General features: G+C 56.2%; 49 protein-coding genes (2 of these 49 cut by a window edge). 17 read left to right on the top strand and 32 right to left on the bottom strand.

Annotated elements, in window-relative coordinates; all coding sequences use genetic code 11:
* Both OQV00_RS22035 and aroP read right to left on the bottom strand, forming a co-directional pair.
* On the bottom strand, positions 1-419 hold the start of the coding sequence (locus tag OQV00_RS22035) for a glycoside-pentoside-hexuronide (GPH):cation symporter (protein ID WP_004857915.1). The gene continues 988 nt to the left of window position 1, outside the view; 419 of the gene's 1407 nt are visible here — the first part of the coding sequence; its start codon is at positions 417-419; its stop codon lies beyond the left edge, outside the window.
* Positions 420-591: 172 nt separating this feature from the next.
* Entirely contained in the window at positions 592-1965 is a 1374-nt protein-coding gene (gene aroP, locus OQV00_RS22030; protein ID WP_162098158.1) for an aromatic amino acid transporter AroP, read from the bottom strand.
* A gap of 643 nt (positions 1966-2608) precedes the next feature.
* Between aroP and pdhR the strand changes: the two genes are divergently transcribed.
* The 5 genes from pdhR (at position 2609) to OQV00_RS22005 (ending at position 10408) form a co-directional block, all read left to right on the top strand.
* The gene (gene pdhR, locus OQV00_RS22025) at positions 2609-3388 is read left to right on the top strand and encodes a pyruvate dehydrogenase complex transcriptional repressor PdhR (RefSeq protein WP_004857919.1); all 780 of its coding nucleotides are present in this window, start codon (positions 2609-2611) and stop codon (positions 3386-3388) included.
* Positions 3389-3629: 241 nt separating this feature from the next.
* Positions 3630-6293: a pyruvate dehydrogenase (acetyl-transferring), homodimeric type gene (gene aceE / locus OQV00_RS22020; protein WP_032689465.1), complete on the top strand. Its 2664-nt coding sequence runs from the start codon at positions 3630-3632 to the stop codon at positions 6291-6293.
* A gap of 14 nt (positions 6294-6307) precedes the next feature.
* Positions 6308-8203, top strand: a complete 1896-nt coding sequence (aceF, locus tag OQV00_RS22015) for a pyruvate dehydrogenase complex dihydrolipoyllysine-residue acetyltransferase (protein ID WP_266279429.1) — start codon at positions 6308-6310, stop codon at positions 8201-8203.
* 332 nt (positions 8204-8535) lie between these two features.
* Positions 8536-9960 (top strand): dihydrolipoyl dehydrogenase, encoded by a 1425-nt coding sequence (lpdA, locus tag OQV00_RS22010; protein ID WP_004857924.1) that lies wholly within the window; start codon positions 8536-8538, stop codon positions 9958-9960.
* A gap of 163 nt (positions 9961-10123) precedes the next feature.
* Positions 10124-10408, top strand: a complete 285-nt coding sequence (locus OQV00_RS22005) for a hypothetical protein (RefSeq protein ID WP_004857926.1) — start codon at positions 10124-10126, stop codon at positions 10406-10408.
* Positions 10409-10462: 54 nt separating this feature from the next.
* On the opposite strand, the gene OQV00_RS22000 is transcribed toward OQV00_RS22005, so the two are convergent.
* Complete coding sequence (locus OQV00_RS22000) at positions 10463-11257, bottom strand: DUF2950 family protein (RefSeq protein ID WP_266279427.1); 795 nt, start codon at positions 11255-11257, stop codon at positions 10463-10465.
* Between the two features lie 9 nt (positions 11258-11266).
* Positions 11267-12916, bottom strand: a complete 1650-nt coding sequence (locus OQV00_RS21995) for a DUF3300 domain-containing protein (RefSeq protein ID WP_160873269.1) — start codon at positions 12914-12916, stop codon at positions 11267-11269.
* A 355-nt stretch (positions 12917-13271) separates the two neighbouring features.
* Between OQV00_RS21995 and acnB the strand changes: the two genes are divergently transcribed.
* On the top strand, positions 13272-15869 hold the full coding sequence (gene acnB / locus OQV00_RS21990) for a bifunctional aconitate hydratase 2/2-methylisocitrate dehydratase (protein WP_004857931.1): 2598 nt from the start codon (positions 13272-13274) through the stop codon (positions 15867-15869).
* A 301-nt stretch (positions 15870-16170) separates the two neighbouring features.
* The gene (gene yacL / locus OQV00_RS21985) at positions 16171-16533 is read left to right on the top strand and encodes a protein YacL (protein ID WP_004857933.1); all 363 of its coding nucleotides are present in this window, start codon (positions 16171-16173) and stop codon (positions 16531-16533) included.
* Between the two features lie 246 nt (positions 16534-16779).
* On the opposite strand, the gene speD is transcribed toward yacL, so the two are convergent.
* From speD to OQV00_RS21970, 3 genes are all read right to left on the bottom strand, one after another.
* Positions 16780-17574: an adenosylmethionine decarboxylase gene (speD, locus tag OQV00_RS21980; protein ID WP_004857935.1), complete on the bottom strand. Its 795-nt coding sequence runs from the start codon at positions 17572-17574 to the stop codon at positions 16780-16782.
* A gap of 14 nt (positions 17575-17588) precedes the next feature.
* A complete protein-coding gene (speE, locus tag OQV00_RS21975) occupies positions 17589-18458 on the bottom strand; it encodes a polyamine aminopropyltransferase (protein ID WP_004857937.1) in 870 nt (289 codons plus the stop codon).
* Positions 18459-18664: 206 nt separating this feature from the next.
* Positions 18665-19012: a YacC family pilotin-like protein gene (locus tag OQV00_RS21970; RefSeq protein ID WP_015585138.1), complete on the bottom strand. Its 348-nt coding sequence runs from the start codon at positions 19010-19012 to the stop codon at positions 18665-18667.
* Positions 19013-19158: 146 nt separating this feature from the next.
* Here OQV00_RS21970 and cueO point away from each other — a divergent pair, with 146 nt between their 5' ends.
* Positions 19159-20784 carry a multicopper oxidase CueO gene (gene cueO / locus OQV00_RS21965; protein WP_015585137.1) on the top strand — a complete coding sequence of 542 codons (1626 nt, stop codon included), beginning with the start codon at positions 19159-19161 and terminating at the stop codon, positions 20782-20784.
* Between the two features lie 90 nt (positions 20785-20874).
* Here cueO and OQV00_RS21960 read toward each other — a convergent pair whose 3' ends face one another.
* Positions 20875-23265 (bottom strand): glucose/quinate/shikimate family membrane-bound PQQ-dependent dehydrogenase, encoded by a 2391-nt coding sequence (locus tag OQV00_RS21960; protein WP_004857943.1) that lies wholly within the window; start codon positions 23263-23265, stop codon positions 20875-20877.
* Positions 23266-23468: 203 nt separating this feature from the next.
* On the opposite strand from OQV00_RS21960, the gene hpt reads away from it, so the two are divergent.
* Positions 23469-24005, top strand: a complete 537-nt coding sequence (gene hpt / locus OQV00_RS21955) for a hypoxanthine phosphoribosyltransferase (RefSeq protein ID WP_015585135.1) — start codon at positions 23469-23471, stop codon at positions 24003-24005.
* Between the two features lie 61 nt (positions 24006-24066).
* Here hpt and can read toward each other — a convergent pair whose 3' ends face one another.
* Positions 24067-24729 carry a carbonate dehydratase gene (gene can / locus OQV00_RS21950; RefSeq protein ID WP_004857991.1) on the bottom strand — a complete coding sequence of 221 codons (663 nt, stop codon included), beginning with the start codon at positions 24727-24729 and terminating at the stop codon, positions 24067-24069.
* A gap of 106 nt (positions 24730-24835) precedes the next feature.
* Between can and OQV00_RS21945 the strand changes: the two genes are divergently transcribed.
* From OQV00_RS21945 to OQV00_RS21930, 4 genes are all read left to right on the top strand, one after another.
* Entirely contained in the window at positions 24836-25762 is a 927-nt protein-coding gene (locus OQV00_RS21945; protein WP_004857993.1) for an ABC transporter ATP-binding protein, read from the top strand.
* Positions 25759-26529: an ABC transporter permease gene (locus tag OQV00_RS21940; protein WP_015585134.1), complete on the top strand. Its 771-nt coding sequence runs from the start codon at positions 25759-25761 to the stop codon at positions 26527-26529. Before OQV00_RS21945 ends, OQV00_RS21940 begins: the two co-directional genes overlap by 4 nt.
* A 119-nt stretch (positions 26530-26648) precedes the next feature.
* Complete coding sequence (locus OQV00_RS21935; protein ID WP_004857996.1) at positions 26649-27089, top strand: PTS sugar transporter subunit IIA; 441 nt, start codon at positions 26649-26651, stop codon at positions 27087-27089.
* A gap of 62 nt (positions 27090-27151) precedes the next feature.
* On the top strand, positions 27152-28399 hold the full coding sequence (locus OQV00_RS21930) for a polysaccharide deacetylase family protein (protein WP_015585133.1): 1248 nt from the start codon (positions 27152-27154) through the stop codon (positions 28397-28399).
* A 2528-nt stretch (positions 28400-30927) separates the two neighbouring features.
* Here the strand turns inward: OQV00_RS21930 and panD are convergent.
* The 9 genes from panD to thpR form a co-directional block, all read right to left on the bottom strand.
* A complete protein-coding gene (gene panD / locus OQV00_RS21925; RefSeq protein ID WP_004858002.1) occupies positions 30928-31308 on the bottom strand; it encodes an aspartate 1-decarboxylase in 381 nt (126 codons plus the stop codon).
* A gap of 204 nt (positions 31309-31512) precedes the next feature.
* Entirely contained in the window at positions 31513-32367 is an 855-nt protein-coding gene (gene panC / locus OQV00_RS21920; RefSeq protein ID WP_004858005.1) for a pantoate--beta-alanine ligase, read from the bottom strand.
* An 11-nt stretch (positions 32368-32378) separates the two neighbouring features.
* Complete coding sequence (gene panB, locus OQV00_RS21915) at positions 32379-33170, bottom strand: 3-methyl-2-oxobutanoate hydroxymethyltransferase (RefSeq protein ID WP_004858008.1); 792 nt, start codon at positions 33168-33170, stop codon at positions 32379-32381.
* Between the two features lie 101 nt (positions 33171-33271).
* Positions 33272-33772, bottom strand: coding sequence for a 2-amino-4-hydroxy-6-hydroxymethyldihydropteridine diphosphokinase (gene folK / locus OQV00_RS21910; RefSeq protein ID WP_266279424.1), 501 nt, complete (start codon positions 33770-33772; stop codon positions 33272-33274).
* Positions 33769-35163 (bottom strand): polynucleotide adenylyltransferase PcnB, encoded by a 1395-nt coding sequence (pcnB, locus tag OQV00_RS21905; RefSeq protein ID WP_071824645.1) that lies wholly within the window; start codon positions 35161-35163, stop codon positions 33769-33771. The genes folK and pcnB overlap by 4 nt, the downstream gene beginning before the upstream one ends.
* A 175-nt stretch (positions 35164-35338) precedes the next feature.
* Positions 35339-36220, bottom strand: coding sequence for a tRNA glutamyl-Q(34) synthetase GluQRS (gluQRS, locus tag OQV00_RS21900; protein WP_004858016.1), 882 nt, complete (start codon positions 36218-36220; stop codon positions 35339-35341).
* Between the two features lie 62 nt (positions 36221-36282).
* A complete protein-coding gene (dksA, locus tag OQV00_RS21895; RefSeq protein WP_004858018.1) occupies positions 36283-36738 on the bottom strand; it encodes an RNA polymerase-binding protein DksA in 456 nt (151 codons plus the stop codon).
* 164 nt (positions 36739-36902) lie between these two features.
* On the bottom strand, positions 36903-37619 hold the full coding sequence (gene sfsA, locus OQV00_RS21890) for a DNA/RNA nuclease SfsA (protein WP_004858020.1): 717 nt from the start codon (positions 37617-37619) through the stop codon (positions 36903-36905).
* Complete coding sequence (gene thpR, locus OQV00_RS21885; RefSeq protein ID WP_004858022.1) at positions 37619-38155, bottom strand: RNA 2',3'-cyclic phosphodiesterase; 537 nt, start codon at positions 38153-38155, stop codon at positions 37619-37621. The genes sfsA and thpR overlap by 1 nt, the downstream gene beginning before the upstream one ends.
* Positions 38156-38227: 72 nt before the next feature.
* On the opposite strand from thpR, the gene hrpB reads away from it, so the two are divergent.
* The gene (gene hrpB / locus OQV00_RS21880) at positions 38228-40657 is read left to right on the top strand and encodes an ATP-dependent helicase HrpB (protein ID WP_266279421.1); all 2430 of its coding nucleotides are present in this window, start codon (positions 38228-38230) and stop codon (positions 40655-40657) included.
* 20 nt (positions 40658-40677) lie between these two features.
* Here the strand turns inward: hrpB and OQV00_RS21875 are convergent, their stop codons facing one another.
* Genes OQV00_RS21875 through gspC form a run of 13 tightly spaced genes read right to left on the bottom strand, consistent with a single transcriptional unit; the run spans position 40678 to position 52347 of the window.
* Positions 40678-41475 (bottom strand): prepilin peptidase, encoded by a 798-nt coding sequence (locus tag OQV00_RS21875; RefSeq protein ID WP_266279419.1) that lies wholly within the window; start codon positions 41473-41475, stop codon positions 40678-40680.
* A gap of 14 nt (positions 41476-41489) precedes the next feature.
* Positions 41490-42230, bottom strand: coding sequence for a type II secretion system protein N (locus OQV00_RS21870; RefSeq protein ID WP_015585125.1), 741 nt, complete (start codon positions 42228-42230; stop codon positions 41490-41492).
* On the bottom strand, positions 42220-42714 hold the full coding sequence (gene gspM, locus OQV00_RS21865) for a type II secretion system protein GspM (RefSeq protein WP_064357507.1): 495 nt from the start codon (positions 42712-42714) through the stop codon (positions 42220-42222). Before gspM ends, OQV00_RS21870 begins: the two co-directional genes overlap by 11 nt.
* Positions 42707-43909, bottom strand: a complete 1203-nt coding sequence (gspL, locus tag OQV00_RS21860) for a type II secretion system protein GspL (RefSeq protein ID WP_015585123.1) — start codon at positions 43907-43909, stop codon at positions 42707-42709. The genes gspM and gspL overlap by 8 nt, the downstream gene beginning before the upstream one ends.
* Positions 43896-44882 carry a type II secretion system minor pseudopilin GspK gene (gspK, locus tag OQV00_RS21855; protein WP_015585122.1) on the bottom strand — a complete coding sequence of 329 codons (987 nt, stop codon included), beginning with the start codon at positions 44880-44882 and terminating at the stop codon, positions 43896-43898. Before gspK ends, gspL begins: the two co-directional genes overlap by 14 nt.
* The gene (gene gspJ / locus OQV00_RS21850; protein ID WP_266280714.1) at positions 44879-45463 is read right to left on the bottom strand and encodes a type II secretion system minor pseudopilin GspJ; all 585 of its coding nucleotides are present in this window, start codon (positions 45461-45463) and stop codon (positions 44879-44881) included. Before gspJ ends, gspK begins: the two co-directional genes overlap by 4 nt.
* An 11-nt stretch (positions 45464-45474) precedes the next feature.
* Entirely contained in the window at positions 45475-45840 is a 366-nt protein-coding gene (gspI, locus tag OQV00_RS21845; RefSeq protein ID WP_004858044.1) for a type II secretion system minor pseudopilin GspI, read from the bottom strand.
* Positions 45837-46322, bottom strand: coding sequence for a type II secretion system minor pseudopilin GspH (gspH, locus tag OQV00_RS21840; RefSeq protein WP_416309824.1), 486 nt, complete (start codon positions 46320-46322; stop codon positions 45837-45839). The genes gspI and gspH overlap by 4 nt, the downstream gene beginning before the upstream one ends.
* Before the next feature lie 32 nt (positions 46323-46354).
* A complete protein-coding gene (gene gspG, locus OQV00_RS21835; protein WP_004858049.1) occupies positions 46355-46777 on the bottom strand; it encodes a type II secretion system major pseudopilin GspG in 423 nt (140 codons plus the stop codon).
* Positions 46778-46797: 20 nt separating this feature from the next.
* Positions 46798-48012, bottom strand: a complete 1215-nt coding sequence (gspF, locus tag OQV00_RS21830) for a type II secretion system inner membrane protein GspF (RefSeq protein ID WP_048024052.1) — start codon at positions 48010-48012, stop codon at positions 46798-46800.
* Position 48013: 1 nt separating this feature from the next.
* The gene (gspE, locus tag OQV00_RS21825) at positions 48014-49507 is read right to left on the bottom strand and encodes a type II secretion system ATPase GspE (protein WP_064367980.1); all 1494 of its coding nucleotides are present in this window, start codon (positions 49505-49507) and stop codon (positions 48014-48016) included.
* Positions 49504-51444, bottom strand: coding sequence for a GspD family T2SS secretin variant PulD (pulD, locus tag OQV00_RS21820; protein ID WP_049814748.1), 1941 nt, complete (start codon positions 51442-51444; stop codon positions 49504-49506). Before pulD ends, gspE begins: the two co-directional genes overlap by 4 nt.
* 42 nt (positions 51445-51486) lie before the next feature.
* Entirely contained in the window at positions 51487-52347 is an 861-nt protein-coding gene (gene gspC / locus OQV00_RS21815) for a type II secretion system protein GspC (protein ID WP_004858058.1), read from the bottom strand.
* A 289-nt stretch (positions 52348-52636) separates the two neighbouring features.
* Here gspC and pulA point away from each other — a divergent pair, with 289 nt between their 5' ends.
* Entirely contained in the window at positions 52637-55918 is a 3282-nt protein-coding gene (pulA, locus tag OQV00_RS21810) for a pullulanase-type alpha-1,6-glucosidase (RefSeq protein ID WP_004858060.1), read from the top strand.
* A gap of 88 nt (positions 55919-56006) precedes the next feature.
* Positions 56007-56549 carry a type II secretion system assembly factor GspB gene (gspB, locus tag OQV00_RS21805; protein ID WP_127673286.1) on the top strand — a complete coding sequence of 181 codons (543 nt, stop codon included), beginning with the start codon at positions 56007-56009 and terminating at the stop codon, positions 56547-56549.
* A 40-nt stretch (positions 56550-56589) separates the two neighbouring features.
* On the opposite strand, the gene gspS is transcribed toward gspB, so the two are convergent.
* Entirely contained in the window at positions 56590-56964 is a 375-nt protein-coding gene (gene gspS / locus OQV00_RS21800; RefSeq protein WP_032716589.1) for a type II secretion system pilot lipoprotein GspS, read from the bottom strand.
* 611 nt (positions 56965-57575) lie between these two features.
* On the opposite strand from gspS, the gene mrcB reads away from it, so the two are divergent.
* On the top strand, positions 57576-57671 hold the 5' portion of the coding sequence (gene mrcB / locus OQV00_RS21795; protein WP_004858069.1) for a bifunctional glycosyl transferase/transpeptidase. Its footprint extends 2457 nt past the window's final position; the window shows 96 of its 2553 coding nt (coding positions 1-96); its start codon is at positions 57576-57578; its stop codon lies off the right edge, out of view.

The raw sequence follows: 57671 nt of genomic DNA, 5'->3' as shown, positions 1-57671 counted from the left end.
TCGTTAGTAATCACGCTGCCTAACGAGCAGTAGGGAATATTAATCGCGGTATAGGTCAGCGAGAGCAGGAAGTAGGTGACGAAGGCATAGATAACTTTGCTGTGATAGGTCCATTCCGGCGTGGTGAACATCAGGACGCTGAACAGCGCGTAGGGGAAGGCCATCCACAGCAGCCACGGACGGAAGCGGCCATATTGACTGCGAGTACGGTCGGCCATGGCGCCCATGATCGGGTCTGTCACGGCATCGATGACGCGTACGGAGAGCAACAAAACGCCCACTAACGCGGGCGCGAGGCCAAAAATATCGGTGTAAAAGTAGTTAACAAACAGCATGATGGCGCCAAATATGATGTTGCATCCGGCATCGCCCATCCCATAGCCAATCTTTTCTCTCACTGAAAGTTTATTGCCTGCCATCTGGAGATCTCCCCGTTGCGGTATGGAGAGAATTATTTGCGGAATTGCCGATAAATGCGTTGCAGTATCAGGTCAACGATATGGATAAAACGACTGTTGGAGGGAAAGTGTGAAGCAGATAACAATGCTCTGTGCCCGCCATGACGGGACGGGCACAGAATCCAGAGATGTATTATTGTGCTTTTAGTGCGCTGGCGCTTTTCTGTTTAAACAGATAGCCGACGCCCAGAATCGCAATCCATACCGGGATCAGGTAAACGGAAATCGCCATGCCCGGTGTCATCAGCATAATCACCAGTACCGCCACCATGAACAGCAGGCAGACCCAGTTGCCGACCGGGTAGAACAGCGCCGGGAAACGCGAAACCACGCCCTGCTGCTGCTTGGCGCGACGGAACTTCATATGCGCCAGGCTAATCATCGCCCAGTTAATGACCAGCGCGGAAACCACCAGCGCCATCAGCAGGCCAAAGGCCGACTCCGGTGCGAAGTAGTTAATCAGGACGCACAGCGCGGTGACCACGGCAGAGACCAGAATGGTATTGACCGGCACGCCGCGCTTATCGACGCTCATCAGCGCTTTCGGGGCGTTCCCCTGCTGGGCCAGACCGAACAACATGCGGCTGTTGCAGTATACGCAGCTGTTATACACGGACAGCGCAGCGGTCAGCACCACGACGTTGAGGGCGTTGGCCACAAAGGTATCGCCCAGCTCGTGGAAGATCAGCACGAACGGGCTGGTATCTGCGGTGACGCGCGTCCACGGCAGCAGTGAAAGCAGAACGGCCAGCGAGCCCACATAGAAAATCAGGATACGGTAGATAACCTGGTTGGTGGCTTTCGGGATGCTCTGTTCCGGATTGTCCGCTTCAGCTGCCGTGATCCCGACCAGCTCCAGACCACCAAACGAGAACATGATAATCGCCATCATCATCACCAGTCCGGTAAAGCCATGCGGCAGGAACCCGCCCTGGTCCCACAGGTTACGTACGGTTGCCTGTGGGCCGCCGTTGCCGCTGAACAGCAGCCAGCCGCCAAACAGAATCATCGCCACAACGGCCACTACTTTAATAATGGCGAACCAGAACTCCATTTCACCAAACACTTTCACGTTGGTCAGGTTAATGGCATTGATGGCGATAAAGAACACCGCAGCGGACACCCAGGTTGGGATCTCGGGCCACCAGAACTGAATATATTTCCCGACCGCAGTCAGCTCGGCCATGGCCACCAGAACGTACAGTACCCAGTAGTTCCAACCGGAAGCAAAGCCGGCAAAACCGCCCCAGTATTTATACGCAAAATGACTGAATGAACCTGCTACCGGCTCTTCTACGACCATCTCACCCAGCTGACGCATGATCAGGAAGGCGATAAAACCGGCGATCGCATAGCCCAGAATAATCCCGGGGCCGGCGGACTGAATAACGGATGCACTGCCCAGAAACAGGCCGGTGCCGATAGCGCCGCCCAGAGCAATAAGCTGAATATGGCGGTTTTTCAGGCCGCGCTTGAGCCGATCGCCATGCTGTTGACCTTCCATCATGAAACCTCGTGTGTGGTTATTATGTTTATACGCGTCGTCCTTCAGGCTACTGCTTCGTTGTCTGTCCCTGCCAGATAGCATAGCTATCTAAATTCAAGGGCGTTTTAGTCAGCTCGGTCCTGATTGATTCAGCTTACATATTGTTGTGTGGTGTAATTCCGAAATTCCGTTTTCGTATTGATTTCTTTACGGAAGGCGAAACATAAAAACACCAAAAGGCCTTTCGTCTTACCGAGAATAGTGATAAGCGCGAGTGAATGCACCTGCTTTATGAAGGGATGATGACGAAGCGAGCAAAAAGAAACCATTTGTAAATAGCAGGCCGGTGAACGCGATCCGCTTGAGGTGGCTGAATATTCACTCCTTATGAATAAATAATTGAGTTTTACGGAGTTGAATCGGTTCAGATAGCCTAATTTTTCGTTTCATAAACGTTAACGCTACCTCTTATGGGGTAAACACATCATTTGTGTGAAGTTACAATTCTGAAATGTTATTTCTGTAAGGTTGTTAAAATGTGCGTGGTTTCCTGATTTCAATCAAAACCTGTATGGACAGAAGGTGAATACTTTGTTACTTTACCGCTACGAACTGCGAATTGGTAAGACCAATTGACTACGGGCTAATGGCAGAGACAGGGAATATGGCCTACAGCAAAATCCGCCAACCAAAACTATCTGATGTGATAGAGCAGCAGCTTGAGTTTTTAATCCTTGAGGGGACCTTACGCCCCGGTGAAAAACTCCCGCCTGAACGCGAACTGGCCAAACAGTTCGACGTTTCCCGCCCCTCGCTGCGTGAGGCGATTCAACGCCTCGAAGCCAAGGGCTTGTTGCTTCGTCGCCAGGGCGGTGGAACTTTTGTACAGAGCAGCCTGTGGCAGAGCTTCAGCGACCCGCTGGTCGAGCTACTGTCCGATCACCCTGAATCCCAATTTGATCTGCTGGAAACCCGCCACGCGCTGGAAGGCATCGCGGCTTATTACGCGGCGCTGCGCAGCAATGATGCTGACCGCGAACGTATTCGCGAGCTGCATCAGGCTATCGAACGGGCTCAGCAGTCCGGCGATCTTGACGCCGAATCTGACGCCGTCGTCCAGTATCAAATTGCCGTCACCGAAGCGGCGCACAATGTCGTGCTTCTCCATCTGCTACGCTGCATGGAGCCGATGCTCGCGCAAAACGTTCGTCAGAACTTTGAATTGCTGTATGCCCGTCGGGAGATGCTTCCGCAGGTCAGCAACCATCGCACTCGTATTTTCGAGGCGATAATCGCCGGAGAGCCGGAGCAGGCGCGTGAAGCGTCGCATCGACACCTGGCGTTCATTGAAGAAATTTTGCTGGATCGTAGCCGTGAGGAGAGTCGTCGAGAACGCTCACTGCGTCGTTTACAGCAACGGAAAGATGAGAACTCCGGTTCTTAAGCGCCATTTTTTAGAGCGCGGCAACTAAACGCAGAACCTGTCTTATTGTGCTTTTGGTTGTTCAAATAGTTCGGGTTATATCGCGGCGGCAAGCGCGTGAATCCCCGGGAGCATAGCTAACTATGTGGCCAGGGTGAGGAAGCGCAGCCAACAAAGAGATAACCTGAAATATGAAGAACAAAGAGTGCAATGGGACAGGTTCCAGATTAATCAACGATTAGATAGATAAGGAATACCCCCCATGTCAGAACGTTTACCAAATGACGTGGATCCGATCGAAACTCGCGACTGGCTACAGGCGATCGAATCGGTCATCCGTGAAGAAGGTGTTGAGCGTGCTCAGTATCTGATTGACCAACTCCTTTCTGAAGCCCGCAAAGGCGGGGTGAAGGTTGCTGCTGGCACATCTACAGGCAGTTACGTCAACACTATTGCCGTTGAAGATGAACCGGAATATCCGGGGAATCTGGATCTGGAACGTCGAATTCGTTCTGCGATTCGTTGGAACGCCATCATGACCGTTCTGCGCGCATCGAAAAAAGATCTGGAACTGGGTGGCCACATGGCTTCCTTCCAGTCCTCCGCAACGTTCTATGAAGTGTGCTTTAACCACTTCTTCCGTGCGCGCAACGAGCAGGATGGCGGCGACCTGGTTTACTTCCAGGGCCACATTTCTCCGGGCGTATACGCACGTGCGTTCCTCGAAGGCCGTCTGACCGAAGAGCAGATGAATAACTTCCGTCAGGAAGTTCACGGTAACGGTCTGTCTTCTTATCCGCACCCGAAACTGATGCCGGAATTCTGGCAGTTCCCGACCGTCTCCATGGGTCTGGGCCCAATCGGTGCTATCTATCAGGCGAAATTCCTCAAGTATCTGGAACACCGTGGTCTGAAAGATACCTCCAAACAAACCGTTTATGCCTTCCTGGGCGACGGCGAGATGGACGAGCCGGAATCTAAAGGCGCTATCACCATCGCCACCCGTGAAAAACTGGATAACCTGGTCTTCGTCATTAACTGCAACCTGCAGCGTCTGGACGGCCCGGTCACCGGTAACGGTAAAATCATTAACGAGCTGGAAGGTATCTTCGCCGGTGCCGGCTGGAACGTTATCAAGGTTATCTGGGGCGGTCGTTGGGATGAGCTGCTGCGTAAAGACACCAGCGGTAAGCTGATTCAGCTGATGAACGAAACCGTTGACGGTGACTACCAGACCTTCAAATCCAAAGATGGCGCGTACGTTCGCGAGCACTTCTTCGGTAAATATCCGGAAACCGCAGCGCTGGTTGCCGACTGGACTGACGAGCAGATCTGGGCTCTGAACCGCGGTGGTCACGATCCGAAGAAAGTCTTTGCTGCCCTGAAAAAAGCGCAGGAGACCAAAGGCAAAGCGACCGTTATCCTGGCTCATACCATTAAAGGGTATGGCATGGGCGATACCGCTGAAGGTAAAAACATCGCTCACCAGGTGAAGAAAATGAACATGGACGGCGTTCGCTATGTCCGCGATCGTTTCAATGTGCCGGTTGCCGATGCGGATATCGAAAAACTGCCGTACGTGACCTTCCCGGAAGGCTCCGAAGAGCATACCTATCTGCACGCTCAGCGTCAGAAACTGCACGGCTATCTGCCGAGCCGTCAGCCGAACTTCGATGAGAAGCTGGAGCTGCCGACCCTGGAAGATTTCGCGCCGCTGCTGGAAGAGCAGAACAAAGAAATTTCTACCACTATCGCGTTCGTTCGTGCCCTGAACGTGATGCTGAAGAACAAGTCCATCAAAGACCGCCTCGTGCCGATCATCGCCGATGAAGCGCGTACCTTTGGTATGGAAGGCCTGTTCCGTCAGATTGGTATCTACAGCCCGAACGGCCAGCAGTACACCCCGCAGGACCGTGAGCAGGTTGCTTACTACAAAGAAGACGAAAAAGGTCAGATCCTGCAGGAAGGGATCAACGAACTGGGCGCAGGCGCATCCTGGCTGGCGGCGGCAACGTCTTACAGCACCAACAACCTGCCGATGATCCCGTTCTACATCTACTACTCCATGTTCGGGTTCCAGCGTATCGGCGACCTGTGTTGGCAGGCAGGCGACCAGCAGGCTCGCGGCTTCCTGGTCGGCGGGACTTCCGGTCGTACCACGCTGAACGGCGAAGGTCTGCAGCACGAAGATGGTCACAGCCATATTCAGTCTCTGACTATCCCGAACTGTATCTCTTACGATCCGTCTTACGCGTACGAAGTTGCGGTCATCATGCACGATGGTCTGGAGCGTATGTACGGTGAGAAACAAGAGAACGTTTACTACTACATCACCACGCTGAACGAAAACTACCACATGCCGGCCATGCCAGCAGGTGCCGAGGAAGGTATCCGTAAAGGTATCTATAAACTCGAAACCGTTGAAGGTAGCAAAGGTAAAGTTCAGCTGCTGGGCTCCGGTTCTATCCTGCGTCACGTTCGTGAAGCAGCGCAGATCCTGGCGAAAGACTACGGCGTGGGCTCTGACGTTTACTCCGTCACCTCCTTCACCGAACTGGCCCGTGACGGTCAGGACTGTGAGCGCTGGAACATGCTGCACCCGCTGGAAACTCCGCGCGTTCCGTACATCGCTCAGGTGATGAACGACGCTCCGGCTGTAGCATCAACCGACTATATGAAACTGTTCGCCGAGCAGGTCCGTACTTATGTACCGGCTGACGACTACCGCGTGCTGGGTACTGATGGCTTCGGACGTTCCGACAGCCGTGAGAACCTGCGTCACCACTTCGAAGTAGATGCTTCTTATGTGGTTGTAGCAGCACTGGGCGAACTGGCTAAACGTGGCGAAATCGATAAGAAAGTGGTGGCGGATGCCATCATCAAATTCAACATCGATGCAGAAAAAGTTAACCCGCGTCTGGCGTAAGAGGTAAAAGAATAATGGCTATCGAAATCAATGTACCGGACATCGGGGCTGATGAAGTTGAAATCACCGAGATCCTGGTCAAAGTAGGCGACAAAGTTGAAGCTGAACAGTCGCTGATCACTGTAGAAGGCGATAAAGCCTCTATGGAAGTCCCGTCTCCGCAGGCTGGCGTCGTAAAAGAGATCAAAGTCTCTGTCGGCGACAAAACTGAGACCGGTAAACTGATCATGATTTTCGATTCCGCCGACGGTGCAGCTGATGCTGCACCTGCCAAGGCAGAAGAGAAGAAAGAAGCGGCCCCGGCAGCAGCACCTGCTGCAGCGGCGGCAAAAGACGTTCACGTGCCGGACATCGGCGGCGACGAAGTTGAAGTCACCGAGATCATGGTTAAAGTGGGCGATACCGTTGCGGCTGAGCAGTCCCTGATCACCGTAGAAGGCGATAAAGCCTCTATGGAAGTTCCGGCGCCGTTCGCGGGTACCGTGAAAGAGATCAAAATCAACACCGGCGACAAAGTGTCTACCGGCTCGCTGATCATGGTCTTCGAAGTTGCTGGCGCGGCACCTGCTGCAGCTCCGGCACAGGCAGCCGCTCCTGCCGCTGCCGCAGCACCAGCAGCCGCTGCTGGCGCGAAAGACGTTCACGTACCGGACATCGGCGGTGATGAAGTCGAAGTCACCGAAGTGATGGTGAAAGTGGGCGACAAAGTTGCCGCTGAACAGTCTCTGATCACCGTAGAAGGCGACAAGGCTTCTATGGAAGTGCCGGCACCGTTTGCAGGCACCGTCAAAGAAATCAAAATCAGCACCGGCGACAAAGTCTCTACCGGTTCGCTGATTATGGTCTTCGAAGTGGAGGGCGCTGCGCCTGCCGCAGCTCCGGCTCAGGCTGCTGCTCCGGCAGCTGCTGCCCCGGCTCCGGCGGCTAAACCGGCTGCTGCTCCTGCGGCGAAAGCGGAAGGCAAATCTGAGTTTGCTGAAAACGACGCTTACGTTCATGCGACACCGCTGATTCGTCGCCTGGCGCGCGAATTCGGCGTCAACCTGGCGAAAGTGAAAGGCTCCGGTCGTAAAGGCCGTATCCTGCGCGAAGACGTTCAGGCTTACGTGAAAGACGCGGTGAAACGCGCTGAAGCTGCGCCTGCCGCTGCCGCCGGTGGTGGTCTGCCGGGCATGCTGCCGTGGCCGAAAGTGGACTTCAGCAAGTTTGGTGAAGTGGAAGAAGTTGAGCTGGGCCGTATCCAGAAAATCTCTGGTGCTAACCTGAGCCGTAACTGGGTCATGATCCCGCACGTTACGCACTTCGACAAAACCGATATCACCGATCTGGAAGCCTTCCGTAAGCAGCAGAATGCTGAAGCTGAGAAGCGCAAACTGGACGTGAAATTCACCCCGGTTGTCTTCATCATGAAAGCGGTTGCCGCTGCGCTTGAGCAGATGCCACGCTTCAACAGCTCGCTGTCCGAAGATGCACAGCGTCTGACGCTGAAGAAATACATCAACATCGGGGTGGCGGTTGATACGCCGAATGGTCTGGTTGTTCCGGTCTTTAAAGATGTGAACAAGAAGAGCATTACCGAGCTGTCTCGTGAACTGACGATTATCTCTAAGAAAGCGCGTGATGGTAAGCTGACGGCTGGCGAAATGCAGGGCGGTTGCTTCACCATCTCCAGCATCGGTGGCCTGGGGACAACCCACTTCGCGCCGATTGTTAACGCGCCGGAAGTGGCTATCCTCGGGGTGTCCAAATCCGCGATGGAACCGGTGTGGAATGGTAAAGAGTTTGTACCGCGTCTGATGATGCCTATCTCTCTGTCCTTCGACCACCGCGTGATCGATGGTGCTGATGGTGCGCGCTTTATCACCATCATCAACAACATGCTGAGCGATATTCGCCGCCTGGTGATGTAAGCGAAAAGCCGGCCTGACGGCCGGCTTTTTTCTGGTAATCTTGTCTTCGTTTCGGGGTTATCAGCAACAAAGGACAAAATCGTTTGCCGTTTGTTGTTTCAAAATTGTTAACAATTTTGTAAAATGCAGGCGGATAGAACGTCCCGGTGGACATGGGCGTAATTTACACAAAAAAATTCGAGTTGCGTCAAGGCGGCAAGGGAGTGAATCCCTGGAGCGTACAAGCGGTACGTGACCGGGGTGAGCGAGCGCAGCCAACGCAGAGGCGGCTTGAAGGATGAAGTGTATAACAATAGCGTCAGACCCGCCGGATACAAACTACAGAGGTCATGATGAGTACTGAAATTAAAACTCAGGTCGTGGTACTTGGGGCAGGTCCTGCAGGCTATTCTGCTGCCTTCCGTTGCGCTGATTTAGGTCTGGAGACCGTCATCGTAGAACGTTACAGCACCCTCGGCGGTGTTTGCCTGAACGTCGGCTGTATCCCTTCTAAAGCACTGCTGCACGTTGCTAAAGTTATCGAAGAAGCGAAAGCGCTGGCCGAGCACGGCATCGTTTTCGGCGAACCGAAAACCGACATTGACAAGATCCGCACCTGGAAAGAAAAAGTCATCACTCAGCTGACCGGTGGTCTGGCTGGCATGGCCAAAGGTCGTAAAGTGAAGGTGGTTAACGGTCTGGGTAAATTCACCGGCGCTAACACCCTGGAAGTGGAAGGTGAAAACGGTAAAACCGTGATTAACTTCGACAATGCGATCATCGCAGCGGGCTCCCGTCCGATTCAGCTGCCGTTCATTCCGCACGAAGATCCGCGCGTATGGGACTCCACCGATGCGCTGGAGCTGAAATCCGTACCGAAGCGTATGCTGGTTATGGGTGGCGGTATCATCGGTCTGGAAATGGGTACCGTGTACCATGCGCTGGGTTCAGAGATCGACGTGGTTGAAATGTTCGACCAGGTGATCCCGGCTGCCGACAAAGACGTGGTTAAAGTCTTCACCAAACGCATCAGCAAGAAATTCAACCTGATGCTGGAAACCAAAGTGACTGCCGTTGAAGCAAAAGAAGACGGTATCTATGTTTCCATGGAAGGCAAAAAAGCCCCGGCTGAAGCACAGCGTTATGACGCGGTGCTGGTCGCTATCGGTCGCGTACCGAACGGTAAAAACCTTGACGCAGGCAAAGCGGGCGTTGAAGTTGACGAACGCGGCTTTATCCGCGTTGACAAGCAGCTGCGTACCAACGTGCCGCACATCTTCGCTATCGGCGATATCGTCGGTCAGCCGATGCTGGCGCACAAAGGCGTTCACGAAGGTCACGTTGCCGCCGAAGTTATCTCCGGTCTGAAGCACTACTTCGACCCGAAAGTGATCCCGTCAATCGCCTACACCGAGCCAGAAGTTGCCTGGGTTGGCCTGACCGAGAAAGAAGCGAAAGAGAAAGGCATCAGCTACGAAACTGCCACCTTCCCGTGGGCAGCATCTGGCCGTGCGATCGCTTCTGATTGCGCAGACGGTATGACCAAACTGATCTTCGACAAAGAGACCCACCGTGTTATCGGCGGCGCGATTGTCGGCACCAACGGCGGCGAGCTGCTGGGTGAAATCGGTCTGGCTATCGAAATGGGTTGTGACGCAGAAGACATCGCGCTGACCATCCACGCGCACCCGACTCTGCACGAGTCCGTTGGCCTGGCGGCAGAAGTGTTCGAAGGTAGCATCACCGACCTGCCGAATGCGAAAGCGAAGAAAAAGTAAGTTTTTCTTTCCGGCAAAATGCAAAAGCGGCTCTGAGAGCCGCTTTTTTTATGCCCGATGTTTAGAACTGTGTCTGCGTTAATAAATCGGCACATCTTATAGATACATTGAAAATAATTACGCCATAAACTTATAGGCAGTTAACTATCTGGTGAGGTGTATTATGAGACTCGTTTTAACAACAGCCCTGTTTGCCGCCACCCTGGCTTCTGCTGCGGCTTGCGCCGCAGATCCTGCCATTCCCTGGGCCGACAATAGCGGTGGTACGGAAAACACCCATATCGCAGCCATGGGTCAGAACCTGAATGCACAGCATCAGGCGATCAGCAAAACCACGGAAGGCGTATGGGCGGCGAACTCGGGCAGTATTCACAGTGATGAGGCGGCCTTAAGCAGCAGTAAACCAGCCTTCAGCGGCTATCCACAGCTGATGCCGCATCAGGGCTAAACGTCGTCAGATGAGGAACCCGCCCGGCGGCATACGGATGCGCCGGGCAGGGGGTTATTGCTCAATAGCCTGCCACTTTTCGTCTGGCGTAAAGCGGGTAATCGCCTTCACTAACGTCGCCGTATCCTGACCCAGATTTGCCTGATAAACGCGATCGCGTCGATCGATCATAAAGCTCATCACGCCGGTTTCACCCCATGCAACGGGCCACGCCAACAGGGCGACCGTCTGCTTGTCACCGTCGTGGATAAGGCGGAAACGGTAGCCGTGATAGCCTTCGCCCGGTTCGACGGGGCTAAAGGCCGGCCCCAACGGGCTCGGCTCTTCGCCGGGTTCAGTTGGCCAGTACAGACCGTCTTTTTTCCCCGGAGTACTGAACAGCTTTTTGGCGTAGCGCTGGAAGTGCTGGTAATACTCATTTTGCGCGTCAACGTAGGCGTGCATCGCCTGAATTGCCGACAGCTCGTTACGGCCGATTTCCCGCGTCTGGATCTCATCCGCCGCCTGCGCCATATCGAAGTGCCAACCCTCGGCTGTTTTCAGCATCGGTATCGGCAGCTGCCACGCTTCCCGGCCTACGTTGAGGTGTGCCATGTCCCCCTGCTCGACAATCTTATGGCCGACTTTCCAGTCGCGAAGAAAACGGGCGACGGCTTCCGGGTCTGCCTCTCGCTGCGGCAGGTACTGACGCCAGTCCTCCCCCAGCAGGTCGTTGAGCGCCGTCTCGTTTTGTGTCGAAACGGCGTCCGCCAGCGCGGTGGCGGCCTTCTCCGGGGTGGCAAAATACTGTTGGCCAAAAACGGGCAGGGCAAAAAGCGCCAGCCAGCCAGAAATCAGGACTTTTTTCATGACCGCTCCTTAGCGATGACGCAGTTCGCGATGTTGACCGGTGCGCTGTTGCGCCGCCGCACGCTGGTTAGTGTTGAGGTGCGCCGTATTCCGGCTCTGGGTGCCCCGCTGGCGCTGGGCCTCCCACGATGGCGACCGGCTGTCGTTGCCGCTGAACGCATTCGAACGAACATTCTGCACTCTCTGTTGGCGCTGCGGCGGCGTTGCGTTGGTGCGGCGCTGTTGAACCTGCGACTTCGCCGTATCGCGATGCTGTTGCTGCTGCGCCGTCGGGTTCTGGACGTGCGATTTTGCCTTTTCCCGCCGCTGCTGTTGGGCCGCCGAATTTTGTTGCTTCTGCTTCGCCGCTGCGCGGTTTTCCGGGGTGTCGTAGCCCCGGTAGTTGCTGCGCTGGGTAATTTTGTTGAGCTGTTGTGAGGCCGCCTGGCGCTGGGAATCCCTGTTGCCTGCCGTCGCCACTCCACCCGCGGTCAGACCTTTGGCCGCGCCGTTGTGAGTGCTGTGCTGGAACTGGTCGAGCGCCGCCTGACGTTGGTTGGTCAGGTTCGCCGGAGTGCGTTGCGTGGCGCTCAGGCCGCCGGGAACGTTGGTCTGGTGGAAACGCTGCGCCACGTTATTGTTCGGGTACGGCACGTTGTTGCGGAACGCCGGGTTATGCTGCCAGCCGGCGTTGTTGCCGTCAAAGCGCTGCTTGTTGAAATGGTTGTAGTTATCGACGTCGATATTGATATTGTTGTTCCCGCCGCCATGGTAGCCGCCGTGATCCCAGTCATCTTCGTGATGATAGTCATCATCCCAGTCGATGCTGCTGAACAGCGCATAGGTGGTGGCTACCCCCAGGCTGAAACCAAGACCGTTGACGAAGCTATCGGTAAACTGTTCGCCCGGTGTTGGCGGCAGATAGACCGGCGGGTAAGTCGTGTTCGGCCAGGTGCCATAAACCGTATTGGGGTTGTAGGTTGGCACATACACCACGTTCGGATCGGTAGATTCAATCTTGATGATTTCGGTGGTGGGCGCAGGCTCGACTACCGTGGTGGTTTTCACCGTTGTCGTGGCGGCGGAAGTCGTCGGTGGCGGCGTCACTTTGCTCGTGGTCACCTTCTGCTGCGGCGACGATTTCAGCGTCCCGGTTTGCTGGGCGATGGCACGCAGTTTCTGCACCGAATTCATTACGTCCTGTGGCTGCGCGAGAAACGCGTTACCCAGGTCCTGCACCCACTGCGGATTTTCACCCATCAGCGACAGCAGCGCCGGAAAGGCGACCAGCGATTTCACGCTGGGATCCCACGGCTGGTTCGCCACGGCCTGCACGGCGGCGTCTCCCTGCATCGTTGGGTTATCCTGCGACCACTGGACGGCCTGCAGGACGTTGCTCGGATAGGTCGACGCCATTAACACCTGCGACAGCAGGTTATCCGGGTAAAGGGCGACGGGGGCGACCCACCGATCGATTTGCGCCGCCGTGTAGGTGGCAGCGACCGGTTGCGCCGTCGGAGCGGCGGGCTCAACGGCAGCGGGAGCGGCGGGTTGGGCGGCAGGAGCGGGCGCGGGCGGCGTTTCTGCGGCGCGGCTTGTGACGTACAGAGCGCCAGAGGCGGCTAATAGCCCTGCACTGCACACCAGGGCAATCACGTGGGGTTTCAAAGGTCGTATCATGTTAGCTCCCGGCGCTATAGTGGGCCCGTTTCCACTGAGTATCGCCGAAAATAGCGCTCGCGACGGAGTATAAGCAGGTCTATTTTTGATTTTTGATGATTGTTGGGATTTTGCTCAGTTTTCTGTAACAGAATTAAATTTATATCCCGGGAAATGTACGTAAAGCCTGTAAAATCCTGCCCTTAACGATTCAGCTAAATTTTAATGTTGCTTTTTTGTAAACAGATTAACACCTCGCCAAAATCCTGCTATGCTGCCGACGCGGTATCGGGCATTTACCCTACAAACTGCTGTCTCACAGGAGCGTGAAGAGAATCGCCTACCGCATTTTACAATGAGAGCGAGGAGAACCGTCGTGCTAGAAGAATACCGTAAGCACGTAGCTGAGCGTGCAGCCGTTGGGATTGTTGCCAAACCCTTAGATGCAACCCAAATGGCCGCGCTGGTAGAACTGCTGAAGAGCCCGCCTGCGGGTGAAGAAGAATTCCTGTTAGACCTGTTAATCAACCGTGTACCGCCGGGCGTCGACGAAGCCGCCTATGTTAAAGCCGGATTCCTTGCCGCTATCGCCAAAGGCGAAGCGACCTCCCCACTGGTTACCCCTGAAAAAGCCGTTGAACTGCTGGGCACCATGCAGGGCGGTTACAATATTCACCCGCTGATTGATGCACTGGACGATGCTAAACTGGCGCCGATCGCCGCCAAAGCGCTGTCCCATACCCTGCTGATGTTCGATAACTTCTACGACGTAGAAGAGAAAGCCAAAGCGGGTAACGAGTACGCTAAACAGGTTATGAAATCCTGGGCTGACGCCGAGTGGTTCCTGAACCGTCCGCAGCTGGCTGAGAAAATCACCGTTACCGTATTCAAGGTTACCGGCGAAACCAACACCGATGACCTGTCTCCGGCACCAGATGCCTGGTCCCGCCCGGATATCCCGCTGCACGCGCTGGCGATGCTGAAAAACGCCCGTGAAGGTATCGAGCCGGACCAGCCGGGTTCCGTTGGCCCGATTAAGCAAATTGAAGCGCTTCAGCAAAAAGGCTTCCCGCTGGCCTACGTCGGTGACGTGGTGGGTACAGGCTCTTCGCGTAAATCCGCCACCAACTCGGTGCTGTGGTTTATGGGCGACGATATCCCGAACGTGCCGAACAAGCGCGGCGGCGGTCTCTGCCTCGGCGGCAAAATTGCACCTATCTTCTTCAATACCATGGAAGATGCGGGCGCGCTGCCAATTGAAGTGGACGTGAACAACCTGAATATGGGCGACGTGATTGACGTTTACCCGTTCAAAGGCGAAGTGCGTAACCACGAAACCAACGAACTGCTGGCAAGCTTCGAGCTGAAAACCGATGTGCTGGTTGATGAAGTCCGCGCCGGCGGCCGTATTCCGCTGATCATCGGTCGCGGCCTGACCACGAAAGCGCGTGAAGCGCTGGGTCTGCCGCACAGCGACGTATTCCGTCAGGCAAAAGACGTGGCGGAAAGCAGCCGCGGCTACTCGCTGGCGCAGAAAATGGTTGGCCGCGCCTGCGGCGTTGCCGGTATTCGTCCGGGCGCTTACTGTGAACCGAAGATGACCTCCGTCGGTTCCCAGGATACCACCGGTCCGATGACCCGTGATGAACTGAAAGACCTGGCGTGCCTTGGTTTCTCTGCCGACCTGGTGATGCAGTCCTTCTGCCATACGGCGGCCTATCCGAAGCCGGTTGACGTCACCACGCACCATACGCTGCCAGACTTCATTATGAACCGTGGCGGTGTTTCTCTGCGCCCGGGCGATGGCGTTATCCACTCCTGGCTGAACCGTATGCTGCTGCCGGATACCGTCGGTACCGGTGGTGACTCTCATACCCGTTTCCCGATTGGTATCTCCTTCCCGGCGGGCTCTGGTCTGGTGGCCTTTGCCGCCGCGACCGGCGTCATGCCGCTGGATATGCCGGAATCGGTGCTGGTTCGCTTCAAAGGCAAGATGCAGCCGGGGATCACCCTGCGCGATCTGGTCCATGCGATCCCGCTGTACGCGATTAAGCAGGGGCTGCTGACCGTTGAGAAGAAAGGGAAGAAAAACATCTTCTCCGGACGCATTCTGGAAATTGAAGGTCTGCCGGATCTGAAAGTTGAGCAGGCGTTTGAGCTGACCGATGCTTCCGCAGAACGTTCTGCTGCCGGCTGTACCATTAAGCTGAATCAGGAACCGATCGTTGAGTATCTGAACTCCAACATCGTCCTGCTGAAGTGGATGATCGCAGAAGGCTACGGCGATCGCCGTACGCTGGAGCGTCGCATCCAGGGGATGGAAAAATGGCTGGCGGATCCGCAGCTGCTGGAAGCGGATGCCGATGCCGAGTATGCCGCGGTGATCGATATCGATCTGGCGGATATCAAAGAGCCTATCCTGTGTGCGCCGAACGATCCGGACGATGCGCGTCTGCTGTCCGACGTGCAGGGTGAGAAGATTGACGAAGTCTTCATCGGTTCCTGCATGACCAACATCGGCCACTTCCGTGCCGCCGGTAAGCTGCTGGACAGTCACAAAGGCCAGCTGCCAACTCGCCTGTGGGTGGCTCCGCCAACCCGTATGGATGCGGCACAGCTGACTGAAGAAGGCTACTACAGCGTGTTTGGTAAGAGCGGTGCGCGTATCGAAATCCCTGGCTGTTCCCTGTGTATGGGGAACCAGGCGCGCGTGGCGGACGGTGCGACGGTAGTTTCCACTTCAACCCGTAACTTCCCGAACCGTTTAGGCACCGGCGCTAACGTCTATCTGGCCTCTGCGGAGCTGGCTGCGGTCGCTTCCCTGCTCGGCAAACTGCCGACGCCGGAAGAGTACCAGACCTTCGTCGCTCAGGTCGATAAGACCGCGGCGGATACCTATCGCTATCTGAACTTCAACCAGCTGGAACAGTACACTGATAAAGCGGATGGTGTGATTTTCCAGACCGCGGTATAAACGAATCTTGCTGCTCAAAGCCACTCTTCGGAGTGGCTTTTTTATTGCTGCGCTAAAGGTACGCCGATTGCCGTCGGCATCGGGCAAAGGCGCAGGGATTTGACGCCGGCAGAGCTGCATTGGGTAAAGAAAGGGGGGAATAATGCCCGCCGGTTGGCGGTAAGATGACCGGTTAACTGACCGAGGCGCTTTTATTTGCTGTTGCTCTATCTGGTCCACTTTTTTTCTGCCCGGGTGCTGCGATAATTACCCTATGGGTACAATGTAGCGGTGACGCATTGCCCTTGCAGAGGAAGACACTATGGATTACGAATTTCTGCGCGATATTACCGGAGTGGTAAAGGTGCGAATGTCGATGGGCCACGAGGTGGTGGGGCACTGGTTTAACGAAGAGGTGAAAGATAACCTCGCCCTGCTGGATGAAGTGGAACAGGCCGCGCGCACTGTAAAAGGCAGCGAGCGTTCCTGGCAGCGTGCCGGACATGAATACACGCTATGGCTGGATGGCGAAGAGGTGATGATTCGCGCCAATCAGCTGGAGATTTCAGGTGATGAAATCGAAGAGGGGATGAGCTACTACGACGAAGAAAGCCTCTCTCTGTGCGGCGTTGAGGATTTTTTACAGGTGGTGGCCGCGTACCGCGAGTTTGTCAGCAAAGCCTGACCCCCTTCATGCATTCACGCCGGGAGCCGAACTCCCGGCTTTTTTTTGCCCTGACTGATTATAATCATTTTGCCACTGCGATCGCGCGCTATGCGCCGCTATTGACCGGGCGCCGCTTGCCGGTGTTAGTGAAGTGGCAACCGACGTCGATCGCTCGCAGACGGTACAGAACGCGCTCAAAGAGCAGAACGTTACCCTCAGACGGGTTCAGCCCGAGTCACGGCGCCCGCAGGCGCCGTCGGATGTTCAGATGGCAGGGATATTTCTGGCGTAGTAAATTTCCCGCATCTCTTTCCACAGGAGATCGGTGATGGACTTGCGCTCTTCTGCGCTGAGATCTTCGGGTCTGGTGTGGAACATGTAGTGCTTCAGATCGAACTCTTTCAGCAGCATCTTGGTGTGGAAGATATTTTCCTGGTAGACATTGACGTCCACCATGTCATACAGCGCTTTCATGTCCTCGGACATAAAGTTCTGAATGGAATTGATTTCATGGTCAATGAAGTGCTTCATACCATTGATATCACGGGTAAAACCGCGGACGCGATAATCAATAGTGACAATGTCAGATTCCAGCTGGTGGATAAGATAATTCAGCGCGTTAAGCGGTGAGATAACCCCGCAGGTGGAGACTTCGATGTCGGCACGGAAGGTGCACAGTCCGCCCTCCGGATGGCTTTCCGGGTAGGTATGCACGCAGATATGGCTTTTGTCGAGGTGGGCGACTACGGCTTCCGGGAGCGGGCCCGGGTGTTCGCTCTGGTCGATAAGCTGTGGGTCAACGGGTTCTTCACTGACCAGGATCGTCACGCTGGCGCCCTGAGGTTCATAATCCTGGCGAGCAATGTTCAGAATATTGGCGCCGATGATCGAGCAGGTCTCTGACAAAATCTCGGTCAGACGGTTGGCGTTATAGAGTTCATCGATATAGGCGATGTAGCCATCGCGCTCCTCTGCCGTTTTGACATAGCAGATATCGTAAATACAAAAACTCAGGCTCTTGGTCAGGTTGTTAAAGCCATGCAGCTTCAGTTTTTTCAATTTAGTTCACCCCCTTACTGAGGATCGCTGGCGGACAGCGCATCCTGTAAATATTGCGGTAGGGCAAATGCCGCCTTGTGAATAGCCGGATTATAGTAACGGCACTTCAGGTTCGCTTTGTGAAAACGCGCCTGGATAATTTCATTGGACAGGTCGCGCAGGGCATCATTATCGGTCGCCCATGCGAAGGTCATAATGCCGCCATAGTAGGTCGGAATCGCGGCCTGATAGAAGCTGACATCGCTGAAATAGTGGCCGAGCTTGCGGTGGCTGTCGATCGCTTCATCCTGCTGCAGGAAGCAGACGCCGTTTTGGGCAACAAAAATACCGCCGGGATTCAGGCAGCGTTTGCAGCCTTCGTAAAAGGCCGAGGTGAACAGGCTCTCGCCGGGACCGATAGGGTCGGTGCAGTCGGAGATGATCACATCAAACGTTTGCGTCGTCTGGTTAACAAAATTGACGCCATCGTCAATCACCAGCGTAAAGCGCGGATCGTCATAGGCGCCCGCATTGTGATTTGGCAGATACTGGCGGCAGAACGAGACCACGCCAGCGTCGATTTCGACCATGGTGATGGTTTCGATGGTGCTGTGACGAGAGACTTCTCGCAGCATTGCGCCGTCACCGCCGCCGATGATCAGCACGTGTTTTGCCTGGCCGTGGGCCATCAGCGGGACATGGGTCATCATCTCATGATAGATAAACTCATCGCGTTCGGTGGTTTGTACCACGCCGTCCAGCGCCATCACGCGGCCAAAGGCTGCGTTCTCAAAAATGATCAAATCCTGGTGATCGGTCTTTTCGTGATACAGCACATTATCAACCGCAAAATACTGACCAAAATGGTCGTGCAGTGTTTCATGCCACAGATTGTTATCAGCCACGGGCGGATTCCTCCATTGTGAACATCCGGTACACTCGAAAAAACGAGCGCAACATCATAGCCAACTATAGATGATGATGCACGGCGGATATTTCAGCCGTTCGCATGGCGCAGGGCTGAATAGCAGGAATATTGCCGGGCTGCGGGATGGGCGGAGCAGGCCACCTTGTACAGGCGGCGGGATTGCGACCGGGCCCGACGGGTGGCCTATTTAACGTAAGCGAGCAGGCTCAGCGAATCGCGGGCCAGCGCCTTGCATTTTTTCGTGGTGGGGATTTTGATACCGCTGAGATCGCGGTAGCTGTCTTCACCGAGCGCCTTCATATTGAAGCTGTCATAGTTGCTCAGATCCCATTGGTTCTGTTGAGCAAAAAAGACCAGCGCGCGACGAATTTGGGTATTCGGCAGATTCTGGTAACCGCAGTCGTTTTTCAGGAAGACAAATACCGCCGTTAAATCAGCCATATCTTCCGCTTCGGACTCGCTTAACGCATAGCTATTGGCGGATAGAGCAAGCAGGCTGCCGAGCACTATTGTTCTGAAAAGCGTCTTCATTTTCTCTACCATTGAATCACGGACGCTCAAAGTTAGCATACTTCTTTACACTACGTAGAGCTTTATTCTTACTCTTCTGCTTGACCTTCCTGTTGGTGGAAGGTTTAAGCTCAAAAGTTCACCAGCAGAATAAAAAGGATGTGAAAATGCAACGTCGTGAATTTATCAAATTAACCGCAGCGGCCGGCGTATTCAGCGCGCTGCCGCTCTGGAGCCGTTCGGTTTTCGCCGCCAGCCGCCCGGCTCTGCCGGTGCCTAATCTGCTGACCGCCGACGCACGTAATCGCATCACATTAACGATCCAGGCCGGAAAAACGCAGTTTGGTCCGCATCAGGCGACCACCTGGGGTTATAACGGCAATCTGCTGGGGCCGGCGCTGAAGCTCAAAAAAGGGGAGGCGGTGACCGTGGATATTCACAACCGCCTGGCCGAAGAGACGACCGTTCACTGGCATGGGCTGGAGGTGCCGGGTGAGGTCGACGGCGGTCCACAGGGGATCATTGCGCCAGGCGCCTCCCGCAGCGTGAATTTTACTCCCAGCCAGCGGGCCGCCACCTGCTGGTTCCACCCGCACCAGCATGGAAAAACCGGTCGCCAGGTGGCGATGGGGCTGGCGGGGCTGGTACTGATTTCTGATGAAGAAAGCGAGCAGCTGCTGCTGCCGAAGCAGTGGGGGATCGATGACGTACCGGTGATTGTGCAGGATAAGCGTTTTACCGCTGCCGGAGAGATTGATTATCAGCTCGACATGATGAGCGCGGCGGTCGGCTGGTTTGGCGATACCTTACTGGCGAACGGGGCACTCTATCCTGAACACGCCGCGCCGCGCGGCTGGCTTCGCTTGCGTTTACTGAACGGTTGTAACGCCCGCTCGCTGAATTTCTCCACCAGCGATAACCGGCCGATGTACGTTATCGCCAGCGACGGTGGACTGCTTGCCGAGCCGGTGAAGGTCACCGGGCTGCCGGTATTAATGGGTGAGCGCTTTGAAGTTCTGGTGGATACCCGCGATGGTAAAGCCTTCGATCTGATCACCTTGCCGGTGAGCCAGATGGGGATGGCGATCGCGCCGTTCGACAAGCCGCAGCCGGTCTTGCGCATCCAGCCGCTGACGATCCAGGCATCCGGCACACTGCCGGATTCTTTGGTCAGCATGCCGGCGCTGCCGTCGCTGGAGGGGCTGACACAGCGCACGCTCCAGCTGTCGATGGATCCGATGCTGGACATGATGGGAATGCAGGCGCTGATGCAAAAATATGGCGATCAGGCGATGTCCGGCATGAACCACGGTAGCATGATGGATCACGGCAATATGGGTCACGGCATGATGGGCAATATGAGCGACAAGGGGCAGATGAATCATGGCGATATGGGGAACATGAACCACGGCGGCATGGGACAGATGAACCACGGTGCCGACGGTTTCGATTTCCATAATGCTAACCGGATCAATGGCAAAGCCTTTGATATGAATCTCCCGATGTTTGCCGCGGCAAAAGGGCAATATGAGCGTTGGGTGATTTCCGGCAAAGGCGACATGATGCTGCACCCGTTCCATATTCACGGTACCCAGTTCCGTATTCTGTCGGAGAATGGCGCTGCGCCTGCCGCGCATCGTTCCGGCTGGAAAGATACCGTACGGGTTGAGGGGGGCGTCAGTGAAGTGCTGGTGAAGTTCGATCACGAGGCGTCGAAAGAGCATGCCTATATGGCGCACTGCCATCTGCTGGAACATGAAGATACCGGCATGATGCTCGGCTTTACGGTCTAGCTCCCCCTCGCAGGGGATATTATGCACGCGTAAAAAAAGGCCCGGTGTTCACCGGGCCTTCTGTTTTGTTACTGCGTTTTTGCCTGGGGCTTATTTCGCCTCATCAGGCAGCGCATAGGCGACGATATAGTCCCCCATCTTCGTGCCAAACGAGCCGTGGCCGCCTGCGGCGATGACCACATACTGTTTGCCATTCACTTCATAGGTCATTGGCGTCGCCTGGCCGCCTGCCGGCAGACGGGCCTGCCACAGTTTTTCACCGTTGCTCATGTTGTATGCGCGCAGGTAGTTATCGGCGGTAGCGCCAATAAACAGCACGTTGCCGGCGGTGGAGATCGGGCCGCCAAGCATCGGCATACCAAGGTTAAACGGCAGCTGGACCGGCATCGGGAACGGCAGGCTATCCTGCGGCGTACCGATACGTTTTTTCCATACCACTTCGTTGGTCTTCAGATCCAACGCGGAGATGTAACCCCAGGCCGGCTGTTTGCACGGCAGGCCAAACGGCGACAGGAAGGCGTTGAGGGTCACGCCGAACGGTACGCCATACTGCGGCTGGATACCGGATTCGGTACCGGAACCTTTCGCGTCTTTCGGCGGCTCCATCGGATTGCCCGGGCCGCGTGGGATCAGTTTCGATACAAACGGCAGCGCCATTGGGTTGGCGATGGCCACCTGGCGGTTCGGGTCAACGGAAATCCCGCCCCATTCAAACATCCCCAGGTTACCCGGGAAGACCAGCGTGCCTTGTTCTGACGGCGGGGTGAAGATGCCTTCATAACGCAGCTGGTGGAAGATCACGCGGCACACCAGCTGATCGAACATGGTGGCGCCCCACATATCCGCGCCGGTCAAATCTTTCTTCGGACGGAAGCTCAGGTCGGAGAATGGCTGAGTTTTAGAGACATAATCGCCTTTCGCTGCCCCCTGAGGAACCGGTTTTTCCGGTGCCGGGACGACCAGTTCGCCGTTACGACGGTCAAGGACGAAGATATTACCGGTTTTGGCCGGTGCGTAGATGACCGGAACGGTTTTACCGTTAACGTCGATATCCGCCAGCGTAGGCTGAGACGGCATATCCATGTCCCACAGATCGTGGTGAACGGTCTGATAGCTCCATACCAGTTTACCGGTGGTCGCGTTCAGCGCCACGATAGAGCTGGCGTAGCGTTCCTGCTCCGGCGTACGGTTACCGCCCCAGATATCCGGAGTGGTCACGCCCATCGGCAGGTACACGAGGTCCAGCTTCGCATCATAGGCCGCAGGCGCCCAGGAGTTCGGGGAGTTCAGCGTGAAGTGATGTTCATCATCCGGAATGGCGTTCGGATCTTTCGCGCCCGGATCGAAGACCCACAGCAGTTTACCGGTGTTGACATCAAAGCCGCGAATGACGCCCGACGGTTCGCGCGTCGAGAAGTTATCGGTCACGGCACCGGCAATGATAATGGTGGTATCGGTCACGATCGGTGGCGACGTCGGTTCGTACATCCCCGGCGTGGTGACCGGCATGTTGGTCTGCAGGTTGAGAATCCCTTTGTTGGCAAAGGATTCGCACAGCTGGCCGTTGTCGGCGTTAATGGCGAACAGGCGACCATCGTTGACCGGCAGGATAATCCGGCGCGGACAGTTGGCGACGACATCTGCCGGCGCGTTGTCTGCTTTCGCTTCGTGATAAGAGACGCCGCGGCAGGTGACGTGCTGGAAGGACGGATCCGCGTTCAGCTGCGGGTCAAAGTGCCATTTTTCTTTCCCGGTAGCCGCATCAAGGGCAAACAGACGCTGGTGGGCGGTACACAGGTACAGCATGTTCCCCACTTTAATCGGCGTCACTTCGTTGGTGATTTCACCCGGATCGTTGGGCTGCTTCAGGTCGCCGGTGCGGAATACCCAGGCTTCCTTCAGGTTTTTCACGTTATCGGCGTTGATTTGCTTCAGCGGTGAATAACGTTGGCCTTCCTGGTTACGGCCGTACGCCGGCCAGTCGCCATCGGCAACCGCGGAGATCGGCGCCGCAGGCGTCGCATCGGCATTCAGGGTACCGTTCACTTCCTGCGGATCGTTAAAACCGGCCCAGGTCAGGATACCGCCGCTGATCAGCAGGGCCACAACCAGACCGGCGACCGCGCCGGCCGATGGGATCGGCAGACGACGCCAGACAAAAGGCAAAATGAGCCAGATGCCGAAGAAGACCAGAATATCGCTACGCGGCGTAAGCGCCCAGAAGTCAAAGCCGACTTCCCAGACGCCCCAGATCATGGTGGCGAGAAGCAGCGCGGCATAGAGCCAGAGCGCTGCGCGTTTGCCCCGCAACAGCATCACGGTGACGGCCAGCATGACGAGGCCAGCAATAGGGTAATACCAGGAGCCGCCAATGGCCGCCAGCCATACCCCGCCAATAAGAAGATACAGGCCGCAGAACGCTGCAAAGAGAGCTGTCAGCGTCACGAGAAGCCGTGATTGTTGAGACTTTGTTTCTGCCATAGAAAGACACTCGGTTGTTTGTTAATTTTTTAATTGCAATTAATTATAGGATTTAACAAGTGTGATCGGAATCACAAAATGGGCTTTATTATTCCCTGCATCGCATATTTCTTTTTACTGGTATACTGCATAGCTTGCCGGTCAATGTCGGTGCATTCGCAGCGGTGTTGATGATTTATCTTAAGAATCAAATGGTTAGTTTAATGAAACATACTGTAGAAGTGATGATCCCGGAAGCCGAGATCAAAGCGCGTATCGCCGAACTGGGTCGTCAAATCAACGAATGCTACAAAGACAGCGGCAGCGAGATGGTGCTGGTGGGGCTGCTGCGCGGCTCATTTATGTTTATGGCCGATCTGTGTCGTGAAGTGCAGGTGCCGCATGAAGTCGATTTTATGACCGCCTCCAGCTACGGCAGCGGCATGTCGACGACCCGTGACGTTAAAATCCTGAAAGATCTGGATGAAGACATTCGCGGTAAAGACGTATTGATTGTGGAAGACATTATCGATTCCGGCAACACGCTGTCTAAAGTGCGTGAAATTCTCAGCCTGCGTGAGCCGAAATCTCTGGCTATTTGTACGCTGCTGGACAAGCCTAGCCGCCGTGAAGTGAACGTGCCGGTAGAGTTTGTTGGCTTTGCTATCCCGGATGAGTTCGTGGTCGGCTACGGGATTGATTACGCTCAGCGCTATCGCCATCTGCCGTACGTCGGCAAAGTGGTGCTGCTGGACGAGTAAGGTTTCATGCAACCCCGGACGATGGCGCACCGCGCTGCCGGGGTTTTCTGAAGCGGGCGGCTTACTTGTGGTTGACGTGTTTGCTCTTGAGGTTGGAAATTCCGTGGCGGTAGCGCTGTTCAAGGGTTTCGCGGCTGACGGCAGTCACATCAAGATCGCGTAACAGCCCGTCATGGATACCGTAGGCCCAGCCGTGGATGGTGACCTTCTGACCCCGCTTCCACGCCGACTGCATAATGGTCGAGTGGCCCAGGTTATAAACCTGCTCCATCACGTTCAGTTCACATAATGTATCCAGTCGACGCTCTTCAGGCATTTCGCCCAGCAGCGAACTGTGTTTGAACCAGATATCGCGAATATGCAGCAGCCAGTTGTCGATAAGCCCCAGCTCGGTGTTTTCTACTGCCGCCTGCACGCCGCCGCAGCCGTAGTGGCCGCAGATGATGATATGCTCGACTTCCAGCACGTCAACGGCATACTGCACCACGGAAAGACAGTTCAGGTCGGTATGAATCACCAGATTAGCGACGTTACGATGGACAAACAGTTCACCGGGCTCAAGGCCGGTTAACCGTTCCGCAGGAACACGGCTATCAGAACATCCAATCCACAGAAAGCGTGGCTTCTGCGCTTGTGACAATTTTGCGAAAAAGCCGGGGTCTTCTTCCACCAGCATTTTTGACCATAGTGCATTATTGCTGATGAGTGTATCTATATCATTCATGGACGTTTACGGCCTGTAACCAAGTAAGTGCGTTGGGCTAATATAGGTTAACCTCACTTTATTTAAAACAACCCATCGCGTGTCATGACACGAGAAGAGATATTTAATGACCATTGCTCTGGAATTAAAACAGCTCACCAAGACCTACCCCGGTGGGGTTCAGGCGCTTCGGGGAATCGATCTGCAGGTGGAAGCAGGGGATTTTTATGCGCTGCTCGGCCCTAACGGGGCGGGAAAATCCACCACGATTGGCATTATCAGTTCGCTGGTAAATAAAACCTCCGGTGAGGTCAACGTCTTTGGCTACGACCTGCAAAAGGACGTGGTGAACGCCAAGCGTCAGCTCGGGCTGGTGCCGCAGGAGTTCAACTTCAACCCGTTTGAAACCGTCCAGCAGATCGTCGTTCACCAGGCCGGCTACTACGGCGTGGAGCATAAAGAAGCGCTTCTGCGCAGCGAAAAGTACTTAAAACAGCTCGATCTGTGGGAAAAGCGCAACGAACGTGCACGGATGCTCTCCGGCGGGATGAAACGACGCCTGATGATTGCCCGCGCGTTGATGCATGAACCCAAACTGCTGATCCTTGATGAACCCACCGCAGGGGTGGATATCGAACTTCGCCGCTCGATGTGGGGTTTTCTCAAGGATTTGAACGATAAAGGCACCACCATCATCCTGACCACCCATTACCTGGAAGAGGCGGAGATGCTGTGCCGCAATATCGGGATTATTCAACGCGGAGAGCTGGTGGAAAACACCTCGATGAAGGCGCTGCTTGCCAAGTTGAAATCAGAAACGTTCATCCTTGATCTGGCGCCGAAAAGCCCGCTGCCGACGCTGGAAGGTTACCAGTATCGCCTGGTGGATACATCCACGCTGGAAGTCGAAGTGCTGCGCGAGCAGGGGATTAACAGCGTATTTGCCCAGCTGAGTGCTCAGGGAGTTCAGGTGTTAAGTATGCGTAACAAAGCCAACCGGCTGGAAGAGCTGTTTGTCACGCTGGTGCATGACAGAAAAGGAGAATCAGCATGATGCAGCTTTATTGGGTCGCGCTGAAAAGCATCTGGGCCAAGGAAATTCACCGCTTTATGCGTATCTGGATCCAGACGCTGGTACCGCCGGTGATCACCATGACCCTCTATTTTGTCATCTTTGGCAATTTGATCGGCTCGCGGATCGGTGAAATGCATGGCTTTACCTATATGCAGTTTATTGTGCCGGGTCTGATCATGATGGCGGTCATCACCAACGCCTATGCCAACGTGGCCTCCTCGTTCTTCAGCGCGAAATTTCAGCGCAACATCGAAGAGCTGCTGGTGGCGCCGGTGCCGACGCACGTGGTCATCGCCGGCTATGTTGGTGGTGGGGTGGCGCGAGGGCTGTGCGTAGGGATTCTGGTTACCGCGATATCGTTGTTCTTCGTGCCGTTCCAGGTGCATTCCTGGCTGTTCGTTGGGCTGACGCTGATGCTGACCGCGGTCCTCTTCTCGCTGGCGGGTTTGCTGAACGCGGTTTTTGCCAAAACCTTTGATGATATCAGCCTGATCCCCACCTTCGTGCTGACGCCGCTGACCTACCTCGGCGGGGTGTTTTACTCCCTGACCCTGCTGCCGCCATTCTGGCAGGCGCTGTCGCACCTTAACCCGATTGTTTACATGATCAGCGGCTTCCGCTACGGATTCCTCGGCATCAACGATGTTCCGCTGATGACGACTTTTGGCGTGCTGGTGGTGTTTATTGTTCTGTTCTACGCCCTGTGCTGGTATCTGATCCAGCGTGGACGCGGTCTGCGCAGCTAACCGCGCATCGGCAAATAGCGCCTGGCCGCCAGGCGAGGCGCTATCCGCTAATCTTGACTGCCATCACTCATCTGCGTCATCCCCTTTGTTACAGTGTTTCTCTGCTAAGGAGGCTGTCTATGTTGGGTTGGGTGATTACCTGTCATGATGAGAAGGCGGAGGAACTGCTGGATCGTCTGGAAAAAAAGTTTGGCCCGCTGGCGCAATGCCGGGCGGTAAATTACTGGCGTAATCTTAGCAGCAATATGTTGAGCCGGATGATGTGCGATGCGCTGCACGCCACGGACAGCGGCGATGGCGTGATTTTTTTGACCGACCACACCGGAGCACCTCCCTATCGCGTGGCGGCCCTGATGAGCCATAAACATACCCATTGTGAAGTGATCTCCGGTATCAGCTATCCATTACTGGAGCGTATGTATCTCCTGCGCTACACCCTGAGCAGCGAAGCGTTTCGCGAGGCGATCGTAAGCAGCGGAGGCCCGGTCGTCAGCAGCCTCTGGCACCAACAGCAAAAAAATCCGCCTTTCCGCCTGCGCCATGATGCGTTCGGGAATTAAGCATTGGTATTGATGCCGCTTTTGTTACAATGGCGGCTGATTTCTCTAGCGGTCCGACCTGCATGTTTGTCCGAATTGTTGCCCTGTTCCTTTTACTGACATCGCTCAGCGCTTCAGCCAGCCTGCTTAGCCAGCAGGGGACCCCCGCCCGCTATATGCAGACCACGGAAGATGCGGTTATCTGGGCGCAGGTCGGAAATGACGTGGTGAGCGTGGGGAACATTCGGGCCGGGCAAATTATCGCCGTGGTGCCGACGTCCGCCGATTATTATGAATTCAGCTTCGGTTTCGGCACCGGCTTTATCGATAAAGGCCACCTCGAACCGGTGCAGGGCAAGCAGCGGGTTGAAGACAATCTCGGCGATTTGCATAAACCGCTGAGCAACCAGAATCTGCTCACCTGGAAAGATACGCCGGTGTACGATGCGCCTTCCGTCGGTAGCGCGCCGTTTGGCACCCTGGCGAATAATCTGCGCTATCCCATTATCAGCAAGCTGAAAGACCGTCTCAACCAGACCTGGTTTCAAATTCGTATTGGTAACCGGCTGGCGTGGGTCAGCAGCCTGGATGCTCAGGAAGATCGCGGTATCCCGATGCTGACCTACCATCACATTCTGCGCGATGAAGAGAACACCCGTTTTCGCCACACCTCTACCACGACTTCGGTACGCGCCTTCAGCAACCAGATGACCTGGCTCCGCGACCGGGGCTACACTACGCTGACGATGTATCAGCTGGAAGGCTATCTGCGTAATAAAATCAATCTGCCGGCCCGCTCGGTGGTGATTACCTTTGACGATGGTCTGAAGTCGGTTAACCGCTACGCGTACCCGATTCTGAAGCAGTATGGCTTTCACGCGACGGCATTTATTATCTCATCGCGTATCAAACGCCACCCGCAGAAATGGGAGCCGAAATCGCTGCAGTTTATGAGTGTTTCCGAGCTGAAGCAGATTCAGGACGTTTTTGATATACAGTCCCATACCCACTTCCTGCACCGGGTTGATGCCCTGCATCATCCGATTCTGTTGAGCCGCAGCTACCATAATGTGCTGTTCGATTTTGAGCGTTCGCGGCGCGCGCTTGCCCAGTTTAATCCGCACGTGCTGTATCTCTCTTATCCGTTTGGCGGCTATAACGCGACGGCGGTCAGGGCGGCGAACGACGCCGGTTTTCATATGGCGGTGACCACGGTGAGAGGGAAGGTGAAGCCGGGCGATAACCCGTTCTTACTAAAAAGACTCTATATTCTGCGGACCGATTCGCTGGAGACGATGTCGCGATTGATCAGCAATCAGCCGCAGGGATAAATGGTGCCGGTGATACGAAACCGGCCACCCCGCGAATAAATTCCTGACAAGGTGTTTCAGAGATCATCTTATTTATTTTCAGAATTTGTTGTCTGGCATGAAGTCCATTTTTTATTTATGGTTATTTGATTTAATACGCCCACAATACAGGTAACAGCGCCATTAACTGCTTTCGGTACCGTACAGGTGTACTAATGAAGCCAATACAATACGTACTATTATGGTTTGGGCAAGCATTGCTGTTTACAGTTGTGTTTGTCCTGTTATACGTGCTGATACCAGAAATAAAGATGTACAGACTGATTACGGAATCAACAGGATTTATGTCTGATTTTACATGGGATAAGTATTATTTTTTGGCTCTTTGCGTTGCTTCCCTGCTCATCGTGGCAATAGTGGTTTATATAACGGTTTTAATTAAAAGGCGTTAATCCTGAACAGATTAACGCCTAATAAACTCTGTGCGTGTCTGGCGGGGATTTTCAGATGCGTACCTGATGTAACATCGCATCTTGATAGTGAATAGTTTGTGCATTATATATATAATGTTTTGGTTATTTTCATTTCTAAACTGTCGCATAATTTCTTCCCGGATGGAATGATAAGCAACTGCTGAACTATTATATCAGTTCACTGTTTCCTTTTGTGATGATGAAGAGTATAGTAATTATATACATAGTTAACTATCTTACGAATATAATCCCCCGATTCAATGCTTCCTAATAACACCATTAGTGCTGTGATTGTTTTAAATAAAAATAATTTTGGTTCCGTTGGGTATTCAGCTATAAGGATTATCTCTATAAAAACCAAAAAGAACCACAAATTCACAACGCTTTTTTCAAGGCAATAGGGATACTTAAACATGCCTCCTCTTTTATAACGCCATGGTTTATGTGAGAGTATATTTCTATAGATAAACTCCAGGATTACTCTGGTGCCAATGAAACTCTGAACTGTGATCAACATTCCCAAATAAATGTTTTTCTCTGAATATACATCGGCCTTCCATAAAATATTCATGGCAATAATTGGTGATAATAACGCATATGAGAAAGCTTCAATTTTTTTATATCTGTTCATATTTTTTTCCAAAAAAACGAGAAATTTGAACTAATTCAATTAATCGCATTTTAATTAGGTTTTCTCGGCGTGTAATTTATCTGTAAGGTTGCAAGTCAGATAATTATCAAATTACCAACAACAGCGCCTCACTCCTCCCAGAACACCGCTGATAACTCCGTCAGTTACCGCACTTCATCCCAATAGCCAAGGATATTTGGCCACCAAATAAATGATTTTAGAATCAAAATAAACACTGGGGCCAGTAATGTATTCTTTAATGTGATATTTTACCTATTACGATAAAAGTCGAAGTAGAGATAACTGATTAACAGATACAATGCCAGGGTTATCATCTTGAGAACAATAAGGCACATGATTCAGACAACAAAAATCCACAGTCTTTTTATACATTAACCTTAGGTCATTACCCCTCCAGACTATAGATACTGATTATAATTTCAGTGGATCGTGAGGGAATGACTAATTCAGATGTTCCAAATAAAAAGATGGCCATCATAAAGTCAAAGATCTTTCGCACTTAGTTATTAATTTTTGTTGTTACCGTTTTAATGTAGATATTTTTACATACTCAAAGATTGACTAAGATCAAACATAGGTCAGCAATTTAAAAAAACAAAAAAATTGATAAGTCAGTAAATTTAAGAGTGTGATTAACCATAAAATAAAAATATAAAGGCATTACGTGCTGATTAGTTATTATTCGTGAGTGCATTCAATTGAATAGCACCAAAATTTTTATGGTAATATAAATTTATAAATATTCATGAGATCTATTTAATTTGGTTGGGATGTTGCTGTTAATTATGGTTAAGGGTTTTTAATGATGAAGAAATTAAAGTGTAAATGTGGAACATCTCCGATTTCAGAATACCCATGCCATGATTTTATCGCATAGATCTTTTCCTTAATGGGAAAGGTAGTGAACAGTGAGGAGATGAGAATCAGCCAGTTAAATTAGGACGCGGAAAAGTATCAGAATCAATATAATTTTTTACTTTCCGGAATAGCTGCTGTGAATACAACTACACCTTTATCAGACCGGGTCCGCCTCGAGAGTGTAGGCTGGTCACTTTCCTGGCGAAATTTTTTCAATCGCGCCACATCGCCCGGCATCAAAGGATATGGGGGTTGTGCCGTGCAATACTTACCACAGACGTTCGATATGATTCACCGCGGAGAAGATCTGGCTGATAAAAATCCACCTGTGAATATTCTGCCACCAGTGAGTGGATGAAGCATTACGCTAAGGTGGTAGCGTAAAAGTTGGCCCGGTCCCCTGGCACAGGTTTACTTCAGAAAGGAGCTTCTTACTTTGACCGGCCATCCGGTGTGGTATCGCACCAATGGTCTTGATGGAGGTGGGAAGAGTGTGATGATGAGGTAATATTTATACCGTAATAAACGGTGCCCCGCCTGGGCGGCGCACCGTCAGCTATCGGCTATCAGGCAACCTGTACCGGAATGGCTTTTGCCTGGCGCTTCATTTCGTTGTCGCCTTCAAAATAGGCCACTTTCGGCTGCCAGCGGCGGGCTTCTTCATCAGGCATGGTGACGAAGCTGGCAATAATCAGAATGTCACCCACGCTGGCGCAGTGCGCGGCAGCGCCGTTCACCGAAATGATTCGCGAGCCACGTTCGGCGGCAATGGCATAGGTGGAGAAACGGTTGCCGTTGGTCACGTTCCAGATGTGGATCGCTTCGTTTTCAAGAATACCGGACGCATCCAGAAAATCCTGGTCAATGGCGCAGGAACCTTCATAGTGCAGGTCGGCCTGCGTGACTTTAACGCGGTGGAGTTTACCCTGCAGCATATTACGAATCATGATGTCTACCTTTCTTCCCCTCCTGCTTCAGAGTGCAGGGTCGTGGCGGGCGAGCGACTTTCCCCTGATGGGGGACGGTAGTGCTCTTGCCTGCCGCCGGTCTGCAACCGGATTAGTCAGGGTCTATACCTTAATGATACGAAGCGGACATGACATCCGCTTTGAGTAAATGTCCGGCAATATTGCCAGATTTTTAACCCTTGTCTACTGACCCAGCTCGACGATGTGGTTATCGATCAACCGCGCCTGTCCCAACCATGCGGCCATCAGGATCACCGCACGTTTACTGGTTTCCGTCAGCTCCAGCAGCGTATCCGCATCCCGGATCTGGATATCGTCGGCGCGGAAGCCTTTCTCGTTCAGCTCCTGCCCGGCAAGGGTAATGATTTCATCCAGGTTACGTTCACCGGCGGCAAGCTTACCGGCGACGGCGCTCAGCACTTTATACAGGCCCGGCGCAATTTTACGCTGCTCTGCGGTGAGGTAGCCGTTGCGTGAGCTCAGCGCCAAACCATCTTTAGCACGAATAATCGGCACGCCGATTATCTCAATATCGTAACCCATGTCGGCAACCATTTTACGAATCAGCGCCAGCTGCTGGAAGTCCTTCTCGCCAAAGCAGGCGACATCCGGCTGGACCAGGTTAAACAGCTTGCTGACGATGGTCGATACGCCGCGGAAGTGGCCTGGACGACTGGCACCCTCGAGCATGGTCGACAGCCCCGGGACATCCACATAGGTCTGGTTTTCGGTACCGTGCGGATAGATCTCTGCCGGCGCGGGGGCGAAAACAAAATCCACCTTACGTTTGTTCAGCTTTTCGCAATCATCCTGCAGCGTACGCGGGTAGCGCGACAGATCGTCAGGGCGGTCGAACTGCATCGGGTTGACGAAAATAGTGACCACCACGACATCGGCGCTGGCTTTTGCGGTATCCACCAGCTGCATATGGCCGTCGTGCAGGTTGCCCATAGTGGGAACCAGCGCGATACGCTTACCTTCCTGGCGCAAACGGCGGATATGCTGGCGCAGCAGCGGCAGGGATTCAATAATCAGCACAACAAGACTCCTTAATGGAAACTGTGTTCTTCGCCCGGATAAACGCCGGACTCCACGTCGGCAATATACTGCCGCACTGCGGCGCGCATGTCGCCCGCTTCAGCCAGGAAATTTTTAGCAAATTTAGGAATATGGCCGCCGGTGATCCCGAAAGCGTCGTGCATCACCAGAATTTGACCATCGGTGACGTTGCCTGCACCAATGCCGATAACCGGAATGGTTAACGCCTCGGTAATACGCTGAGCCAGCTCGACCGGGACGCACTCAAGGACCAGCAACTGTGCGCCTGCCGCTTCCAGTGCCAGCGCGTCGTCGAACAGCGCCTGCGCCGCATCGCCGCGGCCCTGCACTTTATAGCCGCCGAAAATATTGACCGACTGCGGGGTCAGGCCAAGGTGGCCGCAAACCGGCACCGCGCGTTCCGCCAGCATTTTCACCGTTTCCGCAAGCCAGGCGCCGCCTTCAAGCTTGACCATGTTAGCGCCCGCGCGCATCACGATGGCGGCGTTAGCAAAAGTCTGTTCCGGGGTGGCATAGGCCATAAACGGCAGGTCGGCGAGCAGCAGGCAATGGGGGGCGCCGCGACGTACCGCCTGGGTGTGATAGGCGATATCTTCCACGGTCACCGGCAAGGTCGAGTCGTGCCCCTGCACCGTCATGCCCAGCGAATCCCCTACCAGCATCACGTTGATCCCTTCATCGGCAAACAGCTTCGCAAAGCTGTAGTCATAGGCGGTGATGGTGGCGAAGCGCTGCTTCTCCTGTTTGCATTTCTGCAGCAGGGCGATAGTGGTCGGTTTCATAACGTTTCCTGATGATGAAAGTCATATTAACCGGCATTCTAACAGCAGCATTCAGAGGGGCAATGGTTTTAGGCAATCGATAACGACGATCGCCGTAATGGCTAACAATGGGGAAGGGGGCACGACCAGATTGCCGGCTTTTCGGCACCGAGGTTTTCCAGCACGTCACGCAAAGCGGTGCCATCGGGGAAATGGAGCGTCGGGGCAATCTCGTACAGCGGCCACAGCATAAAACCGCGGTTTTTCATATCGTAGTGCGGTACCGTCAGGCGCTCGCTGTTTATCACCGCATCGCCAAACAGCATGATATCGAGATCCAGCGTACGGGGGCCCCAGCGTTCGGCTTTGCGTTGACGGCCCTGCTGTAGCTCGATGCGCTGGGTATGATCCAGCAGGGCTTCCGCCTGCAGATGCGTGTCCAGGGCGACGGCGGCGTTGAGGTAGTCAGGCTGATCCTGCGGTCCCAGCGGCGGCGTGCGGTAAAAAGAGGAGACGGCGACCATCCGGCTGTCCGGAATGGCAGCCAGCGCCGTCACGGCAGCATTGACCTGCTCCAGAGGAGAGGCCAGATTGCTGCCGATTGCGATGTAGACGCGGGTCATGCGCCACCCTGACGCGGGGTGCGTTTGCGCGGGCGACGATGACGGCGGCGCGGCGCGGGTTCGTCATCGAGCTCGTTAAGCATCTCTTTTTGATCTGGCGGCGCGGCAACCTGGAACTCGCCCCACCATTTGGTCAGACGCTGCAGTTCGCCATTTTTCTCGGCGCCGGCACGCAGCTCCAGCAGATCGTAGGCGGCGCGGAATTTCGGATGTTCCATCAGCTTCCACGCGCGTTTGCCCTGGCGGCGGGACATGCGCAGCTGCAGCTGCCAGATATCGCGTACCAGCGTGGTAATACGCTTCGGAATGGCCAGCGTACGGCAGGCTTCATCCAGCACATCGTTCATTGCCAGGGCGAAAGCGTCGTTATAGGCCAGACCGCTCTCCTGGGTGATTTTCTGCGCCATTTCCAGCAGCGGATACCAGAACATGACCGCGAACAGGAACGCCGGGTTAACGCGCATATCGTTATGGATGCGGTTATCGGTATTCTTCAGCACCTGGGTAATGATGTGTTCCATCGGGCTATCGCCGCGCTCGGTAAAGTAGCGGGTGATGGTCGGGAACAGCGGCTGGAACAGGTTATATTCGCGCAGCAGCATGTAGGTATCATAGCCGTAGCCCGCCTGCAGCAGCTTCAGGACTTCTTCGAACAGACGCGCCGGAGGAACGTCATGGAGCAGTGCGGCAAGACGCGGAATCGGCTCGGCGGTTTCCGCGCTGATGTTCATATTGAGCTTGGCGGCAAAGCGCACAGCGCGCAGCATGCGGACCGGATCTTCGCGGTAGCGGGTTTCCGGATCGCCAATCAGGCGAATCATGCCCTCCTGCAGATCTTTCATGCCGCCGACGTAGTCGCGCACGGTAAAATCAGCCACGCTGTAATACAGGCTGTTAATGGTGAAGTCGCGACGCTGGGCATCTTCTTCGATCGAACCGAAGATGTTGTCGCGCAGCAGCATCCCGTTCTGGCCGCGCTGTGAAGTCACACGATCGGTGGTGTGTCCTTCATGGTGGCCGCGGAAGGTGGCGACTTCGATGATTTCCGGCCCGAACATCACGTGCGCCAGGCGGAAACGACGGCCCACCAGACGACAGTTGCGGAACAGTTTACGAACCTGATCCGGCGTCGCGCTGGTTGTCACGTCAAAATCTTTCGGTTTTTTACCGAGCAGGAGGTCACGTACGCCACCGCCGACGAGATAGGCTTCATAGCCCGCCTTGTTCAGTCGATAGAGCACCTTGAGGGCATTATCACTGATATCTTTGCGGGAAATTGCATGCTGTTCACGCGGGATAACCGTCATATGCGTTTGTTCAACGGCGGCTTCTGCGTCGCGCTCTTCACGGCTTAGCACCTTACGGCAAAAATTAGCGACTCGGGTAAAAATGTTGCACCTCGTAGTGTCAGACGGACTTCAGATCAAAATATTACTCTATGCATTCCGGGTTGCAGCAAGGCGGCAAACTTGTGAGTCCCAGGCGCATAGATCGCTATGTGACCGGGGTGAACAAGTGCACCAACGCAGGAGCAACTTGAAAGGCGACGAGAAAAATAGCGGCTAATCATAGCTCAGCGAGAGTCATTTGAGAATGCTGGATTTTTTGCGGGTCCCAGTTGGCTACCGCATTCTTCAGTAAATCCTCAATACTTAACGCTCGCCATTCCTGCTCAATATCCTGATTAAGAAACATTAACGCCCGCATAATTTCGGGACGCGGATCGCCCTCCGGCAGCGCCGGGGCGTGGTTTTGTTTGGAGAGTTTATTCCCCTGGGCATTCACTGCCAGCGGCAGATGGACATAGTCCGGAGCCTGCCAGCCAAAATGCTGATACAGCGAAATCTGGCGCACCGTCGGTTCGATAAGATCCGCCCCGCGGACGATTTCGCTGACCCCCTGGAAATGATCGTCCACCACCACCGCCAGATTATAGGCGAACAGACCGTCGCGGCGATGGATAATGAAATCTTCCCGCGCCAGCGCTTCATCGGCGACGAGGGTGCCGCGCAGACGGTCATAAAACGCGAGGACCGGGCGCGTCTGACGTAAGCGCAGGGCGGCGTCGTTTGCGCTAAGTCGTAAATCGCGGCAGTGGCCGTCATACACGCCGCCGACGGCATGAATACGGGCCCGGGTACAGGTGCAGTAATAGCAAAGCCCCTGTTCGTGCAGCCAGGCCAACCGTTCGCGGTAGGCTTCGTGACGCTGCGACTGCCACAGCACTTCGCCGTCCCAGTGCAGGCCGTAGTGCTCTAGCTGGCGCAGAATCGTACTGGCGGCGCCGGGGACTTCCCGCGGCGGATCGATATCTTCAATGCGTACGCGCCAGATACCGTTTTGCGCACGGGCCTGAAGATAGCTGCCGAGAGCGGCAATCAAAGAGCCGAAATGAAGTTCGCCGGAAGGTGAGGGGGCAAAGCGGCCAATATAGTGTGAGTCATTCATGGGTGACTAATAAAACATGTAGGCGGGAGAGACTCCCGCCGGAGATACGATAGCGAAGCGGATTAGCCAGCCATCTGCTTTTCGCGAATTTCCGCCAGCGTTTTGCAGTCGATGCACAGGTCAGCGGTCGGACGCGCTTCCAGACGGCGAATGCCAATCTCAACGCCACAGGATTCGCAGAAGCCGAAATCCTCGTCTTCGACTTTCTTCAGCGTTTTCTCGATCTTTTTGATCAGTTTACGTTCGCGGTCGCGGTTACGCAGTTCCAGGCTGAATTCTTCTTCCTGAGCGGCACGGTCGACCGGATCCGGGAAGTTAGCTGCTTCATCCTGCATGTGCGATACGGTGCGATCCACTTCATCCCTGAGTTGATTACGCCATGCTTCAAGAATACGCTTGAAGTGCGCCAGCTGGGCTTCGTTCATATACTCTTCGCCCGGCTTCTCTTGATATGGCTCCACCCCAGCGATGGCGAGAATACTCAGGGACGATGTTTTACGGTTTTGCCCTTCTTGCATGTTGCTTCTCCTTAACACGCACTATCGATCCCCATGTTGGGGGAAAAATCAGGCCGCTATAAATAGCAGATGCTTTTCCGGATAGCAATTATCTAAACGTTACACTTGACAACCCTGTGAAGAAAAGCGTATTTGCGCTCGCGACCCGGACACAATTTAGCCGTTTATTTACCGGGGGTTAACACCGCGGTAATCGGCTTATTCAGAGTCATCATTTCGGTAGAAAGTTCCGCTTTATAAACGAGAATTTCTACCCCCTTGGTTTGCGCCTCAATCAACAGCTGTGCGTATCTGGCATCAATATGATGCGCGGGTGAGAAACGGTCAATCGCCGAATGGAGCACGGCGAACAAGATTACGGCCCGGTCACCTGCCGCCGCCACGCTCATCAGCTCCCGAAGGTGCTTTTGACCGCGCTCGGTAACAGCATCGGGGAAATAACCGCTGTCATTTTCCGCCAACGTAACCGATTTCACTTCAATATAGCAGTTTTGTCGCTCTTCTGCCTGTAACATAATATCGATACGACTCTTTTCCTCGCCGTATTTTACTTCACTTTTCAGCGTGTTATAGCCAGAAAGTTCGACAATGTTCCCCGCCAGTATCGCCTCTTTTGCCAGTATATTCGCGCGTAAAGTATTAACACAAATTATCGCGCCCCGTTGGGTTTGCGTTAATTCCCAGGTATGGGCGTATTTGCGTTTCGGGTTATCCGACGTGGAGTACCAGACGGTGTCGCCGGGTGTCGCGCAGCCGGTCATCGCGCCGGTATTCGGGCAGTGTAGCGTAAGTTCCCGACCGTCGGGGGTGACCACATCCGCCAAAAACCGTTTGTAACGCTTAATCAGGATGGCGGATTGTAAAGGTGGATTGAACTGCATCAGCTTTCCTTGTTGAAGGGATAACGTTCCAGCGCGGTATAGCGGGTGCGTCCGCGGGAAAAACGGGATTCATAAAGCACAAACTCACTGACGGCAAAAGTCCAGCTGAAGCCCGGGGGCGGAATGGGCACCGCGTGGCGGGCCTCGCGCAGCAGGGTGATATGCGGATGAAACGGCTGCGGGCTTTGATAGCAACCGCTGCGTGCCGCCTGGGCGCGCAGCATGCTGGCCAGCTGTAGCAGGCCGCGCGGAGGCCGGCGGGTGCCGAGCCACACCACGCGGGAACGCAGCCACTGGCCGGCATCGTCGAGGGTGAGCGTAAATCCGGGCTGGCGGATGCGTCCGGCCAGCGCCGCCAGCGCACGCTGCTTGTCCGCGCTGACTTCGCCAAGAAAGGCCAGCGTCAGGTGCAGGTTATCTGCGGCCACCGGCCGTCCGGCATCTTCCGCAAAGTTCGCCGCGCGCCAGTGAACGATTTGCCGCTGGGCTTCAGCAGGCAGCTCAAGGGCGAAAAACAGCCTTTTCGGCTCGGACATGATAGAGACTCGGTAATGAATTATCAGGATGCTACAATGCTTGCCCTCAAATGTTAACCTCCGGAGCCATTCGTGTCCCAATTGCCGGTTGCCGCCATCCTCCCTGAACTTCTTTCTGCACTCCAGCAGGCGCCGCAGGTATTGCTCACTGCGCCAACCGGCGCCGGGAAATCGACCTGGCTGCCGCTGCAAATACTCGCCGATGGCCATATCGACGGGCGCATTATCCTGCTGGAGCCGCGGCGATTAGCCGCCCGCAATGTGGCACAACGTCTGGCGGAGCTGCTGGGTGAGAAACCGGGGGCGACCGTCGGCTATCGGATGCGCGCGGAAACCTGCGTCGGAGCGAATACGCGGCTGGAGGTGGTGACTGAAGGCATTCTGACGCGGATGATCCAGCACGATCCCGAACTGAGCGGCGTCGGACTGGTGATCCTCGATGAGTTCCACGAGCGCAGTCTGCAGGCGGATCTGGCGCTGGCGCTGCTGCTGGATGTCCAGCAGGGGCTACGCGATGATCTTAAACTGCTGATTATGTCAGCGACGCTGGATAACGATCGTCTGCAGCGGCTGCTGCCCTCGGCTCCGACCCTCTCCTCTGAAGGGCGTGCGTTCCCGGTGGAAAAACGTTTTCAGGCGCTTGCCGCTCATCAGCGTTTCGATGAAGCGGTCGCTATCGCCGCTGCGGAGCTGCTGCGCCAGGAGCGCGGCTCGATGCTGCTGTTCCTCCCGGGCGTGGGGGAAATTCAGCGGGTCCAGGCGCAGCTGGCTGAGCTGGTGGCCGACGATGTGGTGCTTTGCCCGCTGTACGGGGCGCTGCCGCTAAGCGAGCAGCGTAAAGCGATTCTCCCGGCCGCCGAAGGTCAGCGCAAAGTGGTGCTGGCAACCAATATCGCCGAGACCAGTTTAACCATCGAAGGCATCCGGCTGGTGGTCGATAGCGCCCAGGAGCGCGTCGCTCGCTTTGACGCCCGTACCGGTTTAACCCGACTGGTGACGCAACGCATCAGCCAGGCGTCAATGACCCAACGCGCCGGTCGCGCCGGCCGTCTGGAGCCGGGGATTTGTTTGCATTTGATCGGCAAAGAGCAGGCGGAACGCGCGGCGGTACAGAGCGATCCTGAGATACTGCACAGCGATCTCTCGGCGCTGCTGCTGGAGCTCTTCCTGTGGGGATGCCACGATCCGGCGCAGCTGAACTGGCTCGATTTGCCGCCGGAAGCAAACCTGGCCGCGGCCCGACGTTTGCTGACGGCGCTATCGGCGCTGGAGGGCGACAGGTTATCGGCGCGCGGGCGCAAAATGGCCACCCTGGGTAATGACCCGCGGCTCGCGGCCATGTTGACAGCGGCAGTTGATGCGGATGATGCGGCGACTGCGGCGAAACTGGCGGCGATCCTCGAAGAGCCTCCGCGCGGCGGAAACAGCGATCTCGGCGCGGCGTTTGCTCGCCAGCAGCCGAACTGGCAGCAGCGGGCGCAACAGCTTCTGAAGCGACTGGGCAGCCGCGATGGTCAGCCTGATGCGCAACGCCTGGCGCCGCTGCTGGCACCGGCATTTGTCGACCGGATTGCCCGTCGCCGCGGTCAGGAAGGGCGCTATCAGCTCGCCAACGGGATGGGGGCGATGCTGGACGCCGATGATGCGCTCGGGCGCCACGAATGGCTGATTGCGCCTCTGCTCCTGCAGGGAAGCACCTCGCCGGACGCGCGGATTCTGCTGGCGCTGCCGCTGGATGTCAATGCGCTGCTGGCGCAGTGCCCCGGGTTGGCGCAGCGTTCCGATACCGTCGAATGGGATGAAACGCAGGGGACGCTGAAGGCCTGGCGACGCACCTGCATCGGTCAACTGGTGTTAAAAACCCAGCCGCTGGCGAAACCCTCGGAAGAGGAGCTGCATCAGGCGATGCTCAACGGCATCCGCGATAAGGGCCTCGGCGTGCTTAACTGGACGCCGGAAGCCGAACAGCTGCGTCTGCGCCTGCTCTGCGCGGCACAATGGCTGCCAGAAGAGGCGTGGCCGGCCGTCGACGACGCTTCGCTGCTGGACTCGCTTGAAGCCTGGCTGCTACCGCAGATGAGCGGAGTGCACTCGCTGCGCGCGCTGAAAGCGTTGGATGTGCGCCAGGCGCTACAAAACGGGTTGCCGTGGTCATTGCGCCAGAAGCTGGACAGCGAACTGCCAACCCATTACACGGTGCCGACCGGAAGCCGGATAGCGATCCGCTACCATGCCGACAATCCGCCCGCGCTGGCGGTACGTATGCAGGAGATGTTTGGCGAAGCCACCACGCCGACGATAGCTCAGGGGCGGATCGCGCTGGTGCTGGAGCTGCTGTCGCCTGCGCAGCGTCCGCTGCAGATTACCCGTGACCTCAGCGCTTTCTGGCAGGGGACCTATCGCGAGGTGCAAAAAGAGATGAAGGGGCGTTATCCCAAACATGTCTGGCCGGACGACCCGGCCAATACCGCGCCGACGCGGCGCACCAAAAAGTATTCGTAGCCGGGCTTGTCGAGCCGCGGTTACAGCGTCTGAGTCCACAGAAACAGGCTGCTGCCCGCCAGCGCCAGCCAGGGGCCGAAGGCCAGCGGCTGATCCAGCGACTGGAGCGTGATCCGCCGTTGCAGCAAGGTCCAGATCAGGCCGCTGGCCGAGGCGCACAGCAGCGTCTGCGGCAGGATCTGCCAGCCGGACCATGCGCCGAGTGCCGCCAGCAGCTTAAAATCGCCGTATCCTAGCGCCTCTTTGCCGGTCAGCAGGCGAAACAGCCAGTAAACCGTCCACAGTGATAAATAGCCCGTCATGGCGCCGATCACCGCTTCGCTGAGCGGGACAAACGTGCCGTTGAGATTAAACAGCAGACCGGCCCACAGCAGCGGCAGAGTCAGCCGATCCGGCAGGAGCTGAGTCTGGCCGTCGATGATCGCCAGTACCAGCAGCGTGGAGAGCAGGATCAGGCCCCCCAGCAGCGGTAATCCCGGCGTCAGCAGATAGCCGGCCAACACAAAGAGCAGCCCGCTGGCCAGCTCCGTCAGCGGATAGCGCTGAGAAATGGGCGCCTGGCAGCAGCGGGCGCGCCCTTTGAGTGAGAGATAGCTGAGCAGCGGAATATTATCCCGCCAGATGATGGGCCGCTGGCACTGGGGGCAGAAGGAGGCGGGAACGCACAGGTTGAATCGTGCGGACTCTTCCTGCTGTATCATCAGCGGCAAACGGTAGATAACCACGTTAAAAAAGCTGCCAAACGTCAGGCCGAAAATAAACAACAATCCGCCCCATAACAGGGGGAACTGCAACGAAAATGCGCTCAGTAGCGTCATGATGTCTCCTGTGATTACCATTTTCCCTGCAGCTGCCAAGGAATGCGTCCCTGTTCATCCTGGCGCTGATGTTGGGCAACAAGCAGGGTGAGGAGGGCTGGGGTTGATTGACGTGTCTGGAGCTTGCCGCGAAAGGCGTAGCGACCATCGGGGCTCAAGGTGCCTTCGCCGGTGAGGCTGAGCTGATGAGAGTCCTGGCTGAGGGTGAGCGCCAGCGCCCCTGCCGGCGTGCAGCTAAATTTGCCGCTTACGTCGGCCAGCTCAAGGGAACCGGCCGGAGAACTTAGCTGCGCTTCCCGCCACTGCACGCGACCGCCGGACACCTGCTGGCAGCCGGTTTGGTTAAAGCGACCTTCCGACAGATTCAGGGTGATCTGGCCGCGGGCTTCGGCCGGCAGCGCCGGCGTCAGCCAGCGCCTGGCAAGGTTAGCGGGGATGGTAAAAAGGCCGTTCTGCAAGCGGAGCGTGGTCATGCCCTGTAGCGAGACGTGTCCGCGTAAGCCGTCGGGGTCGTCAAGCGTGACCCGCCAGCCGGGAAGGCCGGACGAGAAGGTCAGCGTCCAGCGAAGGTGGTCAAGGCGGACGCCGCGCCAGGCTAACTGTCGGGCCTCACCTTGCCATACGGTTCCGGTGAGCTCACCGACCCTGACGCCGTCCGGCAGGACGAAAGTCAGCAGACGGGCCGGCGCGGTCAACAGCAGCCAGAACAGATAGATCCCCGCGATCAGCAGGCCGAACGCGACTTTACGGGGCATGTGGACGCTCCAGCACCAGAGTTGTCACCGTCACCCAACCGGGTTGCGTCGGTTGAGCGCTGACGGCCAGAGAAGAGGCGAGGATCCCCTGGCGGGCGAGGGCGTCCAGCCAGGTCATCAGCGCCTGAAAAGTGCAGGCCGGCAACGTCACGTTTATCCGGGTGCCCTGCGGCTGTAGCCGGACAATCGCCAGCTCCTGGCGGGTGGCTTCACGCATGATGACCGCGGAGAGATCCTCCTTCGTCGCGGTCGCGGCCTCCGGCGTGTGGCGGGCTAGCTGCTGGAGCCGGGGCGTTTGCTGCTGCATCCAGCGCAGGGTTGCCTGCTCTCTGACCAGCATTTGTTGCCAGCGGGCTTCCCGACTGAGCCACGGCTGCCAGAGCGCGTACCAGATGATGCCCACCGCCAGCAGCAGCCCCATGCCGATTAACAGACGCTGTTCCCGACGGGTGCGCTGTTGCCATAACATAAGCCAGTTAGCCATCGTTGCCCTCCAGCGTCAGACGCCCTTCAATTCCGTCGGGGCGGGGCTTCATTTCTCCTGTACGCACGCGAAAACCGGCCTGCGCGCGGGCGGTGAACTGCTCCAGCGCCCGTGAAGAAACCGCCGAAATATCGAGCTGAAGCGCATTGCGGGCAGCATCCCAGGTCAACGCCCGCAGCTGAATCCCCGGGGTATCGGAGACCATATTTTGCAAGGTGCGAATATGGGCGACCAGCGGTGAGGTGGCGGTTGTTGCCTCCAGCTGGCGCAGGTGCTGCTGCATCTGCAGCCGCGGGTTGATAACGTTTTTATCGTTTTTGAACCAGTGGCGATAAAACGCCTGGCTGGCCTCCCGGGCCGCATCCGCCTGGCGGCTCAGGGCAAGGTGGTCAAGCACGGTATTGGTGCTCCATAGCAGCGCCAGCGCTGCCGCCGCGGCGAGCGTCGGGCGCCAGCGCCGGCCGGCCGGCTGCCAGCGACGCTTTGGCGCAAAGGCCCCCTGACGTAAACAGATCCGCCGGGCCGCCGGGTTCGCCGCCGCCAGGGCGAGCACATCCTGCGGCGCGAGCGCGCGCCAGGGGACGGAGATGGCAGGCGGCGGGGAATAGCAATCGATCGGCGGCAGCGTTTCCCAGGCCGCGAGTAATTCCGCAAGCCACGGGGTTTCTACCGCCATCCCGCGCCAGGCGTCCTGGCGAATCAGCCATTGGTCATCGGCCTGTACCGCGCTCCAGCGATCGGGGTGGCAGGGCAGCGTCAATACATCCGGCGTCAGCGCAAGAATATTGAGCCCTGGCTCGTCGCAGCGGGTGAGCCAGGCGGCCATCTTCTGCCGTGCTATTGCCGCGACGGCACAGTGCTCGCGCTGACGGTGGAGCAGGGCGAAGTGGGTCTCGTCGACGTCGGTGGCCAGCTGCTCTTCCAGTAAAAACGGCACCACCTGTTGCGGCGCTTTGCGCAGGCCCGCCGGGAGCGTGACGTGGTGGAAGGCGCAGTCGCTGGCCGGGACCAGTACCCAGGCGGGATAGCGTTGCGCCAGATCGGGGAGCGTGGAGTCAGCGCCGGTGGCGGACCACTCGCCGCAGGCTTCCCGTTGCGGGTCACCCGGGCAGGTCAGTCGCCAGGCGATGGGGCGCTCGGGGGCAGCAAGACGCACAATGAGCATCTCCCGCTGCGCTGTTTTATCGTGATTCATCGGCCACCCTATAGAGTCCATAACGCCGCTGGATAATACGGAAAGTCCGCCCCTCTTTTTGCAGGACACTCCGCTGCTGATAACGCGTGCTGCCCATGACCACGGTGAAGGCGGCCACAAACCGCTCGCTGTGAACCGTCAGCCACGGGCGGGCGGCGGCGGTATCGCTTTGCTGTAAAGCCGGCAGAGCCAGGAAAGCGGCAACGCTGTTCCAGCCGCTGCGCGGGCGATCCTGCAGCAGCTGGCGCGCCTGCTGGAGATTGACGCCGGCGGGAAAGAGCGCCATCAGCAGCGGGGCCTGGTCTGGCCTGAGCGTATTCACGTTGAGCTGCAGGGCGTCGTCCGGCAGGGCGCAAACAAAGGGCAGCAGGCGTAGATACAGCGCGGCGTCCATTCCGGCAATCAGCCGCAGTTCGCTGACGTCCTGGATCTTCTGATTCGCGGTGAGGTATCCCGGCGAGCGCGCCATGTATACCTCATCTTCGCCGCCGTTGAGGCGCGGCGCCCGGTCGCCATCGATCCAGTCGCGTAGCGCGGCGGTGAGCTGGAGCGCCCGTAGCGGCTCTGTGCCGAGGTTTTCCAGCAGGCGGGTAAAGGCGCGCGCCGGCCAGGGGATCTCTTCGCTCTCTTCGCCGCTGCCGCGGTTGATCGCATTGAGGTTAAAGCAGGCCTGGCCATCGGTGATGGTCGCGTTAATCTCGCCGTCGTTGACCGTGAAGCGGCGCCCCTCCTGCGCCCAGTTTTGCGCCAGATGAGTTTGGTTCGGAGAGTCCAGCGCATCGCGCTGGAGCAGCGCGGCGGCCATGGTTTCCGCCCCTAGCGCATACCATTTTGCCTGCAGGTTATCGAGGGTGGTGGCGGTTTGCTGATAGAGGCGCGCCGTGCGCTCGGTCATCGCGCTTGCCAGCACCATCATCAGGGCCAGGATCAGCAGCACCATCAGGAGCGCAACGCCGCGCTGTCGCTGGTTCATTGGCTGACTCCGGGCGTTATCAGAAACAGGCGCGTGATATCCCCGTAGCCGTCCAGCGTCAGGGTGACTTCGAGCCCCTGGGGCAGGCTTTGTGTGCTGTCCCAGCGCTCCTGCCAGCGGCCATTGGCATAGAAGCGCAGACGGAAGGCCTGGATGCCCTCTTGCAGGACGTCCACCGTCGGTTCGACGCCGGTGAGCGGGTCCTGCTGATCATAACTCAGCCGCTCCAGCTGCTGCTGGCGCAGGCGGTAGCTGACGTTCTGGATCTCGGAGCGCGGCAGCATCCCCAATGGATTCGGCCAGCCGTTGCGGCTGAAGGCTATCGCCCAGTCATCGCTGTGGAGCTGAAAACGTCCGGCAAAAAAGAGGCTGGCGCTCTCGCGACTGCGGCGCGGGATAATCTGATTGAAGTCGGCGGCCATCTGGCTGAAGGTGCGTTGCAGCGCCTCAACGTGCAGCGTTTTTTCCCGGGTCAGGCTATCCGCGCGGAGGACGTTTTGCATAATCGCCATCGCGGCGATGCTCAGCGCCGCCAGAATAGCCAGCGCCAGCAGCATTTCCACGAGGGTGAAGCCGTGCATCTTGCCTCTGGTCATGGCTGAGTCACGTAGGTGCGCAGGGACGCGATCGGCGTCTTATCACGCTTATCGTGACGGACCTCGACATCCAGCGCCCGCAGCTGCGGGATTTCCGTTTCCACGCCTTGCCAGCGGATATACCAGCGGCTTCCCGCCGCCTGTACCGTGGTTTCCGAGCTGCTCAGCGCCGGCCAGCGATTTTCCAGCTTCAGCTGTACCAGCTGGTTATCGGCGAGCCAGCCGGCGAGGGTTTTCTCCTCCATCCGCCCCATATGGCGGGTCTGCTGGAGAGTCGCCTGCATGACGGAGAGCCCGGCCAGGGCAAAGACCACCAGGGCGACCATGACTTCGATGAGCGTCATTCCGGATTGTGCTTTCATCGTCCATCATCCTGTCGGGCTGAGCGGATTGTGCCGCGGGCATCGACGGCGATCCCTTCGGCGCTGCCGATCTGCAGCTGAAACGGCGTGACCTCGCCGCCGGGAAACAGCAGAACATCGGGCTGTTCCCCCGGGGTCCATTGGGCATCATGCGGGAAGCTCAGGGTCAGTTTTCCCGATGCGACCTTGCCTGCGGTGGCGACGCGACCCGGCGGTAACGGCAGCCAGCGATAACCGTACCAGCTCTCCTCCGTGCCGGGATTCGCCTCAGCGTCATCGCGCGGTTGCAGCAGCATAAACTGCCAGCGATCGGGGTGAATCGAGATGCCAAAGAACTGGCCGGTCTGTAGCCCGCGTTCGCGGATAAAGCGCAGCTGCGTCTGAAAGCGCGCAAGAGTTTGTGCCGCGTCATCCTCGCGCGATGTCGGAAACGCCAGCATCACCATGCCCGCGCTGACGCCCATCAACAGCAAAATGAGCATCATTTCCAGTAACGTGAAGCCGCGCTGTCGCACTATTTTTTCCCGATATTCCAGTTGCCAATATCGTCGTTGGTGTCCGGCATTCCGTCAGGGCCAACGCTAAACACGTCGATTTGACCATGCTGTCCGGGGCTGAGCAGCTGATAGTCGTTGCCCCACGGATCCTGAGGCAGACGGCGGATATAGCCGCCCTCCGGGTAGTTACGCGCCTGCGGCTCGGCGGTCGGTCGGCTGACCAGCGCCTGCAGACCCTGTTCGCTATTGGGGTAACGACTGTTGTCCAGTTTGTACATATCCAGCGCCCCCTCCAGCGCCACCAGATCGCTGACCACCTTCTGGCGATCCGCTTTTTCTTTGTTGCCCATTAAGTTGGGCACCACCAGGCTGGCGAGAATGCCGAGGATGACAATCACCACCATAATTTCCAGTAACGTGAAGCCGCGCTGCCGTTGCATATTTTTCTCCATTAAGACAATTACATACTCATAAGGGTGTTGAGTTGCAGGATCGGTTGCAGGATCGCCAGAACGATAAACAGCACCATTCCAGCCATCGCCACCACCAGCAGAGGTTCAAACAGGCTGAGCGCCATCTGGATTTGCGCGCTCAGTTCGCGGTCCTGGTTGTCGGCGGCACGTTCGAGCATGCCGTTGAGTTCTCCGCTCTGTTCGCCGCTGGCCACCATGTAGCGCATCATCGGCGGGAAGAGGGCGGTCATTTCCAGGGCGCGATGCAGACTAATGCCTTCGCGTACCGACTCCGTGGCCGCCTCCAGCTGGCGGCGTGCCCACGCGTTGCTCAGCACTTCCGCGCTGATGCGCATCGACAGCAGCAGCGGAACGGCGCTGGCGTTCAGAATGCTTAAGGTTCGGGCATAGCGGGCGCTGTTGATGCTGCGGGCGACCCGACCGATCAGCGGCAGGCGCAGCAGCTGTTTGTGCCACAGCAGGCGCCGCGCGGGCTGACGTAGGGCGTAGTGCAGCAGCAGGCCTCCGCCGATCAGCGCCAGCAACAGCCAGGGGCCGGCGGTACGGACGAGATCGCTGAGGGCCATCAACAGGCGGGTGGAGAACGGCAGCGCCTGTTTCATATGGACAAACTGGTCGACGACTTTGGGCACCACCGTGGAGAGCAAAATGGCGATCACGCTGATAGCGACCAGCGTCAGGACGATAGGGTAGATCATCGCCTGCAGCAGACGGGCGCGCAGCTGCTGGCGCTGTTCGGTATAGTCCGCCAGCCGGTTCAGGACGCCGTCAAGATGGCCGGAGGTTTCCCCGGCGGCCACCATGGCGCAGTACAGCTGGTCGAAACAGCCCGGATAACCGCGCATGGATTCCGCCAGCGAATGGCCTTCAAGCACCTTGCCACGCACGCCCGCCATCAGGGTCTTGAGATGGGCTTTTTCGCACTGCTGCGCCACGGCATCCAGCGCTTTCTCTAGTGGGATGGCGGCCGCCACCAGCGTGGCCAGCTGGCGGGTCAGCAAGGCCAGATCGCTGGCACTGGTGCGCCGCGTCAGCAGCGATCGAGGGGAGCCCGGCGTGGCCTGCGCAACGGCGTGAATCTCCAGGAGCAGCCAGCCTTTTTCCCGCAGCAGCTGGCGGGCGTGACGGGCGGAATCGGCCTGCTGCACGCCGCGCTGGGTTTTACCGTGCTCATCGAGCGCCTGATAACGGAAGATAGCCATTTTAGTCTGCTTCTCCCGCGCGCTGTTCGGTCACTCTGACCACCTCTTGCCAACTGGTGATTCCGGCCAGCACCTTTTCCCGCCCGGCATCCCGTAGAGTGGTGTAGTCCGACCCCAGCTGCTGAATCAGCGTTAATTCATTTTCTCCCCGGTGGATGGCCATGCGCACCCGATCGTCAATCCGCAGCAGTTCATGGATCCCGGTGCGTCCGCGATAACCGGTAAAACTACACTCTGCGCAGCCGACCGCCCGCCACAGCGGCGTTCCGCGGGCGATGGCCATTTGGCCGGCGGTGTGCGCATCGGCCGGCTGCGACTGGCGGCAGTGCGGGCAAAGGCGGCGCACCAGACGCTGTGACATGACGGCCAGCAGCGAAGTGGAGAGCAAAAACGGCTCGACGCCCATATCCTGCAGACGTGAAATGGCCCCCAGCGCGCTGTTGGTATGGAGCGTGGAGAGCACCAGATGTCCGGTCAGCGAGGCCTGCACGGCGATCTGCGCCGTCTCGCCATCGCGAATTTCCCCCACCAGCACCACGTCCGGATCCTGGCGCAAAATCGCACGCAGCCCGCGGGCAAAGGTCATCTCCACTTTGGCGTTGACCTGGGTCTGGCCGATACCCTCCAGCTCATATTCGACCGGGTCCTCAATGGTCATGATATTGCGCTCCCGGGCGTCGAGCCGGCTGAGGGCGGCGTACAGGGTGGTACTTTTTCCCGACCCGGTGGGGCCGGTAACCAGAATAATGCCGTGCGGACGAGCCATCAGATCGTCGACCTGCTGCAACAGCGCGGGCGGCATCCCCAGAGTGAGCAGATCGAGGTTGACGCTGTTTTTGTCCAGCAGACGCAACACCACGCGTTCGCCGTAGCTGGAAGGCAGCGTTGAGACGCGAACATCGACGGCGCGCCCGCCAATGCGCAGCGCCATGCGCCCGTCCTGCGGAATGCGTTTCTCCGCGATGTCGAGGCTTGCCATGACCTTAATGCGTGAGATCAGCAGGGCGGCGAGACGGCGCTGTGGGCGCAGGATTTCGCGCAGGACGCCATCCACCCGAAAGCGAATTTGCAGATGGCGTTCGTAGGTTTCGATATGAATATCAGAGGCTTTTTCTTTGATGGCCTCGGTGAGCATGGCGTTAATCAGGCGAATGATTGGCGCATCGTCCTCGCTGTCCAGCAGGTCGTCGGTGTCCGGCAGCTCTTCGGCCAGGGTGTATAAATCCAGCTCGTTACCGATATCGGCCATCATGCGCCGGGCTTCTGCTGAGTCCCGCTGGTAGCTCAGCAGCAACAGCTTTTCAAACTCTTCAGCGGAGAGATGTTCAACGGCGATCGGGCCATCCGCGACCCGCCGCGCCTCCAGCAACGCCTGAGCGGACGTGCTGCGCAGGCAGCGGACCAGAGACGTCGCGCCATCGCTGAGCAGCACGATATTGTGGGCGCGGGCGTAGACAAAGGGCAGTAGCGGGCGAGCCTCGGTTGCTGGCGTCATAGTTTGCCTCCGAGGTTGAAGGCATCGATGGCGGCGCTTATCTGGCGAAAAGCCACGGTGTCCTGCTGCGGGTAGATATGCAGCCGATCGTCACTCAGCAACGCCTCGTTGTTCTCTTTGCCGCGCTGTTTAGTCTGGGCTTCGTTAAAAGCGTTGTACTGGCCCGAAGAGGCCTGACGGTAGCTATCGCGATCGCGGATGATGGTCGGGCGGATAAACAGCATCAGGTTCCGTTTGGAGACTTTCTTACTGCTGGAGCGGAAAAGGGCGCCGATAACCGGAATATCCCCGAGCAGAGGCACTTTATCCGCGGTATCGGTGACGCTTTTGTCCAGCAGTCCACCGACCACCACCGTTTCGCCGCTGCCCACCAGCACCGCATTATTCACCGTGCGGGTGTTGAAGGTGGCCCCTAAATCAGCGCTGGTGCTGGAGGCGGAGTCGGCGACGCTGGAGACCTCCTGTTCGATCTCCAGCAGCACCGAATCGCCTTCGTTGATCTGCGGTTTGACCTTGAGCTTGATACCGACGGTTTTACGTTCAACGGTGTTGAAGATGTTATCCCCGGAGGTGGTTTGCGAACCGCTGAGCACCGGGACTTCCTGGCCGACGTTAAAGGTGGCTTCCATGTTGTCGAGAGTGACGATGCTGGGGGTGGCGAGAATATCGTTTTTGCTGCTGCTGGAGAGCGCGGTCAGCAGCATCGCCCAGTTGCCCTGGTAAAACCCGGCGGCGATGCCGTTAAACGAGCTTAACGCGCTGGCAAGCGAAGTGGTGACCGTGCCGTCTTTGTTGTATTGATTGGCGCCGGCAATCACCGTCGACATCGGCAGACCGCTGTTGTTGAACTGGGTCATCCCGGCATTTTTGTTGGCCCACTGGACGCCGAGGTTGAGGCCGTCGGCGTCCTGAACTTCGGCAATGATTGCTTCCACCAGCACCTGCGGACGGCGTATATCCAGCTGGGCGATCACTCGCTCAAGATCGTTCATCACGTCCGGCGCGGCGGTGACAATCAGGGCGTTGGTCTGGCCGTGGGCCTTGATAATGATATTTTTATCCAGCGCGGCCACCGGTTTCGCGTTCTGCTTGTCGCTCTGCAGGGTGCTGCTGATGCCGGTTAACACCTCCACCAGGTCGGCGGCTTTGGCGTACTTGAGGTAGATAACTTTGGTGTTGCCCTGTACCGCCTGTTGGCGGTCGAGCTGTTTAATCATGGTGATAATTCGCTGCCGTGAATTCGGCTCGCCGCTCACCAGTACCGAATTGGTACGCTCGTCGGCGACCACGTTCGCGACCATCGAACCGGGAAGCGCAGATTTACTGGTGTCTTTGTTTAACTCGGTGACCAGTTTGACGACGTCGGCGGCGGAGGCCCAGGAGAGCGGAACCGTGACTACGCTGCGATCGCCCGCGTTATCGACGCGTTCGACAATGGTCAGCAGGCGCTTAATCACCGCCGCGCGCCCGGTCATCAGCAGCACGTTGGACGGCTCGTAGTGCACCACGCTGCCGGCCCCGGCGTTATCGTTGAGCTGGCGCAGCAGCGGCGCCAGATCGCGGGCGGCCACGTTGGTCAGCGGAACCACGCGGGTCACGACTTCATCCCCTTCGCCGGGGGCGGCATCGCTGGCGACCGGGACCGCGGCGGTTTTGGCATCTTTCGAACGTACCACTTTGAGCACGCCGTTATTCATATTGATAACGGCAAAACCATAGACATCCAGTACGCTGAGGAAAAACTGATAATATTGCTCTTCGTTGAGCATATCGTAACTACGGACGGTAATAGTGCCGCGTACGCTGGGGTCAATGATGACCGTTTTATTCAGGTTTTTACTCACGGTATTAATAAATTCCTGAATGTCGGTTCCCTTAAAGCTGGCGGAGAATTCTTCCGCGTGCAGCGGCCTGAATAACAGCGAGCTGAATATCATCAGAGTGGTGAAAATCAGGCGGAAAATCGTTGTCTTTGCCAATTATTCATCCCTCAATGCTAAATAGATATCTTGTCGCTGGCCTTCGCGTTCGACGGTTAGGGTTATTTCACTGAGCTCCGGGAGCTGTTTTAATGCCTGCTGAGCCTGTTGCCGATCGCGAAGATCAAGTCCGTTTAAAGCGACCGCCAGATCGTTTTCATGTAAACCAGATTCACGGAAAAGCGTGGGGTCTTTGCCGGGATTAAGCCGATATCCGCTGAGCTGTTGATTGACCATGACCGGGGAAATATTGAGGTAATTAAGAATATTTTGCGGCTGCTGGCGAATCTGGCTGAGTGATGAATTAAGCGCGGTGCCAGGGGCGCCAGCGGTTTTCGCCGTGGGGTCATCAGCGAGTAAAATTGCTTCATTTCTGCCCCGGTAGCTGACAATAATGCGATCGCGCAGAATGGCGATAATCCGGGCTTCATTACCCGGTGTACTGTCGCCGGTCATCAGACTAACCTGTTGATTTCCTTTTGCCATGATGACAATCGAGCGGGCCGCGTCGCTGCTGGCGAGCAGGCCGGTAATCCGCAGCTTAAGGGAAGAGATCGGGGCCTGTTCGAGGCTGCCGTCATGTGCTGATGACGGCGGTTTTTTTTCTGCGCGACCGAACAGTGTGAATACCGGTAATTCAGCTTTTGGTGCCGGGATGAGCGCGGCGATCTCCGGCGCGTCATTCATCTCAATACCTGGAGAGGAAGCAGGGAGTATCATTCGCCAGCTTAATTTTGCCAGCTGTTGGCCAATCAGTAATAAGGTGACGAGCATGGCAATATGCGGTGCGTAATGCATGTATTTTTTATTTATTAGTGTTAACTGCATCACAGAAATATATCTTTTTATTCCGTTGCTCATTTTATTTCCCTCGAGGCGATACAGTACCCCTACCTATATTGGTGGGTGGTTTTTTATATTGCGAGCTTTTATTGCGAGAAACCGGATTTGTCGTCGCGAATCATAATGAGTTTCGCGATCCGGGTCGTCATTCCCTTTTTATTTTTACTCCCCCGGCCACCTACGCCCCCCCATTAATTGTTAATGGATGATTGAACCGGAGAAAACAAAAATATCTAATTGCGACGCTTTACAGATAAACATCTTTTCTTACCTTTCATAAATTATTAAGCATATTAGGGACTATCGAATGCTCAGATATACCTGTAATGCCCTATTCCTTGGCTCGTTGATTTTACTTAGCGGCTGCGATAATAGTTCTTCATCTTCTTCCTCTGGTTCACCTGATAACCCTGGCAATCCTGATAACCAGGATGTCGTTGTTCGTTTACCCGATGTGGCGGTTCCTGGTGAGGCCGTGATGGCGACGGCGAATCAGGCCGTCATCCATCTGGTTGATATTGCCGGGATCACCGGTACCAGCCCGGCGGATTACAGCAGTAAGAACCTGTATCTCTGGAATAATGAAACCTGCGATGCTTTAAGCGCGCCGGTAGCCGACTGGAATGACGTCAGCACGACGCCGGCCGGTAGCGATAAATACGGCCCGTACTGGGTCATTCCACTGAATAAAGAGAGCGGTTGTATCAACGTCATCGTCAGAGATGGCACCAACAAGTTGATCGACAGCGACCTGCGCGTGTCCTTTGGCGACTTCACCGATCGCACGGTATCGGTGATCGCGGGTAACAGCGCGATCTATGACTCTCGCGCTGACGCCTTCCGCGCCGCTTTCGGCGTGGCGCTTGCCGAAGCGCACTGGGTTGATAAAACGACGCTGCTGTGGCCGGCTGGCGAAGACAAGCCAATCGTCCGGTTGTACTACAGCCACAGCAGCAAAGTGGCGGCCGATAGCGAAGGAAAATTTACCGACCGTTACCTGAAGCTGACGCCAACCACCATCAGCCAGCAGGTCAGCATGCGTTTCCCGCAGCTTTCAGGCTATGCGGCGTTTAAACTGCCGGATGATGCCAAAACGGATGAGTTGCTGCAGGGGGAAACGGTAGCCATTGCCGCCGCAGAGGACGGGATCCTGATTTCCGCCACCCAGGTGCAGACGGCGGGCGTACTGGATGATACCTATGCGCCGGCGGCGGAAGCGCTGAATTACGGGGCTCAGATGAGCGACGGCGGGGTCAATTTCCGTCTGTGGGCGCCCACCGCGCAGCAGGTCGATCTGGTGCTCTACAGCGCGGATAAAAAAGTGGTGGCCAGCCATCCGATGACCCGTGACAGCGCATCGGGTTCCTGGACATGGCAGGGCGGTAGCGACCTGAAAGGAGCGTTCTATCGCTACGCGCTGACGGTTTACCATCCGCAGTCGCGCCAGGTTGAACAGTATGAAGTGACTGACCCGTACTCCCATAGCTTATCCACTAACTCGGAATACAGTCAGGTCGTTGACCTCAACGACAGCGATCTTAAGCCAGAAGGCTGGGATAGTCTGACAATGCCGCATGCTCAGAAAACCAAAGCCGATCTGGCGAAAATGACGATTCATGAATCGCACATTCGCGATCTCTCCGCCTGGGATCAGACCGTTCCGGCCGAACTGCGCGGTAAATACCTTGCGCTGACCGCCGGCGACAGCAATATGGTGCAGCATCTGAAGAAGCTCTCCGCTTCAGGCGTCACGCACGTTGAGCTGCTGCCGGTCTTCGATCTGGCAACGGTCAACGAGTTCAGCGATAAAGTCGCCGATATCCAGCAGTCGTTCAGCCACCTGTGCGACGTTAACAGCGCGGTGAAGAGCAGCGAATTTGCCGGGTATTGCTCCAGCGGCTCCACCGTTGAAGAGGTGCTCAATCAGCTGAAGCAGGGCGATAGCCAGGACAATCCGCAGGTTCAGGCGCTGAACACCCTGGTGGCGCAGACCGACTCCTATAACTGGGGTTACGATCCGTTCCACTATACGGTGCCGGAAGGTTCGTACGCGACCAATCCGGAAGGGACGACGCGCATCAAAGAGTTTCGCACCATGATTCAGACGATCAAGCAGGATCTGGGCATGAACGTCATTATGGATGTCGTGTACAACCATACTAATGCCGCCGGACCAACTGACCGTACGTCGGTGCTGGATAAAATAGTGCCCTGGTACTATCAGCGTCTGAATGAAAGCACCGGCAGCGTTGAGTCAGCCACCTGTTGTTCGGATTCAGCGCCTGAGCATCGGATGTTTGCGAAGCTTATTGCCGATTCGCTGGCGGTGTGGACCACGGATTATAAAATCGATGGTTTCCGCTTCGACCTGATGGGCTATCACCCGAAAGCGCAAATTCTTTCGGCGTGGGATCGCATTAAGGCTCTGAACCCGGATATCTACTTCTTCGGCGAAGGCTGGGACTCTAACCAGAGCGATCGCTTTGAAATTGCCTCGCAGATCAACCTGAAAGGCACCGGCATCGGTACGTTCTCCGATCGTCTGCGCGACGCCGTCCGCGGCGGCGGCCCGTTCGATTCCGGCGATGCGCTGCGTGAAAACCAGGGGGTTGGCAGCGGCGCGGGCGTGTTGCCCAACGAGCTGACCCGTCTGAACGATGACCAGGTTCATCACCTGGCCGACCTGACTCGTCTGGGGATGGCCGGTAACCTTGCCGATTTTATCCTGATCGATAAAGACGGCGCGGTGAAGAAAGGCAGCGAAATTGACTATAACGGCGCACCTGGCGGCTATGCCGCTGACCCGACGGAAGTCGTCAACTATGTTTCGAAGCACGACAACCAGACGCTGTGGGACATGATTACCTACAAAGCCGCGCAGCAGGCTGACCTGAATACGCGCGTGCGGATGCAGGCGGTGTCGCTGGCGACGGTGATGCTGGGGCAGGGGATTGCTTTCGACCAGCAGGGTTCTGAACTGCTGCGCTCGAAATCCTTTACCCGCGACTCCTACGACTCCGGCGACTGGTTTAACCGCGTGGACTATGCCATGCAGGACAATAACTTTAATGTCGGGATGCCGCGCATCAGCGATGACGGCAGCAACTATGAGGTGATTTCTCGCGTTAAAGAGATGGTTGCCACGCCTGGCGAAGCGGAGCTGAAGCAGATGACCGCATTCTACCAGGAGCTGACCGGGCTGCGTAAATCCTCCCCGCTGTTCACCTTAGGCGACGGCAGCGCGGTGATGAAGCGCGTGGATTTCCGTAATACCGGGCCAGATCAGCAGGCCGGTCTGCTGATCATGACCATCGATGATGGCGTGCAGGCAGGGGCGAGTCTCGATAGCCGGGTTGATGGGCTGGTGGTGGCGATCAACGCCGCATCCGAGAGCCGGACCCTCAATGATTTCATCGGCGACAATCTGCAGCTGAGCACCATCCAGCAGGCTGCCGGTGACGGATCGCTGGCGAGCGGCGTGGAGATTGCGGCCAATGGCGCGATTACCCTGCCAGCCTGGTCCGTGGCGGTACTGGAAAAACCTCAGGGCGATGCCCAGGGGACGGGGCTGCCGGTGAGCAGTAAGTAACGCCGGGGCTTTTGCCGCTCCCTGAGAAGGGGGCCTGATAGCCCGGCAGACATTGCCGGGCTATTGTTTTATGGGGAAAGGAGAGAGCGTGATCGTTTCTGATGACAAAGCGTGCCGTTTGCCCGTGTCAATTGCGCATGAGGGCGAACCGCCGGTGGTGGTTGGACGCATGGTGCAGGTGCCGTATCCGATTGTGCCACTCTATGCCGCGCTGCTGATTGCCCTCGGCTGGTTTGCGGGCGAGCAGTGGCGCAATCCCCCTGTAACATCAGCATTGGTTGTGCCGGCGGCGCATGCGGCACTGGTGCCAATGGCTTCCTCGGCGCAAAAAAAGGTTAAGCCGGTCGCCGCCCCGGAACCTGAGAAAGCGAAACCCGAGGCTATCGTCGATGACGATAATCTGCCGGCGCTGCGCTATAGCGCGCATGTCTACGCGTCCTCGGCGGAGAAACGCAGCATCGTGTTAAATGGTCAGTCCTGGAAAGAGGGGGAGTCGCCGCTGCCGAATCTGGTGATTGAGCAAATTCAGCAGGATGTCACGCTATTCAGTTTTAACGGTAAGACATTTACCCTTGCGGCTCTCGACGACTGGCCGGGAGGCATTATTGAAGATAGCCCTCAAGGGGAATAAAGCGGTGCGAAATAATAAACGGCAGAGCTATTTCGTCATTTTATTGACTGCGTAAGCTATCAATAAAGGGCGCCAGCTGGCGATTAAACTGGCTGCATTTGGTGGTTTCCGGCGTACTGTCCTGCTGCAGTTGCTGATACATTTGCGTGCTGCGCTGGTTGAGCGTGGCGTAATCAATATTACTCCATCCTCTCTTTTTGCCAACATTCCATGCCGCGCGGTCGATAGCGTCATCGGAAGGAAGATCGCTACGGCTGCATTTATTTTTCAGATAACGCGCGCCGGCGGCCACGGAAGAGAGCTGTTCCAGCTGCGCTTCGTTGCTGATGGCGGGGCTGAGCGTAGACGAACGGTTCTGCTGGCAACCCGCGAGAACGGCAATCATGAGCAGCGGAAATATAACGGAAGTTCGCATAATATATTAAAGGGATCGGGTTAACTGAAGGACAGTTTAACAAATATTTTCATGCTGTCATCAGGAAATATTATTATAGATATTTGTTAAGGCGCTCCCGTTTTTATCGTCAAATGGCTTAATGTTTCTCTTTACTTCTTGCCAGAATATTTCTTGTCACACTCAGAATATAATATTCAATCCGCGCTGAGGTTTTTGTTTTTTATCGTGGCAGAGGTCCTCAGACAGACCGCTGAGACGATGAACGGCGGAGAATATTTTTTATGTTATTAAAAAACATAATATTTTCGCTTTTGTTACGTCGTGAGGGAGTAAAATGCTGGTTAAGCCTGTCCCGGTTTAGTGCTATCCTGTGTCACCTGGACTATTTGTGCTATGTCCCAAAATTCTCGTCAGGCGATGCGTATAACATGATGATTTATATTATGAATTCTCCAGGAGTACATAAACATACATCATGACCGCGCCCTGAGACGCGAAGTGCTGTGATACCGAGGTCGTGGCCTGCGGGTTGAGACCTCCGGGCGTGAATTTGAGAGATATCTTCTTCCTCTTTCAAGAGGAAGTATTGAGAATCAGGCTTTTACGCCTGAAAGTTGCGGAGAAAAAGCATGGCGGGAGATGACCGCGAGCCTATCGGACGTAAGGGAAAGCCCTCGCGTCCGGCAAAACAAAAAGTGACTCGTCGTCGGGTCCGGGATGAGGAC

The sequence above is a fragment of the Klebsiella sp. DY2415 genome (assembly GCF_026314315.1).
Taxonomy (GTDB): Bacteria; Pseudomonadota; Gammaproteobacteria; order Enterobacterales; family Enterobacteriaceae; genus Klebsiella; species Klebsiella ornithinolytica.
This window is presented reverse-complemented; position numbering and strand designations above follow the sequence as displayed.

Coding starts and splice junctions, on each gene's coding strand:
- aroP (WP_162098158.1), bottom strand. CDS start 1,965: ATGATGGAAGGTCAACAGCATGGCGATCGGCTCAAGCGCGGCCTGAAA.
- pdhR (WP_004857919.1), top strand. CDS start 2,609: ATGGCCTACAGCAAAATCCGCCAACCAAAACTATCTGATGTGATAGAG.
- aceE (WP_032689465.1), top strand. CDS start 3,630: ATGTCAGAACGTTTACCAAATGACGTGGATCCGATCGAAACTCGCGAC.
- aceF (WP_266279429.1), top strand. CDS start 6,308: ATGGCTATCGAAATCAATGTACCGGACATCGGGGCTGATGAAGTTGAA.
- lpdA (WP_004857924.1), top strand. CDS start 8,536: ATGAGTACTGAAATTAAAACTCAGGTCGTGGTACTTGGGGCAGGTCCT.
- OQV00_RS22005 (WP_004857926.1), top strand. CDS start 10,124: ATGAGACTCGTTTTAACAACAGCCCTGTTTGCCGCCACCCTGGCTTCT.
- OQV00_RS22000 (WP_266279427.1), bottom strand. CDS start 11,257: ATGAAAAAAGTCCTGATTTCTGGCTGGCTGGCGCTTTTTGCCCTGCCC.
- OQV00_RS21995 (WP_160873269.1), bottom strand. CDS start 12,916: ATGATACGACCTTTGAAACCCCACGTGATTGCCCTGGTGTGCAGTGCA.
- yacL (WP_004857933.1), top strand. CDS start 16,171: ATGGATTACGAATTTCTGCGCGATATTACCGGAGTGGTAAAGGTGCGA.
- OQV00_RS21970 (WP_015585138.1), bottom strand. CDS start 19,012: ATGAAGACGCTTTTCAGAACAATAGTGCTCGGCAGCCTGCTTGCTCTA.
- cueO (WP_015585137.1), top strand. CDS start 19,159: ATGCAACGTCGTGAATTTATCAAATTAACCGCAGCGGCCGGCGTATTC.
- OQV00_RS21960 (WP_004857943.1), bottom strand. CDS start 23,265: ATGGCAGAAACAAAGTCTCAACAATCACGGCTTCTCGTGACGCTGACA.
- hpt (WP_015585135.1), top strand. CDS start 23,469: ATGAAACATACTGTAGAAGTGATGATCCCGGAAGCCGAGATCAAAGCG.
- can (WP_004857991.1), bottom strand. CDS start 24,729: ATGAATGATATAGATACACTCATCAGCAATAATGCACTATGGTCAAAA.
- OQV00_RS21945 (WP_004857993.1), top strand. CDS start 24,836: ATGACCATTGCTCTGGAATTAAAACAGCTCACCAAGACCTACCCCGGT.
- OQV00_RS21940 (WP_015585134.1), top strand. CDS start 25,759: ATGATGCAGCTTTATTGGGTCGCGCTGAAAAGCATCTGGGCCAAGGAA.
- OQV00_RS21935 (WP_004857996.1), top strand. CDS start 26,649: ATGTTGGGTTGGGTGATTACCTGTCATGATGAGAAGGCGGAGGAACTG.
- OQV00_RS21930 (WP_015585133.1), top strand. CDS start 27,152: ATGTTTGTCCGAATTGTTGCCCTGTTCCTTTTACTGACATCGCTCAGC.
- panD (WP_004858002.1), bottom strand. CDS start 31,308: ATGATTCGTAATATGCTGCAGGGTAAACTCCACCGCGTTAAAGTCACG.
- panB (WP_004858008.1), bottom strand. CDS start 33,170: ATGAAACCGACCACTATCGCCCTGCTGCAGAAATGCAAACAGGAGAAG.
- folK (WP_266279424.1), bottom strand. CDS start 33,772: ATGACCCGCGTCTACATCGCAATCGGCAGCAATCTGGCCTCTCCTCTG.
- gluQRS (WP_004858016.1), bottom strand. CDS start 36,220: ATGAATGACTCACACTATATTGGCCGCTTTGCCCCCTCACCTTCCGGC.
- dksA (WP_004858018.1), bottom strand. CDS start 36,738: ATGCAAGAAGGGCAAAACCGTAAAACATCGTCCCTGAGTATTCTCGCC.
- sfsA (WP_004858020.1), bottom strand. CDS start 37,619: ATGCAGTTCAATCCACCTTTACAATCCGCCATCCTGATTAAGCGTTAC.
- thpR (WP_004858022.1), bottom strand. CDS start 38,155: ATGTCCGAGCCGAAAAGGCTGTTTTTCGCCCTTGAGCTGCCTGCTGAA.
- OQV00_RS21875 (WP_266279419.1), bottom strand. CDS start 41,475: ATGACGCTACTGAGCGCATTTTCGTTGCAGTTCCCCCTGTTATGGGGC.
- OQV00_RS21870 (WP_015585125.1), bottom strand. CDS start 42,230: ATGCCCCGTAAAGTCGCGTTCGGCCTGCTGATCGCGGGGATCTATCTG.
- gspM (WP_064357507.1), bottom strand. CDS start 42,714: ATGGCTAACTGGCTTATGTTATGGCAACAGCGCACCCGTCGGGAACAG.
- gspL (WP_015585123.1), bottom strand. CDS start 43,909: ATGAATCACGATAAAACAGCGCAGCGGGAGATGCTCATTGTGCGTCTT.
- gspK (WP_015585122.1), bottom strand. CDS start 44,882: ATGAACCAGCGACAGCGCGGCGTTGCGCTCCTGATGGTGCTGCTGATC.
- gspJ (WP_266280714.1), bottom strand. CDS start 45,463: ATGCACGGCTTCACCCTCGTGGAAATGCTGCTGGCGCTGGCTATTCTG.
- gspI (WP_004858044.1), bottom strand. CDS start 45,840: ATGAAAGCACAATCCGGAATGACGCTCATCGAAGTCATGGTCGCCCTG.
- gspH (WP_416309824.1), bottom strand. CDS start 46,322: ATGCTCATTTTGCTGTTGATGGGCGTCAGCGCGGGCATGGTGATGCTG.
- gspG (WP_004858049.1), bottom strand. CDS start 46,777: ATGCAACGGCAGCGCGGCTTCACGTTACTGGAAATTATGGTGGTGATT.
- gspF (WP_048024052.1), bottom strand. CDS start 48,012: ATGGCTATCTTCCGTTATCAGGCGCTCGATGAGCACGGTAAAACCCAG.
- gspE (WP_064367980.1), bottom strand. CDS start 49,507: ATGACGCCAGCAACCGAGGCTCGCCCGCTACTGCCCTTTGTCTACGCC.
- pulD (WP_049814748.1), bottom strand. CDS start 51,444: ATGATATTCAGCTCGCTGTTATTCAGGCCGCTGCACGCGGAAGAATTC.
- gspC (WP_004858058.1), bottom strand. CDS start 52,347: ATGAGCAACGGAATAAAAAGATATATTTCTGTGATGCAGTTAACACTA.
- pulA (WP_004858060.1), top strand. CDS start 52,637: ATGCTCAGATATACCTGTAATGCCCTATTCCTTGGCTCGTTGATTTTA.
- gspS (WP_032716589.1), bottom strand. CDS start 56,964: ATGCGAACTTCCGTTATATTTCCGCTGCTCATGATTGCCGTTCTCGCG.